The sequence below is a fragment of the Pseudomonas sp. NBRC 111131 genome, from assembly GCF_001320525.1.
GTDB classification, from domain to species: domain Bacteria; phylum Pseudomonadota; class Gammaproteobacteria; order Pseudomonadales; family Pseudomonadaceae; genus Aquipseudomonas; species Aquipseudomonas ceruminis.
In genome coordinates this window covers 1-48,196 of sequence record NZ_BCBH01000037.1, presented here as the reverse complement: position 1 = coordinate 48,196, position 48,196 = coordinate 1, and the positions used below count along the sequence as shown (strand labels likewise).

At 57.5% G+C, this 48,196-nt stretch carries 55 protein-coding genes and 2 pseudogenes; 11 read left to right on the top strand and 46 right to left on the bottom strand.

All coding sequences use genetic code 11. The features are described 5' to 3' along the window. Positions 1 to 33 precede the first annotated feature (33 nt). From APH34_RS24290 to APH34_RS24265, 7 genes are all read right to left on the bottom strand, one after another. A complete protein-coding gene (locus APH34_RS24290; RefSeq protein ID WP_003100847.1) occupies positions 34 to 591 on the bottom strand; it encodes a recombinase family protein in 558 nt (185 codons plus the stop codon). Continuing rightward, the gene (locus APH34_RS24285; protein WP_003100853.1) at positions 585 to 956 is read right to left on the bottom strand and encodes a hypothetical protein; all 372 of its coding nucleotides are present in this window, start codon (positions 954 to 956) and stop codon (positions 585 to 587) included. The genes APH34_RS24290 and APH34_RS24285 overlap by 7 nt, the downstream gene beginning before the upstream one ends. After that, positions 953 to 1,453 carry a hypothetical protein gene (locus tag APH34_RS24280; protein WP_003100856.1) on the bottom strand — a complete coding sequence of 167 codons (501 nt, stop codon included), beginning with the start codon at positions 1,451 to 1,453 and terminating at the stop codon, positions 953 to 955. Before APH34_RS24280 ends, APH34_RS24285 begins: the two co-directional genes overlap by 4 nt. Next, positions 1,450 to 1,776: a hypothetical protein gene (locus tag APH34_RS24275; protein ID WP_003100858.1), complete on the bottom strand. Its 327-nt coding sequence runs from the start codon at positions 1,774 to 1,776 to the stop codon at positions 1,450 to 1,452. Before APH34_RS24275 ends, APH34_RS24280 begins: the two co-directional genes overlap by 4 nt. Before the next feature lie 254 nt (positions 1,777 to 2,030). Then, positions 2,031 to 2,387 (bottom strand): cupin domain-containing protein, encoded by a 357-nt coding sequence (locus tag APH34_RS28940; RefSeq protein WP_003465043.1) that lies wholly within the window; start codon positions 2,385 to 2,387, stop codon positions 2,031 to 2,033. A gap of 236 nt (positions 2,388 to 2,623) precedes the next feature. After that, entirely contained in the window at positions 2,624 to 3,010 is a 387-nt protein-coding gene (locus APH34_RS24270) for a DUF86 domain-containing protein (protein WP_003100872.1), read from the bottom strand. Then, the gene (locus APH34_RS24265) at positions 3,007 to 3,297 is read right to left on the bottom strand and encodes a nucleotidyltransferase family protein (RefSeq protein ID WP_001247892.1); all 291 of its coding nucleotides are present in this window, start codon (positions 3,295 to 3,297) and stop codon (positions 3,007 to 3,009) included. Before APH34_RS24265 ends, APH34_RS24270 begins: the two co-directional genes overlap by 4 nt. Before the next feature lie 158 nt (positions 3,298 to 3,455). Here APH34_RS24265 and APH34_RS24260 point away from each other — a divergent pair, with 158 nt between their 5' ends. Further along, positions 3,456 to 6,422, top strand: coding sequence for a Tn3-like element ISPa38 family transposase (locus APH34_RS24260; protein ID WP_003100881.1), 2,967 nt, complete (start codon positions 3,456 to 3,458; stop codon positions 6,420 to 6,422). Between the two features lie 47 nt (positions 6,423 to 6,469). Next, positions 6,470 to 7,546, top strand: a complete 1,077-nt coding sequence (locus tag APH34_RS28935) for a GlxA family transcriptional regulator (RefSeq protein WP_082422876.1) — start codon at positions 6,470 to 6,472, stop codon at positions 7,544 to 7,546. A gap of 71 nt (positions 7,547 to 7,617) precedes the next feature. On the opposite strand, the gene APH34_RS24255 is transcribed toward APH34_RS28935, so the two are convergent. The 12 genes and pseudogenes from APH34_RS24255 to APH34_RS24195 form a co-directional block, all read right to left on the bottom strand. Beyond that, on the bottom strand, positions 7,618 to 8,421 hold the full coding sequence (locus APH34_RS24255; RefSeq protein ID WP_054903288.1) for a helix-turn-helix transcriptional regulator: 804 nt from the start codon (positions 8,419 to 8,421) through the stop codon (positions 7,618 to 7,620). A gap of 608 nt (positions 8,422 to 9,029) precedes the next feature. After that, positions 9,030 to 10,436, bottom strand: a complete 1,407-nt coding sequence (locus tag APH34_RS24245) for a cytosine permease (RefSeq protein ID WP_054903286.1) — start codon at positions 10,434 to 10,436, stop codon at positions 9,030 to 9,032. 248 nt (positions 10,437 to 10,684) lie between these two features. Beyond that, a pseudogene (locus tag APH34_RS24240) lies at positions 10,685 to 11,083 on the bottom strand (aminomethyl transferase family protein); the annotation flags it as partial. Between the two features lie 107 nt (positions 11,084 to 11,190). Next, entirely contained in the window at positions 11,191 to 12,219 is a 1,029-nt protein-coding gene (locus APH34_RS24235; RefSeq protein WP_054903285.1) for a DUF3445 domain-containing protein, read from the bottom strand. A gap of 79 nt (positions 12,220 to 12,298) precedes the next feature. Continuing rightward, positions 12,299 to 13,243 carry a PDR/VanB family oxidoreductase gene (locus APH34_RS24230; protein ID WP_054903284.1) on the bottom strand — a complete coding sequence of 315 codons (945 nt, stop codon included), beginning with the start codon at positions 13,241 to 13,243 and terminating at the stop codon, positions 12,299 to 12,301. Next, on the bottom strand, positions 13,240 to 13,785 hold the full coding sequence (locus APH34_RS24225) for a dimethylamine monooxygenase subunit DmmA family protein (protein WP_054903283.1): 546 nt from the start codon (positions 13,783 to 13,785) through the stop codon (positions 13,240 to 13,242). Before APH34_RS24225 ends, APH34_RS24230 begins: the two co-directional genes overlap by 4 nt. 663 nt (positions 13,786 to 14,448) lie before the next feature. Continuing rightward, entirely contained in the window at positions 14,449 to 15,774 is a 1,326-nt protein-coding gene (locus APH34_RS24220) for an FMN-binding glutamate synthase family protein (protein WP_054903282.1), read from the bottom strand. A gap of 30 nt (positions 15,775 to 15,804) precedes the next feature. After that, entirely contained in the window at positions 15,805 to 16,488 is a 684-nt protein-coding gene (locus tag APH34_RS24215) for a protein glxC (RefSeq protein ID WP_054903281.1), read from the bottom strand. 24 nt (positions 16,489 to 16,512) lie between these two features. Beyond that, positions 16,513 to 17,415, bottom strand: coding sequence for a glutamine amidotransferase family protein (locus APH34_RS24210; protein ID WP_054903280.1), 903 nt, complete (start codon positions 17,413 to 17,415; stop codon positions 16,513 to 16,515). A 7-nt stretch (positions 17,416 to 17,422) separates the two neighbouring features. Continuing rightward, positions 17,423 to 18,190: pseudogene (locus APH34_RS24205) on the bottom strand (IS5 family transposase); the annotation flags it as partial. A 626-nt stretch (positions 18,191 to 18,816) separates the two neighbouring features. After that, positions 18,817 to 19,173, bottom strand: a complete 357-nt coding sequence (locus APH34_RS24200) for a cupin domain-containing protein (RefSeq protein ID WP_031639052.1) — start codon at positions 19,171 to 19,173, stop codon at positions 18,817 to 18,819. Then, entirely contained in the window at positions 19,170 to 20,459 is a 1,290-nt protein-coding gene (locus APH34_RS24195) for an NAD(P)-binding domain-containing protein (RefSeq protein WP_082422875.1), read from the bottom strand. Before APH34_RS24195 ends, APH34_RS24200 begins: the two co-directional genes overlap by 4 nt. A gap of 620 nt (positions 20,460 to 21,079) precedes the next feature. Between APH34_RS24195 and APH34_RS24190 the strand changes: the two genes are divergently transcribed. Next, positions 21,080 to 22,015 carry a recombinase family protein gene (locus APH34_RS24190; RefSeq protein ID WP_003089068.1) on the top strand — a complete coding sequence of 312 codons (936 nt, stop codon included), beginning with the start codon at positions 21,080 to 21,082 and terminating at the stop codon, positions 22,013 to 22,015. A gap of 314 nt (positions 22,016 to 22,329) precedes the next feature. After that, the gene (locus tag APH34_RS24185) at positions 22,330 to 23,211 is read left to right on the top strand and encodes a hypothetical protein (protein WP_023662268.1); all 882 of its coding nucleotides are present in this window, start codon (positions 22,330 to 22,332) and stop codon (positions 23,209 to 23,211) included. A gap of 177 nt (positions 23,212 to 23,388) precedes the next feature. On the opposite strand, the gene APH34_RS24180 is transcribed toward APH34_RS24185, so the two are convergent. Continuing rightward, positions 23,389 to 23,874, bottom strand: coding sequence for a hypothetical protein (locus tag APH34_RS24180; RefSeq protein WP_023662269.1), 486 nt, complete (start codon positions 23,872 to 23,874; stop codon positions 23,389 to 23,391). A gap of 126 nt (positions 23,875 to 24,000) precedes the next feature. Between APH34_RS24180 and APH34_RS24175 the strand changes: the two genes are divergently transcribed. After that, entirely contained in the window at positions 24,001 to 24,573 is a 573-nt protein-coding gene (locus APH34_RS24175) for a hypothetical protein (RefSeq protein ID WP_023662270.1), read from the top strand. 94 nt (positions 24,574 to 24,667) lie between these two features. Here the strand turns inward: APH34_RS24175 and APH34_RS24170 are convergent, their stop codons facing one another. The 9 genes from APH34_RS24170 to APH34_RS24125 all read right to left on the bottom strand — a co-directional run bounded on the left by APH34_RS24170 (position 24,668) and on the right by APH34_RS24125 (position 31,060). After that, positions 24,668 to 25,462 (bottom strand): hypothetical protein, encoded by a 795-nt coding sequence (locus APH34_RS24170; protein ID WP_054903279.1) that lies wholly within the window; start codon positions 25,460 to 25,462, stop codon positions 24,668 to 24,670. Between the two features lie 84 nt (positions 25,463 to 25,546). Beyond that, the gene (locus APH34_RS24165; RefSeq protein WP_039614965.1) at positions 25,547 to 26,056 is read right to left on the bottom strand and encodes a hypothetical protein; all 510 of its coding nucleotides are present in this window, start codon (positions 26,054 to 26,056) and stop codon (positions 25,547 to 25,549) included. 1,018 nt (positions 26,057 to 27,074) lie between these two features. After that, positions 27,075 to 27,257 (bottom strand): hypothetical protein, encoded by a 183-nt coding sequence (locus tag APH34_RS24155; RefSeq protein WP_004574530.1) that lies wholly within the window; start codon positions 27,255 to 27,257, stop codon positions 27,075 to 27,077. Positions 27,258 to 27,320: 63 nt separating this feature from the next. Continuing rightward, positions 27,321 to 27,932 carry a hypothetical protein gene (locus APH34_RS30080; RefSeq protein ID WP_232860080.1) on the bottom strand — a complete coding sequence of 204 codons (612 nt, stop codon included), beginning with the start codon at positions 27,930 to 27,932 and terminating at the stop codon, positions 27,321 to 27,323. 163 nt (positions 27,933 to 28,095) lie between these two features. Continuing rightward, the gene (locus APH34_RS24145; RefSeq protein WP_054903278.1) at positions 28,096 to 28,584 is read right to left on the bottom strand and encodes a hypothetical protein; all 489 of its coding nucleotides are present in this window, start codon (positions 28,582 to 28,584) and stop codon (positions 28,096 to 28,098) included. Beyond that, positions 28,581 to 29,276: an N-6 DNA methylase gene (locus tag APH34_RS24140; protein WP_052261101.1), complete on the bottom strand. Its 696-nt coding sequence runs from the start codon at positions 29,274 to 29,276 to the stop codon at positions 28,581 to 28,583. Before APH34_RS24140 ends, APH34_RS24145 begins: the two co-directional genes overlap by 4 nt. Positions 29,277 to 29,389: 113 nt before the next feature. Continuing rightward, positions 29,390 to 30,208 carry a hypothetical protein gene (locus APH34_RS24135; protein ID WP_144000591.1) on the bottom strand — a complete coding sequence of 273 codons (819 nt, stop codon included), beginning with the start codon at positions 30,206 to 30,208 and terminating at the stop codon, positions 29,390 to 29,392. A gap of 149 nt (positions 30,209 to 30,357) precedes the next feature. Next, the gene (locus tag APH34_RS24130) at positions 30,358 to 30,657 is read right to left on the bottom strand and encodes a hypothetical protein (protein WP_004574511.1); all 300 of its coding nucleotides are present in this window, start codon (positions 30,655 to 30,657) and stop codon (positions 30,358 to 30,360) included. A 13-nt stretch (positions 30,658 to 30,670) separates the two neighbouring features. Next, positions 30,671 to 31,060: a hypothetical protein gene (locus tag APH34_RS24125; RefSeq protein ID WP_004574510.1), complete on the bottom strand. Its 390-nt coding sequence runs from the start codon at positions 31,058 to 31,060 to the stop codon at positions 30,671 to 30,673. Positions 31,061 to 31,275: 215 nt separating this feature from the next. Between APH34_RS24125 and APH34_RS24120 the strand changes: the two genes are divergently transcribed. Beyond that, on the top strand, positions 31,276 to 33,525 hold the full coding sequence (locus tag APH34_RS24120; RefSeq protein ID WP_039614969.1) for an autotransporter domain-containing protein: 2,250 nt from the start codon (positions 31,276 to 31,278) through the stop codon (positions 33,523 to 33,525). A gap of 115 nt (positions 33,526 to 33,640) precedes the next feature. Here APH34_RS24120 and APH34_RS29395 read toward each other — a convergent pair whose 3' ends face one another. Next, on the bottom strand, positions 33,641 to 34,297 hold the full coding sequence (locus APH34_RS29395) for a hypothetical protein (protein ID WP_039614970.1): 657 nt from the start codon (positions 34,295 to 34,297) through the stop codon (positions 33,641 to 33,643). 27 nt (positions 34,298 to 34,324) lie between these two features. Next, positions 34,325 to 34,573, bottom strand: coding sequence for a hypothetical protein (locus APH34_RS29390; protein ID WP_128637225.1), 249 nt, complete (start codon positions 34,571 to 34,573; stop codon positions 34,325 to 34,327). 175 nt (positions 34,574 to 34,748) lie between these two features. Here APH34_RS29390 and APH34_RS24110 point away from each other — a divergent pair, with 175 nt between their 5' ends. The 4 genes from APH34_RS24110 to APH34_RS24095 all read left to right on the top strand — a co-directional run bounded on the left by APH34_RS24110 (position 34,749) and on the right by APH34_RS24095 (position 37,847). Continuing rightward, positions 34,749 to 35,291: a M50 family metallopeptidase gene (locus APH34_RS24110; protein WP_054903276.1), complete on the top strand. Its 543-nt coding sequence runs from the start codon at positions 34,749 to 34,751 to the stop codon at positions 35,289 to 35,291. A 59-nt stretch (positions 35,292 to 35,350) separates the two neighbouring features. Beyond that, entirely contained in the window at positions 35,351 to 35,761 is a 411-nt protein-coding gene (locus APH34_RS24105) for a hypothetical protein (protein WP_023662085.1), read from the top strand. Positions 35,762 to 35,888: 127 nt separating this feature from the next. Further along, positions 35,889 to 36,686: a hypothetical protein gene (locus tag APH34_RS24100; protein ID WP_023662084.1), complete on the top strand. Its 798-nt coding sequence runs from the start codon at positions 35,889 to 35,891 to the stop codon at positions 36,684 to 36,686. Between the two features lie 174 nt (positions 36,687 to 36,860). Next, entirely contained in the window at positions 36,861 to 37,847 is a 987-nt protein-coding gene (locus APH34_RS24095) for a hypothetical protein (protein WP_023662083.1), read from the top strand. 419 nt (positions 37,848 to 38,266) lie between these two features. Here the strand turns inward: APH34_RS24095 and APH34_RS30435 are convergent, their stop codons facing one another. From APH34_RS30435 to APH34_RS24080, 3 genes are all read right to left on the bottom strand, one after another. Next, positions 38,267 to 38,431, bottom strand: coding sequence for a helix-turn-helix transcriptional regulator (locus APH34_RS30435; RefSeq protein ID WP_156358121.1), 165 nt, complete (start codon positions 38,429 to 38,431; stop codon positions 38,267 to 38,269). Continuing rightward, a complete protein-coding gene (locus APH34_RS30430; protein ID WP_371263325.1) occupies positions 38,413 to 38,673 on the bottom strand; it encodes a helix-turn-helix domain-containing protein in 261 nt (86 codons plus the stop codon). The genes APH34_RS30435 and APH34_RS30430 overlap by 19 nt, the downstream gene beginning before the upstream one ends. A 237-nt stretch (positions 38,674 to 38,910) precedes the next feature. Then, positions 38,911 to 39,705, bottom strand: coding sequence for a hypothetical protein (locus APH34_RS24080; protein WP_039614972.1), 795 nt, complete (start codon positions 39,703 to 39,705; stop codon positions 38,911 to 38,913). Between the two features lie 392 nt (positions 39,706 to 40,097). On the opposite strand from APH34_RS24080, the gene APH34_RS24075 reads away from it, so the two are divergent. Beyond that, on the top strand, positions 40,098 to 40,580 hold the full coding sequence (locus tag APH34_RS24075) for a hypothetical protein (protein ID WP_023662079.1): 483 nt from the start codon (positions 40,098 to 40,100) through the stop codon (positions 40,578 to 40,580). A gap of 147 nt (positions 40,581 to 40,727) precedes the next feature. Here APH34_RS24075 and APH34_RS24070 read toward each other — a convergent pair whose 3' ends face one another. The 12 genes from APH34_RS24070 to APH34_RS29655 all read right to left on the bottom strand — a co-directional run bounded on the left by APH34_RS24070 (position 40,728) and on the right by APH34_RS29655 (position 48,025). Continuing rightward, the gene (locus APH34_RS24070) at positions 40,728 to 41,132 is read right to left on the bottom strand and encodes a hypothetical protein (RefSeq protein ID WP_023662078.1); all 405 of its coding nucleotides are present in this window, start codon (positions 41,130 to 41,132) and stop codon (positions 40,728 to 40,730) included. A gap of 11 nt (positions 41,133 to 41,143) precedes the next feature. Beyond that, positions 41,144 to 41,743, bottom strand: coding sequence for a hypothetical protein (locus tag APH34_RS29790; protein ID WP_023662077.1), 600 nt, complete (start codon positions 41,741 to 41,743; stop codon positions 41,144 to 41,146). Positions 41,744 to 41,868: 125 nt separating this feature from the next. Next, on the bottom strand, positions 41,869 to 42,534 hold the full coding sequence (locus APH34_RS24060; RefSeq protein WP_144000629.1) for a hypothetical protein: 666 nt from the start codon (positions 42,532 to 42,534) through the stop codon (positions 41,869 to 41,871). Between the two features lie 72 nt (positions 42,535 to 42,606). Beyond that, positions 42,607 to 43,227: a hypothetical protein gene (locus tag APH34_RS24055; RefSeq protein ID WP_023662075.1), complete on the bottom strand. Its 621-nt coding sequence runs from the start codon at positions 43,225 to 43,227 to the stop codon at positions 42,607 to 42,609. Continuing rightward, positions 43,228 to 43,473, bottom strand: coding sequence for a hypothetical protein (locus tag APH34_RS24050; RefSeq protein ID WP_023662074.1), 246 nt, complete (start codon positions 43,471 to 43,473; stop codon positions 43,228 to 43,230). Between the two features lie 140 nt (positions 43,474 to 43,613). Then, complete coding sequence (locus APH34_RS24045; protein WP_023662073.1) at positions 43,614 to 44,144, bottom strand: hypothetical protein; 531 nt, start codon at positions 44,142 to 44,144, stop codon at positions 43,614 to 43,616. Positions 44,145 to 44,259: 115 nt separating this feature from the next. Continuing rightward, positions 44,260 to 45,201 (bottom strand): signal peptidase I, encoded by a 942-nt coding sequence (gene lepB, locus APH34_RS24040; RefSeq protein ID WP_023662072.1) that lies wholly within the window; start codon positions 45,199 to 45,201, stop codon positions 44,260 to 44,262. Beyond that, a complete protein-coding gene (locus tag APH34_RS24035) occupies positions 45,198 to 45,428 on the bottom strand; it encodes a hypothetical protein (protein WP_172688339.1) in 231 nt (76 codons plus the stop codon). The genes lepB and APH34_RS24035 overlap by 4 nt, the downstream gene beginning before the upstream one ends. A gap of 781 nt (positions 45,429 to 46,209) precedes the next feature. Next, complete coding sequence (locus APH34_RS24025; protein ID WP_023662069.1) at positions 46,210 to 46,452, bottom strand: hypothetical protein; 243 nt, start codon at positions 46,450 to 46,452, stop codon at positions 46,210 to 46,212. Between the two features lie 148 nt (positions 46,453 to 46,600). After that, the gene (locus tag APH34_RS24020; RefSeq protein ID WP_023662068.1) at positions 46,601 to 46,849 is read right to left on the bottom strand and encodes a hypothetical protein; all 249 of its coding nucleotides are present in this window, start codon (positions 46,847 to 46,849) and stop codon (positions 46,601 to 46,603) included. A 317-nt stretch (positions 46,850 to 47,166) separates the two neighbouring features. After that, complete coding sequence (locus APH34_RS24015) at positions 47,167 to 47,643, bottom strand: hypothetical protein (protein ID WP_023662067.1); 477 nt, start codon at positions 47,641 to 47,643, stop codon at positions 47,167 to 47,169. 223 nt (positions 47,644 to 47,866) lie between these two features. After that, positions 47,867 to 48,025 carry a hypothetical protein gene (locus tag APH34_RS29655; RefSeq protein ID WP_164842895.1) on the bottom strand — a complete coding sequence of 53 codons (159 nt, stop codon included), beginning with the start codon at positions 48,023 to 48,025 and terminating at the stop codon, positions 47,867 to 47,869. Positions 48,026 to 48,196 lie beyond the last annotated feature (171 nt).

The window sequence follows — 48,196 nt, the reverse complement described above, 5'->3', positions numbered from 1 at the left end:
GGGGTCGTCTCAGAAAACGGAAAATAAAGCACGCTAAGCGTGCGTGGAGGCTGGCACCCAGCGGTACAGCGTCGGAATGGACACGCCGAGGTTCTTGGCCACGTCCTTGGGCGGCACCCCGCTGGCCAGCAGCTTCTTGGCCGACTCGATCTTGCTGTCGGTCATCTTCGGCTTGCGGCCGCCTTTGCGGCCGAGCTGCTTGGCGACTTCCAGCCCGGCGCGGGTGCGCTCGACGGTCAGCTCGCGCTCCATTTCGGCAAGGCTCGCCATGACGTGGAAGAAGAACCGCCCGGATGGTGTGCCGGTGTCGATGGAGTCGGTGAGGCTCCTGAACTGGACACCGTGCTTGTGCAGATCGCCGACCAGATCGACCAGTTGCTTGACCGACCGGCCCAGCCGGTCGAGCTTCCAGACGACCAAAGTATCGCCTTCGCGCAGCATTTCGAGCGTCTTGGCCAAGCCAGGCCGGTCTGCCCGCGTGCCACTCACCTTGTCCTCGAAGACCTTTTTACATCCGGCCTTGCTCAAGGCTTCGCGTTGCAGCTCCAGGTTCTGATCCTGCGTCGAGACGCGCGCATAGCCAATCAACATGGCTTGTCTCGCGCCCGGTCGATGCGTTCCTGCATCGCCTGCATCACTTCTTCGTGGGTGTACGATCTGGCGTTGGCGTCGGTGGCTTGCCGCAGGGCTTCCTCAACCTCGCGCGTCATCCGCTCGTAATCCTCCGGCCACAGCGCTTGCTCCATGCGCAGCGACGCCTGACCCAGCAGGTGCAGCAGGCTGAACAGCCGCATGTCGTTGGTGGCGACGATGCGCTCCCGAATCTGCTCCTGAATAGCTTCGCTAGCCCGATGCGCTTGTGGTGTGGCAGTCCCCTCGTAGTCAGCGGGGAATTCCGCTTCCTCGGCAATCCTTGCCCAGGCGCTGGCCAGCGCCTCGATGGTTGACGTGCTCATTTCCGCCGCTCCTGTGCTCTTTGGCGAATCAACCGGCCAAGGGGCCTCGACGCGAAAACCAGCAGCATCACGCCTATCGGATACCAGGTCGAGAAGACCACCAAGGCATCGAAGGCTGGCCGTCCGGTGTTGGTAGGCAGTACGGCGGTCACAGCCATCAACCCGCCGACCGTCCAGATGATGCGCCACACGTAGGGCATCACGCGGGGCACGTAGCCGTCATCGAAAGCGGTCTGGTAGTAGCGGCGCAGGCCGCGCTCGGCAAGCGCCTGGCGCTGCCGCTCCGACAGCGCATCCGTCCGGCCATACCAGCGCCGGAATGGTGGACAGCGCAGCAGCAAAGGGGTGAAGAGGATCATCACCGCCACGATCGCGACACCCCACGCCATGACGGCGCCGGCATCGGGCCGCTTGGCGTTCTCGATCACGGGCGCGAAGACGCCCGGAGCACCGATCATCCAGAACAGCGCAATGTGCTGATGGAAGGAGAGCTTCATTTGCTCATCCACTTGCGCAGCAGGCGCTTTTTCAGGGAGGCGCGTTCTTGCGGGTTGCGTCCCTTGTGATTGGCGATGCGATCCGCCGTGGCGGCCTGGCGCTTGACGGGCCAGTAGGAGCGGCCATCCTTGCCCATCGACCAGACGCTGCTGGCCTGGTTTTCCAGCAGGGGCAGATGGGCGCTCAGGGCTTCGGGCGACGCGCTGGTCAGCGCCGTGCGCTCACGGGTGCGCCAGCGCTGATGCCAGAGCTTCTTGTCCTCGCGCTCGCTGCCGCAGGTCGTGTGCCCGACGATGGGTGTTTTGCGGCGGCTGCGGCTCATAACGTAGTGGTCTCCAAGAACATTCAGGACTGATCCCAGGCGTCGATGGTCAAGACCTGATCGGCAGGACAGGCGGCTACGCGGTCGGGAACTGGATGGTGTTCAGTCTCATGCCGACCCCATTCGATTGATCGCGTCGCTTGCGGCACGCTGCGACGCAAGGAGGTTTGCGACCTGGTTTAGCAGCCGTGTCCGCTGCATGTCTGTTACCTATCTCCCCGACCGCTCATTGGACCAACTCCAGAGATTGGGCTCTATCGCTCAGCCAATACGAAACCGGCATTGGCTGATGCCACAACCGAGACGAACACAAATGGCTCGGTACCTGTATTTCGCGCCCCGTGCACTTGGCCCGGTCTTGCCACGGCTATCTCACCTTCCCTGAGGGCACGAACAATCCCATTGCCCTGAAAGTAATCAGCCATTCCCGACAAAACAGTCCACGTGTCTTGGCCGTGAGGATGAATGTGAGCCGCAATTTCCTGCCCGGGATGGACATGCCAAACCACGATAATTGAGTCTCGGGTTTCAAGCACAACGGAACGAATAGGCTCGCCTTCGGACGGCTGAACATACTCGGCTACAGAAAATATTCTCGATTCAACAGTCATCGGAGATCCCTCTTTCACAGTGCCCCCAGACAGGCTGGATATGAGTTCTAACTCGAATTTGAACGGGAGGCTGGTCGTGCGGTCGTGCAGTTGCCGATGAGCGTGTCGGCTGCTGCCTCCTTGCCCACCAGCGAACTCACGTCCGTTGCGGCCATCCAGAAGGTCTTGCCCGAGCGCGGCTCATAGGTCGCGGGATCGAACACGCCAGAGGGGCCGAACATCGGCGGCTTGATTGGTCATGGCTCCATGCCTTTGTCGTTACGGTCTTCATCGTCGGCATCCTGACGCACGGCGGGCAATTGCTGGAGCAACGCCGGCAGCCATTCCTGTACCGTCTCCCACACCACATCGAGGTTGATGTCGAAATAGCCGTGAGCCATGCGATTACGCATATTGCGCATGCTGCGCCACGGCACGTCGGCATGCGCCTGGGTGAACTCGACGTAGCCATCCATCACCTTTGTGGCCGCCTCGCCGATGACGATCAGGCTCATGATGACGGCCTGCTGGGTGCGCTTGTCGGCCAAGAAGTCGTCCTTGGCCATCCCTTCCACGAAGCTGCGCGCATCGGTTGCGGCCTGCTGAATGTGGTCGAGGTAATCGGGCAGGCGGTTCTCGCTCATATCGGTTGCGCCTCCGCGAGCACCTTGGCCCGGAACTTCGGCGGCAGGTCGCCCGGAGTCAGCAGATCGACGTCAACGCCGAGCAGCGATTTCAGTTCTTCTTCCAAATCGCCCAAGTCCAACAACGTGGCACCGGGCAGCGCATCGACCAACAGGTCGAGGTCGCTGCCATCCCGGTCGGTGCCATGCAGCACCGAGCCGAAGACGCGCGGGTTCGCGGCGCGAAAGCGGCCTACCGCTTCACGCACTGCGCTTCGCTTCATGTCAAGCACAACAGACGGTCGCATGGGCATCCTTTCTTATCGAAACTCGTTGAGATGATATGCAATCAAGAATAGAATTTCAAGAACTATTTTCGAGAATCGCAATGCCTTGATTCCCGTGCCGCGCCGGTTGCCTTGGCGGGCTTGTCACAAACCTACGTTTTCAAGAAGAAGGAAACCGCATGCCCCGCCGTTCGATCCTCTCCGCCGCCGAGCGCGAAAGCCTGCTGGCGTTGCCGGACACCAAGGATGAGTTGATCCGTCACTACACGTTCAGCGAAAGCGACCTCTCCATCATCCGGCAGCGGCGCGGCCCGGCCAATCGGCTGGGCTTCGCGGTGCAGCTCTGCTACCTGCGCTTTCCCGGCGTCATCCTTGGCGCTGATGAGCCACCGTTCCCGCCATTGCTGAGACTGGTCGCCAACCAGCTCAAGGTCGGCATCGAAAGCTGGGACGAGTACGGGCAGCGTGAGCAGACCCGACGCGAGCACCTGGTCGAGCTGCAAACGGTGTTCGGCTTCCAGCCGTTCACGATTGGCCACTACCGGCAGGCTGTCCAGTTGCTGACCGAGCTGGCCATGCAAACCGACAAGGGCATCGTGCTGGCCAGAGCCTTGATCGAGCACCTGCGGCGGCAGTCGGTCATTGTGCCCGCCCTCAACGCCGTCGAGCGGGCGAGCGCCGAAGCGATTACCCGCGCCAACCGGCGTCTCTACGACGCCTTGGCTGAGCCGCTGACGGACGTGCATCGCCGTCGCCTCGACGATCTGCTCAAGCGCCGCGACAACGGCAAGACGACGTGGCTGGCCTGGCTGCGGCAATCCCCGGTCAAACCGAACTCGCGGCACATGCTGGAACACATCGAACGCCTCAAGGCGTGGCAGGCGCTCGACCTGCCCTCCGGCATCGAGCGGCTGGTTCACCAGAACCGGCTGCTCAAGATCGCCCGCGAGGGCGGCCAGATGACGCCCGCCGACCTGGCGAAGTTCGAGCCGCAGCGGCGTTACGCGACCCTGGTGGCGCTCGCCATCGAGGGCATGGCCACCGTCACCGACGAAATCATCGACCTGCATGACCGCATCCTGGGCAAGCTGTTCAATGCCGCCAAGAACAAGCATCAGCAGCAGTTCCAGGCATCCGGCAAGGCGATCAATGCCAAGGTGCGGCTGTTCGGGCGCATCGGCCAGGCGCTGATCGAGGCCAAGCAAGCGGGCCGCGATCCGTTCGCCGCCATCGAGGCCGTCATGTCCTGGGATGCTTTCGCCGAGAGCGTCACCGAAGCGCAGCGGCTCGCGCAACCCGAGGACTTCGATTTCCTGCACCGCATCGGCGAGAGCTACGCCACGCTGCGCCGCTACGCGCCGGAATTTCTCGACGTGCTCAAGTTGCGGGCCGCGCCCGCCGCCAAGGACGTACTCGACGCCATCGAGGTGCTGCGCAGCATGAACAGCGACAACGCCCGCAAGGTGCCCACCGACGCGCCGACCGAGTTCATCAAGCCGCGCTGGCAGAAGCTGGTGATGACCGACACCGGCATCGACCGGCGCTACTACGAACTGTGCGCGCTGTCGGAGCTGAAGAACGCGCTGCGCTCCGGCGACATCTGGGTGCAAGGCTCGCGCCAGTTCAAGGACTTCGAGGACTACCTGGTGCCGCCCGCGAAATTCGCCAGCCTCAAGCAGGCCAGCGAATTGCCGCTGGCCGTGGCCACCGATTGCGACCAGTACCTGCATGACCGGCTGACGCTGCTGGAAACGCAGCTCGCCACCGTCAACCGCATGGCGCTGGCCAACGAGCTGCCGGACGCCATCATCACGGAGTCGGGCCTGAAGATCACGCCGCTCGATGCGGCGGTGCCCGATACCGCACAGGCCCTGATCGACCAGACGGCGATGATCCTACCGCACGTCAAGATCACCGAATTGCTGCTGGAGGTAGACGAATGGACGGGCTTCACCCGGCACTTCGCCCACCTGAAGTCAGGCGACCTGGCCAAGGACAAAAACCTGTTGCTGACCACGATCCTCGCCGACGCGATCAACCTGGGCCTGACCAAGATGGCGGAATCGTGCCCCGGCACGACCTACGCCAAGCTGGCCTGGCTGCAAGCCTGGCACATCCGCGACGAAACCTACGGGGCGGCACTGGCCGAGCTGGTCAACGCGCAGTTCCGACATCCCTTCGCCGAGCATTGGGGCGACGGCACCACGTCATCGTCGGACGGCCAGAACTTCCGCACCGGCAGCAAGGCCGAGAGCACCGGCCACATCAATCCGAAATACGGCAGCAGCCCAGGGCGGACGTTCTACACCCATATCTCCGACCAGTACGCGCCGTTCCACACCAAGGTCGTGAACGTCGGCGTGCGCGACTCGACCTACGTGCTCGACGGCCTGCTGTATCACGAATCCGACCTGCGGATCGAGGAGCACTACACCGACACGGCAGGGTTCACGGACCACGTCTTCGCGTTGATGCACCTGCTGGGCTTCCGCTTCGCCCCGCGCATTCGTGACCTGGGCGACACCAAGCTCTACATCCCGAAGGGCGATGCCACCTACGAGGCGTTGAAACCGATGATCGGCGGCACGCTCAACATCAAGCACGTCCGCGCCCATTGGGATGAAATCCTGCGGATGGCCACCTCGATCAAGCAGGGCACGGCGACGGCCTCGCTGATGCTCAGGAAGCTTGGCAGCTACCCGCGCCAGAACGGCCTGGCCGTCGCCCTGCGTGAGCTGGGACGCATCGAGCGCACACTGTTCATCCTGGACTGGCTGCAAAGCGTCGAGCTGCGCCGCCGCGTGCATGCCGGGCTGAACAAAGGCGAGGCGCGCAACGCGCTGGCCCGCGCCGTGTTCTTCAACCGCCTGGGGGAAATCCGCGACCGCAGCTTCGAGCAGCAGCGCTACCGGGCCAGCGGCCTCAACCTGGTGACGGCGGCCATCGTGCTATGGAACACGGTCTATCTGGAGCGGGCCGCGAACGCCTTGCGTGGCCACGGTCAAGCCGTCGATGACGGCCTGTTGCAGTACCTGTCGCCGCTCGGCTGGGAGCACATCAACCTGACCGGCGATTACCTCTGGCGCAGCAGCGCCAAGATCGGCGCGGGCAAGTTCAGGCCGCTACGGCCGCTGCAACCGGCTTAGCGTGCTTTATTTTCCGTTTTCTGAGACGACCCCAATGTAGGTGACTTATGACAAGAAGAAGATTTTTTAGCCAATCCACCGAAACGAAAAATTTTAAAATTTTAGACAAAGGCGAATCTAAACCACATAACAAAAAAGTCGGATTTCTCCTTTTAGAGCATTTCTCTCTACCAGCGTTTACGCAGGTTCTAGATTCATTGGTTACCGCAAATTTAATCACCCATGATGCGTTCTCCACCAGAACTTTCACTGTGGATGGCGCGGCAGTTGCTAGCGATTTAGGCCTTATCATTCATCCAACAGAGGCCCTAACGCGGTTGAACCTTGTAGACCTCGATCTATTCGTCATATGTGGGGGCCTGCGAACGCCGCTACAGACCTACCCAGCGTTGAGAGAGGCCGCTCATATTGTTGCAGAATGTGGGAGTGCCTTAGCTGGCCTATGGAGCGGTGCGTGGTTTCTTGGTGAAGCAGGATTGCTCAATGGATACCGATGCGCAATACACCCAGAGCATAGAGCAGCTCTATCGGAATTGGCCAAGGACTGTGTCGTTACGAACGATAGTTTTACGGTCACCGAAGATCGGCTGACTGCTGCTAGCCCATCAGGCGCGTTGACCATGGTTCTTGAATGGATTAGGAAGACTCATGGAGGAAAGGTTGCCGATGGGGTTATAGACATCCTTGCATTTGAGGAGACTCAATTCAAAAGAACAAGTCCTTCTGCTCATAAAAAAGTGAGTGAACCTCTTCGTGAAGTATTAGATCTCATGCAAACCAACATAGAAGAACCCCTGTCACTGGAGCAGTTATCTCGTTACGCGAACAAATCTAACCGACAAATAGAGCGCTTATTCAAAGAGCAGCTCTACACGAGCCCGGCACGTTACTACCTAGAACTTAGAGTTACGGAGTCGCGTCGTCTGCTCCAACATTCAAGTTTGCCAATCATTGAAGTTGCCGTGGCCTGTGGATTTGTCTCCCCAAGCCACTTCAGCAAGTGTTACACAGCCTATTTTGGATACTCTCCATCAAGAGAGATCCGCTATAATTGCGTGCGGTCAGGCAGGGCAAAGCCATCCAAAAAGGAAATAGTATCATCCCGCACTCATTCCGCTGCATAACCGACGGCGCTTCGTTTTAAACACTATGTTGACCTGGCCCTTCATAACGTCGGCTTGGAATGACCATCTACCTAGGAGGCCTTGGCCAAATAATTTATGAACAGGCGAAACAACTCAGCATTGGTTGAAATATTCAACCGCTGATAAATGTTGTGTTTGTGAACTTTAACCGTGCCATCAGAAATTCTTAATCTACTGGCAATCGAAGCACTACTGTGACCTTGAAGAATCAACTTGGCAACCTGCCTCTGCGCGTCTGTCAGCTGACCACGCATCATCCCCATGAACGCATCTTCCATCTCAATGTCAGCGCGCTCAGGGTTGACGATAACCTCGTTATAGTTGATACGACAATGCAACTCAAATGCAGATGTTATTATTGGCGTGATGGCTGCAAGCTCCTGCATTTCCCATTTTTGAAAGGGGCCACCATCTGCATATTTCATAAGGGAGTATACAACTGCTAACTGAGGACGGATGGGTACTATGAATCCAACTTCGTCGACCGATGTGCCATGCTCTGAAGAAACGCATGGATGAATGTCTTTTGAAATAGCAAAGCCAGAAGAAAAAAAGCTGTCCGGCGCCAGGGCACTCATCCTCCAAAGACCCGCCGGATGACCATTCATACAGGCGACATAGAACGGATCCAGTAAATAGCCCCCTCTCACGTAGGAACTTAGAGTTTGCTCGGGAATGGAGCCTCCGTACCCATCATGCACCACGATAGCATCATGATTGAACCCAAAAAGAAATGCGCAGCTCATATCAAATTTGACCTTCCTCCTCAATCCTGAGTCAATAGTGCTCCCAAAGCTGTCGGTTCCGACGCCACTGATGATAGATGCCAGAGCTTTAATTTCTTCAGGTCTCATCGCGCACCAAGCTACTCCAGATGATTCTATAACGTTACGTCGCTAGACGAGAGGGTGTACTTAGATTCGGTATCAAGTCGAAATTTCTTCGCTTCACATCCGACTCCTGCCCTATTGGATCTTTTGAAGACATTATCGCGCAGATTTGGACAGTCTGAGATGAAATACTCAGCAAAAAGCATAACCGGTACGCCGATTGGCGCCCGGGATGATTGGATAACACGTTGAACCAGGATGATTCGATAGTAGCGGGCAAGCATCCCTTGGATATATCGCCGCAGCCGAGCTCTTTTCGCCTTCGGGTCGCCGGTCGCCGCAACCGGGGTGAACGAGCGTTCGGAATCGGCACAGCGGACGGACTTGCCCAAGTGGGTCGCCGCGCGGACGAACGTCGAGACTTTATCCTCGCTTTTGGGCAACGCCATGCGCCCGGCAACGAACGACTGATTTCCTTCCCAGTTGCGCCAATACCCTCTTCATCGAAATTCCACGTGTTTGATTTTTACAGTTAACTGCAAGAATAAACGCTGTCGACAAACCCGTGGACACCATTACGACGCTGGATTTTTCGAACACCAGGGACAGCGGCGTGCGGGTATCAGCCTTGCTCATGCTCGTTTCATATTAGCGATGGCAGAGGCAGCCGAGTGGGCCTTTCCAAAGGGTGTTAAATGCAGCTGTTTGCTGCGGTTTACGAAGTAATAAAGCACGCCCGGAATGACCAGCGCGGGCAGCCACGAGATGTCCGTGCCGACGATGCGAGCGATCGGCCCCTTGTAGAAAGACAACTCCATAAACGGAATCTGTACGACCACGGTGAAGGCGTAGATGCGCAAGGTATTCCAGTTAAATTTTCCGTAGATGCCATTGACGTCGTACATCGCCGCCACGCTGTAGCGGCCCTTGCGGATCAGGTAGTAGTCCACCAGGTTAATAGCGCTCCAAGGCACCAGCACATACACCTGACCGATCAGGATGTCACTGAAGTACGCACTGAAGTTGTATTGAGCGGCGATGGCGATCCAAGTCACTATGATAGCGACAATGGCCATGATGACGAATTTGGTCAACAGGCTGATCCGCGAGGTGCCGTTGAAGCCGGTAAAGATCGTAGTGGTGGACATGTACGAGCTGTATAGGTTCATCACGTTCCACTGCAGCACCCCGATGATGATCACGTAGTACGCCATAGCCTCGTACCCAGGGAACAGTTTGGCGATAGCGCTACCGGGGTCGGTGGTAACGTCCATTGCGGTGGCGGCCATGACGGCGCCCAGCAGCATGAGTAGCGTGGAACCCACCACGATGCCCAAGTAGCTGTACCAAAACGTTGATCGCGTGGATATGGAGGTTGGTAGGTAGCGGGAGTAATCGGCCACGTAGGGGCCGAAGCCCAGCGTCCAGGAAGCTGCTTGCGTTACAACCAGGCAGAAAATAGCGAACTTGAAAGTGCTTGCCGATAGCAGCCACACGCCGTCCGGCAGACCGTGTTGCAGAACGGCATAGGCGGCCAGCGCGAAAATGATGCTCGAGAAGGCACTCATCCAAGCGCCGATCCTATGGATCAGCTCATAACCCACAAAGCCGACGATAAGCGTGAGTATGCTGAATAGGATGATCGCGTTGTTATCCGAGACCGGCACCACCGCCTTGATCGAATCCCGCATGACCACGCCATTAGCCGCAGTGAACAGAATGTAGGCCAGAACCACGATGGCCAGCGGGACGCCAGCGCCGATCACGCCAAACTGCGCCCGGCTCTGGATCATTTGCGGAATCCCCAGATGCGGGCCTTGCGCGGAGTGCGCCGCCATAAAGATGGAGCCGATTAGGTTGCCCAGAATCAGCCCAATGAATGTCCAGCCAAGATTCAGCCCCGCCACCACGCCCAGCGCGCCGATCACCATCGTGGTGACCTGCATGTTGGCACTGCACCATATGGTGAACAAACGTTTAGCCGAACCATAACGCTCATTCTCTGGAATGAACTCCACGCTTCTGTTTTCGATTTTCATGTATTGCTCCGTCTCACCAAGAATGTTGTAGGTTGTTGGGCTCTTCGCATTTAAGGGTTTAGAAATCAGCTACACCCTTAAATGCGAAGAGCCTGTAGTGCAGTGTGGCGCCGCGCGCCTGGAACCAGTCGGCCATGCTGCCGACACCTTCGAAAGGCACGTGCTGCAATACCTGTACATGCATGTTCAACTCCTACGCCGTCTCGTGGCTGGCCAGTTTCAGGCCGACGATGCCGGCGACGATCATCCTGGCGGCCCTGGGCCGAGCGCACCAGCATCTCGTGGCCGTTGCCGGAGCCATGCACCACCATGAAGGCGTTGGGGCCGGTACGGTAGATCACGCAGTCGTCGACGAACTTGCCGGCCTCGTTGAGCATCGTGGCGTAGACGCTCTTGCCCGGGTAAACCTTGGAGATGTCGCGGCTGGTGGCGTACTCCAGCAGGCTTTCGGCATGCGGGCCGACGTAGTGCACCTTCTTCAACCCGGATACGTCCATCAGGCCGGCGCGGGTGCGGATCGCCTCGTGCTCGTCTGCCAGGTCGCTGGCATAGGTCCAGGCGGTGCCCATGCCGCTCCAATCTTAGAGCGTGGAACCCAATGCACGGTGACGCGCGGCAAGGGCGGAAATACGCCAGGAATTGGCCATGTCAGTGTCTCCTGTTGTTCGTCGTTGAGCCTGCGCACGCAGGCTGGGTTCTGTCTCCCCTCTCCCACGTGTGGGAAAGGGGCCGGGGAGAGGGAACTCAGTGAAGGTCAGGCAGCCTTGGCCTGTGGGTCGAACTGGCGCAGCCAATCCACTACGGTCTGGCGGTAGCGGGTCAGGCCCTTGTAGTCGGCGATCTCGTCCGGCAGGTCGCGCAATACGCGGTGCAGGCGGCAGGCCCAGGCCGGGTTGCTGGCCAGTTCTTCCAGGCTGATCAGGTAGTGGCGAATGCCGAACAGCAGCGCATTGCTGCGCGGCAGGCGTGGCATGAACTGCAGCTCAACGCGCAGGTGCACCAGCTGTGCAACGTTCTCCGGCGTCACCAGGCCGCGCTCATGGCCCCATTCGTGGAAGGTCTCCGAGGAGGTGTCCAGGCGCGGGTTGATGGTCATGGTCCAGCTCAGGCGGCGCACCGGATGGCCGACCTGGATGTTCAGCAGGTACTTCAGCGCGCGGTCGAACACCCCGAGCTGATGCGCCACGCCTGGCACCGGGGCATGCCACTGCTTGAAGCTCATGCCGGCGTCGAACTTGATCGACCAGTCCGGCGCGCAGGTGACCATGCCAGCGTCCATGAACAAGTCGCCGTCACGCTGGTCGAGCACGGCGAAGTCACCCTGCGCCTGGCGCGTGATGTACTCCAGCGGCTCGAACGGCAGCGTGCCGGCATCGCCGAAGGTGAAGCGCTGCTCGATGCCCAGCGGGCGGTTGATCCACAACCACTGATCACCGTCTCGCTCCAGAGCGAAATGCTCGGGGTAGTCGGCGGCCAGGTGCTCCATCAGCATTTCCAGGGTGTCCCAGGCGGCCTGGGCCATGTGCGGCATCACCAGGCAACGCTGCGGGTCCTTCTCCAGCACGCAGGCACGCTCAGCCATCTCCGAAATGTAGTGCTCGTCGATGTCGAACCAGTGCTCGAACACCGAACCCGGCTCACGCGGCGTGGCCGGTTCGATGTTGACCGAGTACATGTAGCTGTCTTCGGGAAACGGAAAGGGAAAACGGGCAATGGCCTCGGGGCTGTTGCTGAAGGTGAAATCGTCCCGGTAGGTTTCCACGGGTTTCATTACGACGGGCATGGCGGATTCCTCAGTAGGGTGCGTCGTGCGCACCGTTTCAATCGTTGTGATGCGCATGGCCTGGGCGGCCTTGCGATACCTACAAATCGAGCAGCAGCGTGCCGGAGCCGCCGCCACGGGAAACGCAGGGCATCAGCGCCTCACCGCGCTGCTGCTCATCCAGGTAGTGATCGCGGTGCTCCACCTCGCCGCTCAGGTAGCGCGTGGTGCATTGCCCGCATACCCCGCCCCGGCACAGGTTGGGCACCTCGACACCGGCGGCCTCCAGCGCTTCGAGCAGGCTGTGGTCGCCCGGCACCTGCAGACGCTGGCCACTGCGCGCCAACTCGACGGTGAAGGGCTGGCCCGGCTCGGGTGCGGCGAAGGCCTCCCAGTGCAGGCGCCCGTCCGACCAGCCGTGGGCGCCAGCCAAAGTCTTGAGTTCATCGAGCAGGCGCTGCGGGCCGCAGACGTAAAGGTGACTGCCAAGCGGCTTGCCGGCGAACAGGCTGGTGCAGTCCAGGCGCTGGCCGGCCGCAGCGTCGTAGCCATGAAAGCGCTCGCCCAGGCGTTCGCGCAGCTCGCCGGCGTAGGCGTCGGTCAGGCCGCTGCGGTAGGCGTAGTGCAGTTCGAACGAAGCACCTTGCGCGCCGAGCTCAGCCAGATAGGCCATGAAGGGTGTGATGCCGATGCCACCGGCCACCAGAATGTGGTGACGGGCCTGCGAATGCAGGGCGAACAGGTTGCTCGGCGCACCGATCTGCAATCGGTCGCCGACGCGCACCTGCTCGTGCAGGTAACGCGAGCCACCACGCGAGCCCTCCTGCAGGCGCACGGCGATGCGGTACACACCGGTCTCGCGCGGATCGCCCAGCAGCGAATAGGCGTTGCGCAGCGTGCGCCCTTCGATGGGCAACACCACCTGCACATGGCTGCCGCAGGAAAAACCCGGCAGCGAGCCGTCGATAGCGCGCAAGCTGAACTCGCGCACCACCGGGGTCAGTTGACGCACGTCGGTGACCTGCACCTCGATCATCGCGCTCATGACCGCACCTCCGGCGCATAGGGGCTATCCGGGTCGATGCAGACACCCATGTAGGCGCCGAGGCGTTGGGAGAAATGCTCGCGGACGAACAACTTCACCCGGCACTGGCCACAGGTGCACTCGCCTTCGCTGCCGATGTCCTGGAAATGCCCGCAGTGCACGCAGTAAAGGCGGCGACGCGTGCCCTGCTTGAACAGTTCGATCTCATCGCCGAGCAGGCCGGCCTGCCGCGCCAGGCTGTGAATGTGCCAGAGGAAGCTTTCATCGCCACAGACGTACAGCCGGGTGCCGGCCTGGGCCTGTTCCAGCAGCATCTGCAGACGCAGGTAAAGCGCTTCGCAACTGGGCAGACTCTCCTGCTCGACACTGCCCGGCAGCGCCTCGCCGAGGCACAGCAGCAGAGTCGGGGCCGGATCATCGAGCAGCGCGGCGGCGTCACTGGCCTGCTGGGCGACCACAAGACGGCGACTGGCTGGATGCCTGGACGCCTCGAGGGCATAACGTGGGGTACTAAACATGGGTTCGGCACTGGATGCTGTCATCGGAAACCCTCCGGGTGAGCGCAAGGCGATGGTCGGTTTGCTCCAGAGAAAATTCCCCTGAAGAACTTTTTGCTCTCACAGAGAAAGCATGAAATGTGCCAATTTCGCATCACGCGCCAATCCTGGGGGTAAGCCACAAGGCAGTCGTCATGCCGTCCTGAACATGCACAAGTGCGGGGCGAAGCGCGCCGTCTCAGCGCACTAGGAGGATTTCTGAAGACGACTGTTGAAGGGTGCAGAAACCGGCTAGAACCGGAGTGGCGGCCTTGGCCACTAGGCCTTGCCCGCTCCGCCCAGACGGCAGTCATTGACTAGCTTGCAGCGCACCAAGCAGGAGGCGAGCTCCTTCAATCTGCACAGCCAGCACTCAGCGTCGTCATGGCCTGCGAGTTGTTCGTCTTGTCGCTTTGTCCACATGCTGAAAAGCGGTCTGTTGCGTACGGAGGAACACGCGCTGTTCGAACGCCACCGGCAATCTGGCTGGTTACCGATGGCCACGAAAGCATTCACGCCAAGGGTTTCTGCTGTCAGCAGGGTTGGGTGCTGGCGGGCGCCGTCGATGAACGTGATGTGCGCTACGAAAAACGTCGCGGCTGAATATCGCGCTGACGAAAAAGGGCCGCAACGCCAGGCGTTGCGGCCCTTTCATTTGCGCTGGCGGACTCAGTACTGCAATTGCCCCGGTACCCAGTTGGTGCCGGCCAGCGGTACGCGGGCCATGGCGGCGGCCTCCACGGTCAGCGCCACCAGATCCTCGGAGTCGAGGTTGTGCAGGTGCGACTTGCCGCAGGCGCGGGCCATGGTCTGCGCCTCCAGCACCAGCACGCGCAGGTAGTTGGCCAGACGACGCCCGGCGGCGACCGGGTCGAGGCGTTTGGACAGCTCCGGGTCCTGGGTGGTGATGCCGGCCGGGTCGCGGCCGTTCTGCCAGTCGTCGTAGTAGCCGGCGGCCGAGTCGATCTTCTTCAGCTCCTCGTCCAGTCGCGGGTGGTTATCACCGAGGGCGATCAGCGCGGCGGTGCCGATGGCCACGGCATCAGCGCCCATGGCCATGGCCTTGGCCACGTCGGCGCCGGTACGAATACCGCCGGAGACGATCAGTTGGACCTTGCGGTGCATGTCCATCTCCTGCAGGGCCTGCACGGCTTGCGGGATGGCCGAGAGAATCGGGATGCCGACGTGCTCGATGAACACCTCCTGAGTCGCCGCGGTGCCGCCCTGCATACCGTCGAGGACGATCACGTCGGCGCCGGCCTTCACCGCCAGCTTGACATCGTAGTACGGGCGACTGGCGCCGATCTTCACGTAGATGGGTTTTTCCCAATCGGTGATCTCGCGGATCTCGGCGATCTTGATCGCCAGGTCGTCAGGGCCTGTCCAGTCCGGGTGACGGCAAGCACTACGCTGATCGACGCCGATCGGCAACGTGCGCATACCGGCCACGCGCTCGGTGACCTTCATGCCCAGCAGCATGCCGCCGCCGCCCGGCTTGGCGCCCTGGCCGAGGACGATCTCGATTGCATCGGCCTTGCGCAGGTCATCCGGGTTCATGCCATAGCGCGACGGCAGGTACTGATAGACCAGATGCTGCGACTGGCCGCGCTCTTCCGGGGTCATGCCGCCGTCGCCAGTGGTGGTGCTGGTGCCGGCAATGGTGGCGCCACGCCCGAGGGCTTCCTTGGCCTGGGCCGACAGCGCACCGAAACTCATGCCGGCGATAGTCACCGGGATCTTCAGGTGGATCGGTTTCTTGGCGAAGCGGTTGCCCAGCACCACGTCGGTACCGCATTTCTCGCGGTAGCCTTCCAGCGGGTAGCGCGACATGGAGGCGCCGAGCAGCAGTAGGTCATCGAAGTGCGGCAGCTTGCGCTTGGTGCCGCCGCCGCGGATGTCATAGATGCCAGTCTCGGCGGCACGCTGGATTTCCTGTATGGACAGGCGGTCGAAGGTGGCGGACTCGCGCAGCACCGGGGTGATTTTTTCGCTCATTGCAAATTCCTCTTCGGGCAGGGTGCGCGATCAGTACGCCGAAGCGTTGTCGACCTTGAAGTTGTACAGCTGACGAGCCGAGCCGTAGCGTTTGAAGCTGGCCGGGTCTTCGTCGAAGCCGGCGCGGTTGAGTAGTTCGGCAAGTTCTTCCAGATGCTCGGGACGCATGTGTTTCTCCATGCAGTCCGAGCCCAGCGACTTGACCGTGCCCTTGACGTAGATACGCGTCTCGTAGAGCGAATCGCCCAGTGCATCACCGGCATCGCCGCAGACGACGAGCCTGCCTGCCTGGCCCATGAAGCAACTCATGTGACCAATGTTGCCGCCGACGACGATGTCGACGCCCTTCATCGAGATACCGCAGCGCGCACCGGCGTCGCCCTCGATCACCAGCAGGCCGCCATGAGCGGTAGCACCGGCCGCCTGTGAGGCGCTGCCCTTGATGCGCACCATGCCGCTCATCATGTTCTCGGCCACGCCGACACCGACGTTGCCGTGGATGGTGACGCTGGCCTTCTGGTTCATGCCGGCGCAGTAGTAGCCGGCGTGGCCGTCGATCTCCACGCTCAGTGCTTCGTTCAGGCCCACGGCGAGGTTGTGCTTGCCGCCCGGGTTGCTCACCACCCACTCACGCTCGGTGAGGGTCTTGGTCTGGTCATGCAGGGCCTGGTTCAGGTCGCGCACGGTGGCGCTGGAAAGGTCGATGGTTTTCATGGTTCGGTCTCCAAAATCGCGAAATCAGGCGCTGCGTTCCCAGATATACATGGTCGCCGGCTCCGGCTCCCACACCTTGGCCTTGTCGATGCCCGGCAGGGTCGACAGGGCCTGGTATTCGGAGGCCATGGCCACGTAGTCGTCGGTCTCGGCGAGGATCGCCGGCTTGCAGGCGATGGGGTCGCGGATCACCGCGAAGCCGTCGCGGGTGCCGATGGCGAAGGTGAAGAAGCCATCGAGGTCTTCCAGCGAATGGTCGAGCGCTTCCTTGAGCGAGTCGCCCTGACGCAGGCGCCAGGTCAGGTAGCCGGCGGCGACCTCGGTGTCGTTCTCGGTCTCGAACTCGATGCCGTGGCGGCGCAGTTCCTGGCGCAGACGGAAGTGGTTGGACAGCGAACCGTTATGCACCAGGCACAGATCCTGGCCGGTGGAGAACGGGTGGCTGCCTTCCATGGTCACCGCGCTCTCGGTGGCCATGCGGGTGTGGCCGATGATGTGGCTGCCCTTCATCTTGGCCAGCGAGAAGCGCTCGGAGATTTCTTTCGGCAGGCCCATGCCCTTGAGGATCTCGATGCTCTGGCCGACGCTCATCACACGCACGGCCGGCGCCAGCTCGGCGATCACCGCGCGCACCGCCGCTTCTTCGGCATTGGTCTTGAGCACCGCAGCACTGGCGTTCTGGAACCAGTCCAGCGAGCAGCCCAGGCGACCTTCCAGCTCGCCCATGAGAACCTTGAAGTCGTAACCGGCTTCAGTGCTCTGCAGGGTCAGCTTGATCCAGCCATCCTTCACTTCATCGCCGTAGATGGCGAAGCCGGCACTGTCCGGGCCACGGTCGGTCATGGCCAGCAACATGGGTTCGAAGAGCGCGCCGAGCTGGTTCTCCAGCGCCGGGTTCTTCAGGTACAGACCTACGATTCCACACATAAAAAGTCCGAGGGTGTTTTTTCAGTGTCTTCAGCTTCCCTGGCTGTTCGGTAATGTACCAATCCGCGCTGACATCTTTCAGCTTGTCTCGCTTTTCGGCGCCCCGGTAACCCGCATCAGCAAAGATGAATGTTTCTTCACCGTGCAGAAGCTGGTCGGCTTGATTGAGGTCGTGTTCGTTTGCCGCAGTTGTCGTGAAACTGTGCGTGATGCCGGTGCGGGCATCAACCCCGATGTGAGCCTTCATCCCGAAGTGCCATTGATTCCCTTTTTTGGTCTGGTGCATCTCGGGATCGCGTTCGCCCGTTTTGTTTTTGGTGGAGCTGGGAGCTTCGATAATGGTGGCATCGACCAGTGAGCCCTCTTTCAGCAGGACTCCGGCTTCAGACAGCCATTGGTTTACCTCTTCAAAAATCTGTCGAGCCAGACCGTGGCGCTCCAAAAGATGACGGAAGTTCAGGATAGTGGTGTGATCGGGGATGGCCTTGTCCAATGACAATCGAGCAAACAGCCGCATGGACGCGATCTCATACAGCGCATCTTCCATGGCGGGGTCACTGAGGTTATACCACTGCTGCATGCAGTGAATGCGCAACATGGTGGACAAGGGGTACGTCCGACGGCCGTTTCCAGCCTTGGGATAGTGAGGGTCGATGACGGCTTCGAGACGCGCCCACGGGATCAGCTTGTCCATTCGGCCCAGAAACTTTTCCTTGCGGGTTTGACGGCGCTTGTTGCTGAACTCGCTGTCCGCGAATGTAAGTTGCTGATCCATCGGTGCGTCCTCAATCGTATGCAGCGGGCATTATCCCATGCGGCGGACTTATTCGCAGCTTCCTTAGAATACTGCGCATGCGCATATTTGCTCTCAGTCGAAGACTGTAGAGCTGTTGTAGGTACCTGAAGAGAATGGATAAATCGAGATATCACAGTCATTCTCTTCCGGTGAAAACGAGCATGCGCGTTTTGCAGCTATGCCGTGCGCAGTATCCTGCAACGGCCGATCCATAGTTTCCTGATACTGAACGATTTTCCCGCCTGTTGCCAGTCACAAATAAGCACAGTCACGTGACAAAACAAGCACCATCGGCTCAAGGCCTTCAATATATTGTAGGTAACCACAGAAACTTAGGGCAGCTTGTCCACAGGTACCGTGGTACTCGGAATGACTGGCCAATTCCCGCTACCGTCCGCAAGGTGCGGAGTGTTGCAATGACCCGTTGAACCCTCAGTGCAAAGGGGGCTTTTGCCAATAACCAGTGTGTGGTCGTATTGGATCAGAATTAGAGGCACAGGGCTTTCAGCCAAGCGGCATGCAAGAGAAGAACAACGAAGTGTAAGGGTGCCCGGCAGAGGTGTGTGGTCCTGCTGCCGGGCGGTCGGGCTTTAACAGGTGAGCGCTTATTTCAGCTTGATCGCAAAGTGCTTCACGATCGGGGCGGTAATTTCCCAGGTGCCAACAAAATCCTTTTCAATGACGAAGGCGTCGCCGGGGCCCACTTCCACGGGCTCGCCGCCTTCTGGCGTGATGATCGCCGAACCTTCCATCAGGTGAATGAATTCCCAGCTCTCATATTTGGCATGCCAGGTGCCGGGGGTGGCTTCCCACCAGCCGCTGATCATGCTGCCGTCATCGGCGGTGTATTCGATCCAGGTGGTCATGCTGGGGTCGCCGGCCACGGCGGTCCAGTCCGGCAAGGGGTCTGTGATCGACTTGGCCTGGCGGTTGGGCAAACGGGTAACGGGGGTGTTGCTCATGTCAGAGTCCTCTGTACGGTGCCGGCCATCAGTGAGCGATAGGAGTGGTCACGGAAGGTCATGATGTTGTCCTTCTTGTGCTGCTTCCATTCGAGGAAGGTGCGGTTGACGCCATCAATGTCGAACGTGGGGTAGTCGGTCTGTTCGATCAGGTGGAGGATGTAGGCACCCTGGTACTCGTACATCTCCTGAGCGGTTTCCAGTGCCAGTTCCCGCTCGCGCCATGCCAGACTGTCGGCAGTCATGTCCTCTTTGGCGGGCAGCGGAATGCGGCCAAGGATAATGTCACGCACAAACCAGGCCTGGGCATCGAACATATTGAAGGAGTACCACTGGTCCTGCATGCCCACGTAGAAGAACTGCGGGTTGTCCTCCCAGACTACGCCCTTGTAGAGATTCAGCGGCCAGAGGCGGTTGTCGGTTTTGAGGCGCAGGTCGTCGGCAAGGAAGGGGAAGTGGTGCAGGTAGCCGGTGCAAAGGATGATGGCGTCGATCTTTTTGCTGCTGCCATCCTTGAAGTAGGCAGTATCCACGTCGACGTGGGTCAGCGCCGGTTTTTCGTCCCAGTTGGCGGGCCATTTGAAGCCCATGGGCGCTGTGCGGTAGCAGCTGGTGATGGAGCGTGCACCGTATTTGTAGCACTGAGAGCCGATATCTTCGGCCGAGTAGCTGGCGCCGACGATGAGAATATCCTTGTCCTTGAATTCCAATGCATCACGGAAGTCGTGCGCATGCAGGACGCGGCCACCGAAGGTGGAGAAACCTTCGTACTCCGGCATCTTCGGCGTGGAGAAGTGCCCACTGGCACAGACCACGTAGTCGAAGGTCTCGCTGTAGGTGGTGTCGGTGTTGTGGTCATGGACAGCGACCGTGAACAGTTTGGTGCTGTCGTCATAGCTAACGTTGCGCACCGGGGTGTTGAAGCGGATGTATTGGCGTACATCGGCCTTTTCGACACGGCCTTTTATGTAGTCCCAAAGCACTTCGCGCGGCGGATAGGAGGCGATCTGACGTCCGAAATGCTCCTCGAAGGTGTAGTCGGCAAATTCCAGGCATTCCTTGGGACCGTTGGACCAGAGGTAACGGTACATGCTGCCGTGGACCGGCTCGCCGTTTTCGTCCAGGCCGGTACGCCAGGTGTAGTTCCACATGCCGCCCCAGTCGGACTGCTTCTCGAAACAGACCAGTTCGGGTATGTCGGCACCCTTGGCTTCGGCTGACTGGAAGGCTCGCAGTTGGGCCAGACCGCTCGGGCCTGCGCCAATAATGGCTACGCGTTTCTTCATGGTTATCTCCACAGAATCCTGTTGTCGGGATCAGAGCGGCCACATGGGTCTAAACGTGAGTGAAAATGCACGGATCATGCCAGCATATTCAGGTCTACCCCTACAGAGGTAGCTCCTTTGATGAATTGCCCGAAAATCACTACAGGTAAAGAATTTTTACCCATGGTTGATGTGGCCGGCGCCGTTGTTCTGGTGGGAAAAGAGCCACACAACAGGGCATGGCGCCGGCCTGTGCACCGAATGGTGGCGCAGGCCATGTGAATGTGAGTGGCCAGGGGTGAAGGTATGAACACGCAATTTCATGATCATTTGATCACGGGTGAGCCGCCGGCTACGAGCCGCAAACGCATTGTGGCGCAACAGGCAATGCGAGTGAAACTGTTGCCGGGCGAGCGGTTGCAGATGGGGTTTGGGGAGCAACGGAACAGAAAGTGCACTTAAGCCCAGCGCCTGCCCGCAAACCCTTGTGGCGTCTGGTTAGTTCGGGAAAACCAAGGTTTTGCCGAACTCTATCGAGGAATGGCTCGGTTCGTTAAGCTCCCCACGCTACGGTTCAAATAACTGGTACGCTTTATCAAAGTTCAACTATTACTAACGTAGTCGAGTAAACGGTACTTTTGATGAAGATCGGTTATGCGCGAGTGAGCACTCGGGATCAGAAAGCCGACCTACAAGTCGATGCCCTGAAACAGGCCGGGTGCGAACGCATCTACCAAGACATCGCCAGCGGCGCGAAAAGCGCCCGTCCGGAACTGGACAAACTGCTGGCCAACGTGCGTCCGGGTGATGCCGTGGTGATCTGGAAACTGGATCGCCTCGGGCGCTCGCTCAAGCACCTGGTCGAGCTGGTCGGCGAGCTGGCAGAGCGTAAGGTCGGCTTGCAGAGCCTGAATGACCCCATCGACACCACCCATGCCCAAGGCCGCCTGGTGTTCAACCTGTTCGCCTCGCTGGCCGAGTTCGAGCGCGAGCTGATCCGCGAGCGGACTCAGGCGGGCCTGTCGGCCGCACGGTCGCGGGGCCGGATCGGTGGCCGTCCCAAGGGTCTGCCCGCCAAGGCCGAGGCCACCGCCATGGCGGCGCAAACGCTGTACCGCGAGGGTCGCCTGAGCGTCAGCGCCATCGGCGAGAAGCTACACATCTCCAAGAGCACACTGTACAGCTACCTGCGCCACCGGGGTGTCGAGATCGGCGCATACCAGAAGAGCGCCCGGTCACGCGATCAGCAGATCACGGCCTCGTCGTCATCGCCGGCAGAGCCGCCCGCTGTCGAGCGGGTGGCCACCGTCACCCTGCGCCTGGCGGTGGTGAATAACAGCAAGTTCGTGCGCGGCCGGAAACGGGCCAAGGAGAACATCGAGCGCTACTGCCTGGAACCCTACGGCATGAAACGGCTGGAGTCGGGCCACTACGAGTTGGCCATTTCGTATCGAAGCGACGACGAGCTGGACAAGACCGTGCACGACCTGCTGACCGAGATCAGCCAGGAAGCCGACATGCGCAACTGCTTCATCGAGGCGGATGCCTGGGAAGAAGGCACCGAGCGCAGGTGGTAGGGCTTACGTTGGTTTTTGGTTCCATTGCTCCCCAAACCCCTTCCCCAACCCGGACCACAATGGCGTTTGCCGCAGGGTTACCGATGCCGCCTTGATAAGCCCTCAATGCGGCGCAAGAGAGGTTCGAGAAGGCGGCCAGCGGATGTGGTTGGGCAGCGCAGACTCGGATTCTCCCCCTTCTCCAGGCCTAGCAGACCCACAAAAATCAAATTACATCAAAACGCCCTCGTTTTGACCGTATTTCTTGTGTATAAATGACGCCATAATGACGTCGTTATGGCGTCAGTGTCGGGTTTCATTAGGAGGCGTTGGTTATGGCTAGAGTCGGAATCCGGGATTTGCCGGACCACATTTACGAAGCAATTTGTGAGTCAGCTGAGAAAAACAACCGCTCGATCGAGGGGGAGGTTCGAGCAATTCTGCAAACCTACGTCTCTACCTTGGAGCCTGAGCCTGCACCGAACCAGACCCTCCGGCAGATCTGGCAGAAAGGTGTAGGTGATCGCCTGGACCTGCTGTTTGCACATTTGCGCAAGGACCAGGTCTTCTTCCCTGGCCACGCTCCCACACTGGCTGGTATCGCCCGCCTGATTGGTGAGGAAACCCCTGCTCACCTGCTGGATTGCCTTGATGGGATTGCTTCTCCATCTTTCGACATGCTCGATCGCGTAATAGCTTGGTCGAGCGGCTCACAGGACTGGTTGGAGAGTGGTGTGGGGCCGATGTTTCCAGCGAAAAACATTGGCAGCGAGTACAGCGAGTTTTTCCTGTACGAAAGGGACAGCAAAGAGGTCACCTTCCACCTGTTGCGCGTCTGTGGAGGACGATTGGATGGAATGATTTTGTGCGTCCGGCACGATCGAGCCAAACAGGCCTATGCCACTGGCTTCATCTACGAGCACTTCAACCTGAAGCGCGGTATGGGCGCTGGAGGACATGGCAATCTGCATCGGTTCATCCGGTTTTTGAAGACGAACTGCGGGGACCGTATCCTAAAGGCTTATCGGTATGAAGAGCCTGAGAAGAGCACCGAACCAGGCGCACATCACCCTCAGTATTATCTTCGTTTGGCAAGCGAAGCGGACTGGCTGCAAAAGTTGTTTGCAGGTGAAGATCCAGCAGACTGGCTGGAAGGGAACAGATCGGCCTGGAAAGAGATTGCCGAGTTATCGTTCGGCAACGGCAAGGTTGACTGATGACAACGATTTCTTGCCTGAATGCCCGTCGTGGTGGCTGATTTTGGGCATACCGCAGCATCGCCAAGATAGCGGCGCGAATTCAGTGGTGTCGCGTAGATGTGAAAGCCTACCCGCTCGGAGCTCATTGTGCAGACGAAAAAAACCCGGCAGCGCCGGGTTCGTAGGGTTGACTGCTTACGCTTGCGGCGCCAGCAGAGACTCAAGGTATTTACGATCGCTGGCGACCATCGCATCGACGCCCTGCGAGATGACCGTAGAGAGCGCCTTGCCGGCGATCAGCTGTGAGTTTGCATTACCGTTGAGTTGCTCCTGTGAGCAGCGCTCAAAAGCTTGCAGAATCGACCGGATATTGCTCAACGACAACCGGCCAACGATGGCAGCCAACACCACGGCAACCAGAGAGCCGGTTGCGGCTACCGGTTGAACGACTGCAGGCGCTGCCTCTACTGGTTGAGCCGTGCCTCCTTGGTGAAGCGGGCCGCCACCCCGGGCCGCCTCTGTCATTGCGGACAGGTGGAGCGTGACCATGTGTAAGAGATCGTTATAGCTGTCCCCATCAGGGGATACTTCCTTGTCGTTGAGTTCCTGGTCATACGCATAGACGTCGCTCAGGAGTTTTTCCACTGCTTGCAGAGAGATCTTGGAATCGTTCGGGCACATGAGGGCTCACCAAATGTTGGTTGTTAACTGACCCCAGGAGATGCTGCACACGCCCCTACAAATTCCTTTCTACATGCTTGTGGTGCATCTCCTTGCATCATGAAAAGCCTTTCAAGGAGAGACCCCATGCAATTTCAACCAGCGTTCGAGCAAATGCGTGCCATCGTTGAGGCGGATGACTGCCTTCTTCAGTCATACAAACAAGACTTTTACCAGTATGACCTGGATCACCTCACCAAGACTGGAACGGTCGGCGGTCGTTACGTCTGGGTCATCCGCGAAAACGGCACACACCTGGCGTCGCTCAGCCTGCATCCCAAGCTCACTGAGTTTGTGGAGTGCGCGCTCGACATGAAGGAGGCTTTGCAGGTATTCGAAATCACCCTGCAGAAAGATGGCTCTGCGACAATCAAATCTATCTCCATCGAAAAAGCGCGTGGCTTGTTGCGGCACCAACACTATGAGTTTGAGGGGCGTCACATCAAGCGAGGCGGTCGCCTCATCGCTCTGGTTGACATCGAGACGCTGTACAACCGCGGTCAATACGGCGGCACCGTCAGCTTCACCTTCGATGAGGAGCCGAGCGCTGATGAGAAAACTCATTTCAATCAAATCGCTTTGTGCCTCTTCCAGCAAAAGGCGCATAGCTTGTTTGCGTGTATGGACTCCGTGTCCTATGCCACTCGCAGCTTCGCCTGAGGCATCAACGTAACACCCCACCGCTGGCCATCTAGGTCAGCGGTTTTTTTTGGATAAAAAAACCGGTCACAAGGACCGGTCGATAACGCTTGCTTCAGCGACAAGAGAGCATGGCCATACGGCTAAGCTCCTTGCGTTCACGCAGTTGCTGGTTGTTGTACGGCGCTACCTCGCGAAGGCCGCCCAGGTCATCGAGGCGGACCAGGTAACTTAGGTATTCATCATTGGGATTCGACCAGAGGTGATGTAGCCGCTCGTGGTTCAGCACATGTGCCTTGAACGCCTCTCGACTCATTTCTCCGCGGCCTAGCGCGACCTGCAGTTTCGAGTACGCTAGGTAGTCTGGGCGCCAGCTGAGAGGGATCACGCACAGCGTGTGAAGCACTCCAACCGAGTCAGGCCATACCGAGGGAATAGTCGCCAGTTGTGCCATGTTTAGGCCCGCCTCTTCTGCCGGCGCAACGATGGGCGAAAGTTCAAACCCTCCCACGTCATACCAAGCATGGCCCGTCGCTGAATAGGCAACCTCACTGATCGGTGAGGTTGGTGCACAGCCGTAGACCAGCCAGCTATGAGAACCTGGCCACTGTCGGATGAATCTCACCATCATGGTGCCGCCGGCAACGGGGTTACGCCAGATGCTAGCGCGCAGGTGGTAGTCGATATTGTAAGGAGCAAGGTCCGCAGGTAGATCAGCATCGATGACCGTGTCGAACACCTCAAACCCATTGGCGCCGATGTGTGCCAGGTAACCTGATCCCTCGGCGATATCGAACGCGATGTCGAAGTGAAGCACGCCCACAAGAGCCGTCCCCCCTCCTCCGGTTAAGCGGAACACAATGCGGCCGTGAGGCTTGTAACTGTGGTTGAACTGTACGGTGATGGTCATCTGAACCCCCTCTTCTTGGTCACAGGGGATGCTTTGCAGCGCCCAATAAAAAACCCACCGCAAGCGGTGGGTCAGGTGAAGCGTTTAGGAACTGAGCAGGTAGTCCCCGGCAATGACAGCGTTTGTAGACAGGCCCTGCGAAGGGATTTCAACACGTCTGGTGCCGTCGTCGATCAGATCAGCAAGCGTTGCGGCAAGTTTGCGCACGACAACATCGTTGACCGTTTTGACAGCCACCGAATGGCCCTTGTCCTGGAGCAGGATTTTGAAGCCTGTATCGTCCGAGTTGTGAGTGATCACCAGAAAGCCATGCAGCTTGCTTGTGTTCACATTCACCTGCAGCGCGGGGCGGCGGGCGAGCCGTGAATCATCGTCGCAGTCACGCAACAGGATGAAGTCGGGGTTTGCGCCAGCATCGAGCAGCATCTGCCAGATTGTGCGATCGTTGTCCGGGACGCGAAGCACCTCTACCAGTTCGATCAGGCGCAGAAGCCGGCGCGAGCGAATCGACTCACGATCGATCGGAAGCTTCGACTGGTTGAAACCGTCATTGGTGTCCGCTTGAGCTACGGCTTTTACAGTTTGGGTTTGCATTGCTTGATTCTCCTGATTGGTAGCCAGGTGTTGCGAAGACCTGGTACCTCAGGAATGCGTTACACGCCTGTGTAGAAAAATTTGGCCGTACAAGCTTTGGGGGGCAAAACCTGTCGAGGGTAAATTGCAGGCACAAAAAAAGCCGCCCTGAGAAATGGCGGCTTTTTGTGGCCGAGTGAGTTGAGAGGTCCACTTGGCGCGTACTGAAACGGTCGAACGTGCAAATGGTAGCTGATCGTTATGTAGGGCGCAATCAGTCCCGGGCAACCCTCACTTTCAAAAGAAAACCCGACCTAGATTGGTCGGGTTGGTACTGCGTTCGTAGCTAATCCGGTCTAGACCGACAGGTACTTAACCTCAGTCTCGGACCGCACCAACTCCCGGATCACCGGGTTACTGGAAAGGCCAGTGTTGACCATGTACTGCGCAGTGCTCAGTAGGTAGCGATTTCGCTCTGCAAGGTACTCGCAAGGCTCAAGGCCATTCTCACCGTGACACTGGGACAGATAGCACTGGTAGAAGACGACCTCGCGCAGATCAGGATCGGATTTGAACTTCGGTTTCTCGCCTGAAACTCGCGCCAGGTGAAATCCGGTTGGAATTACGGTAGCCCCATGGGCTGCAGTGTAGGTTTGCAACATAGTCGCCCCCCTGGGCATGAAGGTTCATTGACCGCATTGACGTTTGTGCAAGAGGACTGCCTATGCCGCCACGTAAAGGCTGTGCCAGTAGCGAGCATCCTGAATCGATTCCCGACGCAACCGGCGGTACTCGGCTCTCTGGTGGTGCGGCTCGGTGCGAGCGAAGAAAGAGTTCTCCCTTGCCCTGCTTAGGCAGAAGTTCAGCTTGTTAAGGGCATGAGCTTTCTGACCGGTTCGTTGCTGATTTGGTGTATGCGCCATCGGTATTACTCCCGTGATTGTTTGCCTAGTGCGTAGAGATGGCGCACATCGAACATCACGCACGCGCCAGATTCGGGGCCAAAAAAAACCCGACAAAGTCGGGTTTTGGTGTTGCGTTAAGCGGCTAGGTAGATCATCTCGGCAGGGTGGACGAAGACCTGCAGCTTGCCAGTCAAGCAAGACAGTTCGTACACGTGCTGCGCAGGCCTCCGGCCGGGACCTGGTAGATAACGTTTCCCGACTTCGGTCCAGCCCAGGCGTTTGAGTTCAGCAACCTTCTGCTCCTGGTAGGGTGACATTTAGGATCTCCTCTCCTCGGTCACAGTCGACCAGTTGGTTTGTGCTCGCCAAAGATGCCGAACTCAGCAAGTGTGCTGACGGGCCGAGAGGTCAATCTCTACAGGTTTACTATCAGAGCGAGCGGTCACTATGAAGGTGCACGCCGTGTCTTGCTCACCAGCCGCAATGTCGCTGCGGAAATAGCGGGCAGCAACAGCTTGAGCTGCAGCATGGTGACCACCAACTACCTCAGCATCGACGCTCCAGGTAACCAGGTACTGGTGTTCCTGGTCAGCTTCGGCATCAGTAAGTTTTCCACTCAGACCGAAATGGCTGAGAAGCTCATCAATAGGCTGGCGAGCGGTAACCACCTCGGTGTCTGAATTTCTGATGAAGCCCGAGAACCAGAAGCTGGCTGAGTCAACGTTCAGACAACCACCCTTCAACAGCACCTCGTTCTCCTCTCCGAGCTCGTCCGCCTCCTCAGTACCAGGTGCATACTGATGGAAAGACGCAGTGCTATCGAACTTTTCAACCTTGAAGAGTCCGTTCTCATTGACCAAGCGAGCCAGGTCACTGATGCCTTGCGCTGCAGCCTGATCGATGCTGAAGACAGCAACGTCCGGTGCATCTTCAGCCCCGTTGGTTGCGCGGGTTTCTACGGTGTAGCTCTTTGCGATGTTGGAAGCATTCATAGCGGTACCCTCAGGTGTTGGTCTAGTGATGTGAGATGCATCACAGCCAACATGAAACGGAGCCACCCGACACAACGGCGCTAGCAAGCCTCAGCCCGAGCCATTGACCTCTGAAAGCCGCCCAAAAGAAAACCCCGTCGCAAGGACGGGGTTTGATGGTGGGTTAACGGCGATGAGAGCAGATGCTCTTCAAGGCCCTGTCGACTAGGTCGCCTTCGTAACTCAAGATCACTTCAACATTGGTGCACGAGTACTGGGCTGAGCCCAGAGCACGAGCGGTGATGAGGTAACCATTGGGGTCCACTTGTGAAGCCGCACCAAACAAAACCGCATTATCGACCACGGCGCGGAGAACATCCCCGGCACCATCGTCTTCGGCCCAGCTGGGTGACACCGTGTTGCGAGCTGTGACCTGGTTCCCGCAGACACGAAAGTGCTCATAGCGCCCGGGCGCATTTTGAATCGAGACCGAATCGCAGCCGTAAAACTGACCGACGTAGATGACTGGCCGAGTTGCACCATTGATGCGAGCTACCGAGGACATTTTTGAGGTTGCAACTGACAGAACAGCAGCAGATGCCTCTGAAGCATTTGCCGCATGCGCAAGCCCTAGGAAGGCTACAGCCGCGGCGATCGTGTACCACAGTTTCATGAGGCTACCTCAAGTTTCAGAATTGGGTTTTGACGTGAACGCATAAGCGTCGGTGAGGTCGCGTGCAAGATCCGCTGCTTGGTGTCTGAGGCAGAAAGGGTGTCGCCCTGGAGCACAATTATTTCCCCTACAACCACGCGGTGGACCGCGCAGTTAGCTGCCAGCTGGATCGCAGTCATGCGAGCACAGATGCCGTCGATATCGCACGCATGGAAGAGCCATTGTTGCAGCTCACCAGGCCCCTTTGTTTCGAGCAGGTGATTTGCCTTTGCCAACAGCATAACCCCACTGCCACAGGCCGGATCGGAGCATGCCTTGAGTCCGCCAGCGCGAGGTACGTCGGTATCGCTATCACTCATCCTGACCATCATGGATGCCAAAGACCAGGGGGTGAAGAATTGCCCCAGAATCTGCTTGCCACCATGACTTGCTAGCGCCTCATAAAGCGGCCCAAGGATGTCCTGGAAAGGCTCTGCGTTCGCTACCGCCTGATCGTACAGCGAGATGACCCGCCCTATTTTACCGCGGACATCATCCGGCACGGGATACCAGGGCTGGAAACCCCAGACCTCCATCACCGCTCCGAGGAAGAATCGAAACATCTCCGCCGGTGGGTACCGGTGGCCGTCACACAATGCATCTGCCATTGGTTTTATGGTAGGTGGTACCGAGCGTGCTAGTTTGCTTGCCATGGGCAATCTCCAGAGAGGTTGGTCGTATGCTTCGGGATGAATCACAGCGACCTACAAACCCAGCTGGCGCCCGGGAAAAAAAACCGCTCCGATGAGGGAGCGGTTGTGTAGCGTTAGTGAGTTTCTCCTCCAGGAGCAGCAGCTTCCGGAAGGGAATCACGCGGCACCCATGTCCAGGTTTCGACAAATGCGCCGTCATCACACAGCGTTACCTGAGCACCGTCATTCACCTGCAGATCATCATTGGCGAGGTTGTCCTGCGCCCATGAACGGTAACGGTCCTTCAGTGCGTTCGAGTCCAGTGCTGGCTGATCCGGACTGTCCTGCGCCAGCAATTTCTTTTGAGCGAGCTCGTCGAGCAGTTGTGGAGAGGGAGCGCTTTGCGACAGGCCAAAGTGGATGCCCTGGTAGCCATAGCATTTGATGAACTCATCTGCCGCCATCTTGGCACGCACACTCTCGATGCAGGTGCTGCACAGGCCGTGCCCAACATCCTGATTCCGCCATTGCCGGCCGGTGGTTCGAGCGCCACAGCACGGACACAACAAGCGCACAGGATCATCGAGACTCTCCTCATGCTCTGGCAGGCCGAACTGCGCATACGGGACGTCACGGAGCTCACAGAAGGCTTTCTGATCGCCGTCGGCGTCGTACAGCCCCAGCGTGCACTCATCCCAATCTTCCGGTTCAGCGAGGTTGATCTCGTTCGACAACAGCAGGTAGTTGCCATTGCAGAACTCCTTCCGCAGTGCCATGCGCCCACCACCGGTGTGGAAGACGTCAAATCCATACGCTAGGACGGGGTCAACGACTGCTGTCCCGCAGGGTGAAAAATACGGGTTGCGAATCTCCACATCGTTAAACTGAAAGGCCATGTCCGACGACGAATATGGCCGCTTCCTTTCCTCGCCAGTTGCCAGGATTTCGGTCATTGCCATTTCTTGTGTATCAGCTGCGTTGCTTGCAATTACGTCCATGGTGCTGCGCCTCTTGGGTTAGTCATCTTGATCTGAGATGCAGCACAGTCAGCTGTAACGACAGGCAAAAAAAAGCCGCCCCAGAGGAGCGGCTGTGTAGCGGTTTAGAGCCGAGCAGAGACCTGGTAACCCTTGCCCCCGTCTGCCTTGCTCACGCCTCCTTCAAGCGTGATTGTCACATCGTGCAGCCCAGCATTCATGAACATGTTCGCCACCGTCTCCGCCACCGACTGCATGTCAAATGGCAACACGGTGAACCAAGCTCTTGAGCACTTGCACCAGCGGCACCCGTAGCCACCGAACCAACCGTTCACGCGATTCCCAGGCACCGGGTCCGGCATTTCCAGGATCTTGTTGATGCGGGTGGCGAAGGCCTCCGGGAACTCATGGAGTACTGAAGACATTTATACCTCCTGATCAAGCTGCTTGGAAGGCGTGCTGGCGCTTGCCCAACTCATTGAGCTTGTCCAGCTTCGCGATGAAGCGCTCAGCCGCGGTAGTGCTGGCCAACTCAGAGACCGACGCATAGTGGTTCATACCGCCTGAGTAGTCCTTACGGCCTTCGCAGGTTCGGTACAGCACCCGAAGCACGCTTCCGGATCCGAGATGAACCATCAGATACAGATGATCGCTATGCAGGATCACTTCGCCCATCACCCCATCACCACCTTTGCACGAACGAATGTCGTAGCTGGCTTCTGGGAGCTTCAGGCGACCAGCGATTTCTTTGAGCAACCGCTTACCCGAGCGATGAAGGGTCTCTTTAGTGATGCGTTTTTCGAGCAGCGCTTTAGGGATTTGCAGCATGACGTTTCTCCTGTGGGGATGACGGCCTCTTGCGAAGACCTTGTGACAGGAGATGCACAACACCGGTACGCAAACCGCTGACCCTATGGGAGGAGTATCACTCCAAGGAATAATAACACGTACGTATAAGATACTGGTTGATCTGTTTTGCAATCCGAAAGTATTATCCGGCCATCCAATTGCTATCACCTAACAAGGTCAGGACAAGAAAGCCCATGCAAAACAATGCAACCCCCTTCAAGCCTCGTATTTCCCTACTGGTCGCCTCCATCGCACTGGCCATGAACGCAGGCGCTGCGCATGCCGCTTACGCCGGCATCGACGTGTATGCACCGACGCTGGGCTCCTCCTCGATCACCTACGATCCTCACATCGGTGGGTCGGGTGATGGCTCCACCCTTGTCGCTGCCCAATACGACCCAAGTACCGACACCACCGAGGCCTTCAAGTGGACCTTGCTGGGTGGCAAGCAGTTGCTGGCAAACCTCGGCACCAATGCCGCTGCGTACGCAGCATCGAACGAAGCAGACATCATCGTCGGCAGCTCCGTCGACAGCCTCACGGACAACGAGACCGCCGTGTACTGGGACAGCACCGGCATTCACACACTGGATTTCTTGAACGGTGGCGCCGAGGCCGAAGCCCGTGCTGTATCGGCTGACGGCAGCGTCATCGCGGGTTCCGCCGACGACGGCCTGACCGGCAACCGTTCGGCGGTTACCTGGGATCTGTCGGGCGCGATCACCCAGCTGGGCTACCTGAACGACGGCACCTACAGTTATGCCATGGGCATCTCAGCTGACGGGAAGGTGGTGGTGGGCTACGCCCAAAACGGTGCCGGGAATGGTGATGTCGCCACTCGCTGGGTAGACGGCGGGAGCACTGAGAGTCTTGGCACCCTGGCTGGCGGCACTCAATCCATTGCCCTGGCGGCCAGTGCTGACGGCACCTATATCGTCGGCGCGAGTCAGTCATCGGTCGCATCTGTCGAAGCGATGATTTGGTCCGAATTGTCCGGTATGCAGGGCCTGGGCCTGCTGACCGACGGCACCATGTCGATCGCTGAGGGAGTATCTGCTAACGGCGCTGTAGTCGTCGGTATGGCTGATACCACTGGCAGTGTCTACTCGGGTTTCCGCTGGACCGCAGAGACAGGCATGCAGTCCCTTGTTGAGTGGCTGCAGGACAACGACCCGTCCTACACCCTGCTCGCAAACAATACCCTCAACTCCGCTACCGCTGTGTCCGCGGACGGCAACACCGTTTTCGGCCTGGGCTTCCTGAACGGCCGGTCGCAGCCGTTCGTAGCACGCTCTTACGGCCCGATCTCCGAGCCTGTCGTCACTACACCTCCGGTTACCGACACTTCGACCCCAAGCACCGGTGGTTCATCGAGTACTGGCAGCACTTCCACTGGAAGCTCTAATTCTGGCGCCAGCACTGGCAGTACCGGTACTGGTGCAAATGCCGGCAGCACTGGTGGAACCGATACCGGCGCCAGCGCTGGTGATGCTGGCGCTACCAATCTGCCGACTGGCGTGATTGGTTTGCTGGACCTCGGCGACTCTCTGCAGAACGCGACCCTGTACGCACAAGCCATGCAGAATCAGCTGCAAGGCTTCGTCCAGGACCAACTGACCTGCTCGACCTTCGATACCAATGGCGTCTGCGTCAGCGTCAGCAGCCAGATGACCCATCACTCGGGCACTGTCCAAGGTGACAACGTGTACGGCGGCGTTACCGCGGCATATCGACTGACCCCTGACCTGGTTGCCGGCATCGGCTATCAAGGACCAAGCACTTCGCTCAAGATCAACGACGACCGCGTAGAGGGCGATACCAACACGATTGGTGCTTTCGTCGAGTACGGCAATCGTCTGCGCAAGGGCGTGTTTGCCCGCGGCGCCGTGGCAGTTTCCGAAGGCGATGCCACCATCAAACGCTCCTACAAAACCGGTGCCGGCGACGACGAATCGAAAGGTAAGTCGGATGTCAGCCAGCGTGCGGTTTCGGGCCAGGTCGGCTACGTATTCATCCTGCAGGACAACATCGCTGTGATGCCGTTCCTGGGCGTGGACTACCTCAACACCAAACTGGACTCCTATACCGAGACCAGCGGCTCCTTCCCGGCGCGTTTCGACAAGCGTACTGAGGAGAACATCTACGGCACCGCCGGCCTCAACGCCAGCATGAACCTGGCAAACAAGGCCATTGTTTCGGCCAACATCAAGCACGTTAGCCGCCTGAACAACTCGCAAGACGATCTGACCGGTGATGTGATCGGCGTCTCTCGCTTCGACATGAAGCAGGACACCACCGAGCGCTGGAACGAAGTCGGCGTTGGCCTGCAGGTTGCCGGCCCGTTCAAAGCCTCCCGCGTGGGCGTCACCTACGGTCACCGCTTCGGCAGCGACAAAGCCGTAGCCTCGGACGTCGCAACGCTCTCCCTTTCGATCGGTTTCTGACCGGAATCTGATTCACCATGCGCCCCACTTTCCAGTGGGGCGTTTATATTTGGGCCGCGAGTTTTCGCCAGGCAATAAAAAAGCCACTCCGAAGAGTGGCCGGGTATCGTTAAAGCTAAGCAGTAGGCTGCAGGCTCTGTTGCTCCCACCATGCACGGAAGCTAGCTACGAAAGAACATCCACTGTCTTCAGGTAACGCAAAAACTGCCTTGTTCTGGTGACTGATCTCATGCTCCGGCTCACCATCACGCGAACAGTGATAGAGCTTGAAGGTGTTTCGTGTATCGAGCTGGAAGCAGCACAGTGCTCCGTTCTGCCGCTTGTAGTACACCCGGCAATAGCCAGAGTCCACAGTATGCAGGGCCAGCTGTTCAACGACTTTGACTTCAGCGGGCGGAACCAAACAGTGACGATGCTCAACGAGCAGCGCTCGCAATGCACCCAGATCAATCGAGCGCGTTACGCCATCCGGGAACAAAACGTCACCGTACAGTGCAGCAAGATCGGCAGCCAGGCTATCTTCGACAAAGTGACAATCCACTAGGTCGCAGGCTCGGCTAACTATCCACTCTTGCCTTTCTTTCGGGGTTTCCAGTTCGTCAACATACTCACGCTGATTTGCCATGTCCTCAGCGATTTTCAAGCAAGCCTCGTTCTGACTCGTCGCAAAGACGTTGTCGCTGTAAGTGCCTTCTTCTGCCATCCCCCAGTTCAGAGTCACTGCGTACAGATCAAGCGAGGACTGATTAGCTTTAACTTCATTATTGCTCATGATGCATGTTCCTTTTTCGAATTTAATTTAGCCCGCTAGCTTCATGTCTTGCTGAAGCGCGGATTTGCCTTCATAGAAAGCGTTTAATAGTTCCGGAATATCTTCGAGGAGTGCATGCGGCGTTTCAGAAGCCCCCCATCCGTATCCCCAGGCAGCGTTCTTTGCATCTTGAAATACGTTAGCTGCTAGTTGATTGCTCTCAGGCGATTTCATGAGGAGTACAGCTAATGCCCATTGAGATCGAGCGTAAGCCGCCAGCTGAAAACAGGTATTCATACGTTCACCAGAGTAGTTTCATAACCACCTGTAATGAATTACACGGGCCTGTATAGCCCTAGAGGCAAAATTTGCACTGCACAGTACACACATCAGGTAAATATGCGGCTATAGGCTTGAAGGTTTTGAAGCTTTGCTAAAGAATCACATGCATCATGTTCTAGGAAAGAAAACCATGCTGCCTGACGCACTGGTAACTATCGGGATGTTCGCCATCGCATTTTTCGTCATCTGGCTGATGTTGGTGTTCTTGCTCTTGATCCATGAAGCCGGCCATTTAATACCAATGCAACGCTACGGTATTAAGCCAGACAAACTCATTCTCGGTGGATACAAGCTATTCTCGTTCCGAAAATCAGGAATCATCCATGAAATCGGTTTGATCCCGCTTTGGGCGTATGTGGTCAGCTCCGATTATGAGAAGGCCCCGTCAGACCGCCGAGCGATCATCGCTGCGGGCGGCCCCCTGATCTCCCTGGCCACCGGCCTATTGTTCTTCGGCATTCACTACGTTACGCCAAACTGGCCGACACTCGTGGCGGCCCAAGGCTCGATCCTGCTAGCGGCAACCAACATCATCCCCCTGCCCCCCATGGATGGCTGGACGATCGTCGAGCATTTCTTGAACCGCCGCGGGATCTACTTTGATGACAGAAACAAGCGCCTATTGATGGGTGTTGGCCTGGCCACTATTGTGGCAATAACCCTAGCCCTTTAGAAATATAGATCCCTGCAGTGCATCTCCTGGTGCAAGTTCAACTGACCAGGAGATGTCTCATGACCACCACTACCCTCGACGCTAAACCGCAGCGCCCTGCTCTACGACCCGACTTTTTCGAAGAGGCCTTCAAAAACTACAACGTGCCGGCAAAGCTCCGCACCTTTGCAGAGGCATTCTGCATCCGGTTCAACGTTCGCGGCATCTGTGACCCCGCCTATTGTGCTAATTCGGCAGCCCTGAAACTGAAGATCGGTGATGGCTGCGGGAAATTCGACCACGAGAAAGACGCCGACGAAAACGGCATCCCACTGATTGGCGACCAACTGCTCTTCGCATACAGCAGCTGCATCCAGCAAACAGAGCCAGGCACCACCGCAGCTGTCATCAACAGCATGGTGAAAGCAGCCCTCGCCGGCGCAACCGTCGAGGAGCTCGTGTCACAGCATGCAGCCCCTGCTGCACATTAACCCCACCCAAACCGCCCTTCTCTGAGGGCGGTTTTTTTTCGCTCGGCATTCATGATGGCGGCCTTGCGATACAGGCGGCGTATGTGTTCGTGTATGATCCCCGCGTCATAACCAAAAGGGTCTCAACATGCTCACGAGCCAGCGCCAGCAAGGCGCTTCTTCTTCCGCCCACCTGCCGGCCGTAAGCTCCTCAGCTGTTCGGTGGGTTTCCCAGGTTACTGTCGAGCTGTCGTATTGGCACGGGAACCAGAGGCTCAAGAATCTCGACCAATTCGAATGGCACGGTGACGCGGTGATGGCACCTGCTCTGGCGCACGCTCAAAGCAAATGCGATTTTTACCAGATCGATGCTTCATCGACCCTTGAACTATGGGCGTTTCGTTCCTTGTGGCGGGTTGCAAAAGTTCAAGACAGCACCGACCAGCACTGGTCGTTCGCAGACAGCCTTGACCATGGTGTGTCAAAGCTCCTGGTGAGTCATCACCCAGTCTGGTCATCAAAGCACGGTCGAATTTCAGCTCCCGACACTTGGCCAGGGTTCACCGCCATCTTCAGGAAACTCATTTCAGTCGACGCTAGCCGGTCGATCGACGGGGAAATGAAAAGCCATGTGGGTGCGTCTCTGCGCGTCATCGAGCAAAGCCACGAATCTTTGGCCGTGGCGATTACCGATGGTGGTATCCGTGGCCTGACAATCACTCGTGTTGGGGAGAACCCCCGCAGCCCTGGCTGCGATTTGTTCATGGTGACAGGCACGATCGGGGTGGCCGTGTCCCCCTATCAAGCTGAGTTGGGCCTTGGCCAGCTGGAGGCAGCCGTCCGCGGCTCAGTTGAGGTTGAGGTATCGCTCGTCGAAGGCATCACCGCAAAAGGGCTGCTGGATGCTGGTCAGCGTGCTACGAGCTGGGCGCTCAAAAGCCTGTGATATTTTTAATATTTCATAGTGCGTATGCGTACGCGTTTTGTATTATTGCCGCGCCGGATGGATGATAGATCCTGTCCGGATGGCTGGTGTCGGCAGTGTCCTGGGTTATGCGCAGGTGTCAGTCATCTCTGTTAGCAAGTTCAACGATCTCTGACCTTTCAGGAGTGCTACCTCATGACCGAAGCCATCGAAAACAGCAGCACCGAACACCAGCTTGACCTTGATTTCCGCATGATCATCTCCACGGGCAACATCAAGAAGGCAATGGAAAAAGGTGATGGAAAACAGAGGTTTACTGCGGGAGACCTGTGGAATGTGGCCCCTAGCACCATCAAGGTCATCCCGGGTTACAACGTCAGGGAGCGCAATGCTGCCTACCTGGCCAACGTTCAAAAGCTGAAGCAATCCATCAAAGACAATGGCTTCAAGAAAGACTCTGCTCTGTCGGTCATCATCAGGCGTGATGAAAATGGCGAGCAGTCGATCTGTTTGAAACGTGGTCATCAGCGCCTGGAGGCCACGATGGAGGCGATCGCTGAGGGCGAGAGCATTCCAACCGTTCCTTGCATCATCGCTGCAGATGATTGTTCTGAAGAGGACATGACCGCTGACCTGGTCATTAGTAACAACGGAACGCCGCTGAGCCCATATGCGACGGCTGTCGTTTGCAAGCGCATGACACGCTTTCATCCCGATGACCACGCCGCGATCGCCAGGAAGCTGAATCTTTGGCCGGCCCAAGTTTCGGACTACCTTCTGATGATCAACGGCCCCATCGAGATCAGGAACTATGTCCGCGATGAAGTTGTATCGTTCACACTGGCTGTTCAAATTCTTCAGGAGCACGGGCCGAAAGCTCTGCAAGTGATCGAGCAAGGCCTCGCCCGCTCCGCTGCTGCAGGCGGTAAAACTGAAAAGCTCATGCCACGCTTTGTTCCGGGCAAGGTCATCAAGAAGGCAGTCACAAACGCTGCTCCAACAATGAGAACGGCTATTCAAGACATTCGTCAGGACAGTGGTTTTCAGCACCTGACGCTGGAAAATCAGCAAAAGCTGGATGCGATTCTGGAGCAATTTCGACTGGCCGAAGAAGAAGAAGAGAAACTGAACGTGAACCCGTCCACCGAGCAACAGCTCAACCTCAATACAACTGAGGAATAACCATGCCTTCCGGGCAGCCCCTACACGCGAGGTAGGGGCTTTTTTTTGCCTACCGGAAAATAGCCACAAGCTTGGACCACCAGGTAGTGTGCACCTCATGCCTCTTCACTTCTCCCCTTGATACCCACTCAAGCTGCACCGAGCCTGTTGAGCCTGTGCACATGAACGCGAACCTGGTGAACGACGCACAGGCCGCACAGGCAGCAAGACCAGTCAGCGCGAAGCGATCTCCCGACTGAGGCTTGACCTCCCCCCGCACCAGATCCCCGGCCAAGCTACGCCGGCATTGGGCACAATCCACTGCAAAGCGGGCAAGCTCAGTGCCATCTGAAAATACGATCGGCAGGCTGTGATGCAACGGCATGACTTGCCTCCACTGAGCAACTGCGTCCCCTACAGGGTCATTGCCATCTAAACGCTCACTGCTCTCCACTGACCCACCCCTTGCTGACTGCGTTCACGTACACCTTGACCCATCCTGGTACAGGCCGCTGCCCTCTCTCCCAATAGCCCACAGCGGCATAGGCCCAGCCCAGGGCATTGGCTAGCTGTGCCTGAGACCAACCTAGAACCTCGACTCTGATGCGCCTGACATCTGCGCCGGTGAGGGTCGGTCACACGCGGGCAATTGGCCCTCAACAGCAGCGCGATAGAGTGATCGAGCTGCAGCTGGCATTTCGGCCCCCTTCTCCCACTTCGATATCAGCCCGGGCGAGACGGATAGCATCATGGCTATAGCTTTCTGTGTCAGGCCCGCCGAATGGCGTTGGCGTGCAAGCTCACTCTGCACGGTCGGGGGGAGTTGGATATCGTGCTCCCTGGCCATGTCGTCGCGGTAGCATTGCGCTGCGTGTTTTGCCCGGGAACGACCGTGGTAGGCCAAGTCGCGAAAATGGCGATCGGCGACAAACTTTCCAGCCTTCATCAACCGCACACGCCAGCCCGCGTCCGAAGGTTTGGACGGTCGATTGTCACGAGTAATGCCCTGCATCTCAGTGTCCGAAATGCGCCTAGTTGTAGAGGTGGAGGTGGCAGGCTGCAGGCTTGGGATATCCATAGGACTTCAGTCCGTCGCGAAATCGGACTGATCTGGGTCCGGACCATCATCTCGGTCGAGGAGTAGTCCACTGCCGGAAAGCAAACCACCGCCCAGAACCAGAGCTGAGTTAAGCCCCAGCGCCGGAACCCCATCAGAATCTCCAGCATCAGCGTTGGCGCCCTTGGGCCTAGGCTTCACCGGCATAGGGATACTCGCGGGAGACGAAGGTGCAGGGGCCTGGAGTATCATGGGCTCCGCAGGGCGCCGTTGAGGAACTGGCTTCGGAAGTGGGTTACCCCGCTCCGGCATAAGCAGCGGCACGTCATCATCCAGGTTGAGTGTGACCTCGCTCGCCTGCGCTCTCTCCAGGCTGCTGAAGAACTCGTCAGACTTGGCCATTAATTTGCTGAACTGCTTGTCTGACATGGGCTCCTTGCGGCGTAACCCGCCCATGTTGCGGATGGTGTCAGTGGTGATGGCGTACAGGGCGTCTTTGAGTTCGGTCCGCATCTGGTGCGTCATGAACTCACACTTCAAGGAGAGTACTTGCTCCGCCCTTCCGACCTGGGTCGCCAGCTTCTCAAGAGCCTGCAGTTGGCGCTCGATCCGCAACTCAGCCGCTTGTGCCGTGGTTCGAGACCGATTGAACCAGTACCAGGCACCAAGGAGGGCAAGGCCAGCCGCCGATGCAACCAGGTACGTTGGCAGTTGGCTTGCGGGAGGGGCTGGCACGAGATTGAAACTGAACGAGTCAGCTGAGACCAGGGGCAGCGCTACTGCCCCTGACAGTGACAAAAGCAATTGACGTTTAGCAGTCATTTCAGGCTCCAGCGCAGACAGCATCACTTTGCGTTAGGGATACAGAACGCGTACACGTACGTAGATAGTATCTCTTGGCGCCTTGTTGTGACACTGAAATATTGGGGAGGCTGAACGGAGGCATAATTCAGCGCAGGCCAAACCGGCCTGAGCCGCACTGAATCGGAGCCCCCTCAACGGAGCCACCGTCGATGAGCGGTTTCCCACATAAGCGGGGGGAGAGTTCGATCGCTACGCTGCAGCTTTGCAGCAAATAATTCAATTGCACAATCAGTTGGTTCTAAACCAGACCGTTGCCAGCAATCATTGTTTGTTTAAACGAGATAATGGCATAATGACTCCCTGGATTCTATTCCGATGATTTCAATATTCAATCATGAGGTGAGAGTATCATGCGTTCGGTTACTTCGTTTTTTTGTATTTTCATTGCAGCCTTTGCGCTGACTGGGTGTAAGGAAAGTCGTGAAGATAAAATTGACCGCCTATTTCCGGCCGAGAAACGCATCCAGAGCGGAACAGAGCAGTTGTATAAAGTCTATGCTGTTAGCTACCCTCACATTGCTCCTCTTGAAGCCAAGGCTGTCATTGAGGAAAGTTTTAGGGCCAATGAGACCTTGAATAGAGAGCTAGTGCAAAAGCAATGGAGTGAATTGAACTGGTCAGATGAAGAGCTAGAGGTAGTAGCGCGAATGATTCAAAATCCTGCTAATGCCGTATCGATTGCAGGAAGCGAAGATAACGCAAGGCGTATATCTATAAAAATTTACGAAACACAACAACAAACCTATACGCCCGAGGTCAAAGCTAAAGTTTCCGAACTTAATGAGAAAGTTGATGAAAAACTTCGCGCTTTAGAGGCCAAAGCTAACAGTTGATCATTGCTGCGGCGTTCCGAAATGCATAAAAGAAAACGCCCTGGCCTCGCTGTGGCAGGGGCGTTGGCTATGTTCGGACGGCGCCGCTTCTGGAATCCTGTAGCCCCAACTGGCCGAAAGGCTGAGAATCACGCCTCGACGATTGCACTACATCTGATCGAGCTTAAATGACTCGGCGCCGGCAACCAGATCATTGCCTAGGTTGGCTAGAATCGTATCCCCAGAAACCGCTACCCCGTGCCCGCGGACGCCGCCTGTGCTGACCCAATACACCTTCCCCGTACCGGCTTCTACAACACGCTTGTGAAGCTGAACCGAGTAGCTGAAAAGACGCTCCCCCGGCTGATAGTCGGCCGTCTCCAGGTAAGCGTAGATCTTGTAGCCGCCATCCAGCTTCACAACCTGCTTTGGCAGGTGAGATGAAATCGTCTCCTTGATCAGATCCTGGGAGATCTCAGCGGCATGTGCAGAAAGCACGAGCTCGACAGCAGAGGCACTACTAGAGCCGAAGACCATAATTGCGAGGAGGGCCAGTTTTGTCAGTTTGATCATGGGAGGATTACTCAAGCGGGGTCATTTTCAGTTGGTAAGTGAGTGCTGCAGGCCGGTGCAGAAATGGTCTCCCCGCGTAGATGCAGCATCATTGCGTAGATAGCGACATCAAGGGGATCTCCTTTTGCGACGTGCTCGCGCAGCTCCGTTGAAAGGAAATCAGCAGTGCATGTGGTCTCGTCATTCCAGCCAGACCGCCCTTTTGCCCGGTTTCGGGCCATCTTCACTTTCATGTTGAGTGCGATAGCGTCGACGGCCGCATCATCAAGCACAGCCTCGCCGAACTGGCTCGGTGAGTTGTAGGTACGAACAACAAGCGCCGTTTGTTCTTGAGCCTGCACTCTGACCTGGACCTCACCGACCGCCTCCAAAGCAGCGTGCACGCCGCCGGGGTTCTCTCGGTGAGCGACCCGGAGTGCCTCCAACCAGATCTGTTCGGTTGGCATGTCGCTGCCGGCTCCCATGGGGGCAGAGGCCTGGTTCTTCGCGTTGGCCAGCCACAAGATCGTGTTACAAGCAGGACAAGGGATTGACTCGTTGTAGCTGGGAATGCTGCCTTGACTCGCCATGAAGCCGAATCCTTCACAATGAAGGGTCCCGCTGATCATCATGCAGCCCCCAGTCGCATCCTGTGGCGAGGCCCCTGCCAGCTGGGTAGCGCTGCCCGCTGGACGCGCACCTGAGTCGAGGTGCGCACTCGAATTCTCTACTTGCACAAATCCACCTGAATCACTGATCAAAGGAACACAGAAGTGCCAGCCTCAGAGGGCTTTGCCTGTGCTGGTTGCGGTGTCGTCGTTTTGCCTGGCGCCAAAGCAAATGAAGACAGCAGCACAGCCGCATCCTGCTTCGCTTGATCGATCACTGCGGGATTGACTCTCTTCCAGTAGCAGTAGGCCGATCGAGAGTTCTCGTGCATGGCCAGGTCACGCTTGCGCATCAGGTGCTCGATCTCCGAGACCACCCAGTGACCAGCGCCAAACGCGTGGTCTCTCCCCGCAATCCAGTACTGCGCATCAGTGATCTTGAAGAGCATCTCAAAGACGGCCAGCGCAGCGACGGCCACAGGATCTGTGCTGCACTTGAGATGAGCCATGATAGGGCCAAGGGTGCGTATGTGAGCTAGACGAAGAGATTGAGCCCAAGAAACAGAGCGAGGGTGCCCCGCCAACTGGGGCAAGCTCATCTGATAGAAGCCTTTGGCTTGCGGCGCAACGAGTTCGCGGATATGGGCGCTGCATTCCCCACAGATCGTGCTACTGGCGTAGAGGCGATCCTGCCTGCGCCCGCCCATCCCTGGCGAGGTGAAGCTGAACAGATCAAGGTGCCCACAAAGGCACTTGGTTGGAGCGGTAATGTGAGCCCCCATGGACACCTCCAGAATACACACCAGTAAACGCATTCAGAATCTTAATGAAGCATAACACGTATGTATATTTTAAAGGCGCAATCGTCCTCACATTTTTCGCTATTCCTATGCGGCCGGCAGCAGCGATAGGATCAGGGGACCTAACTCGTTGGCGGTGTAAGAGCCAGAGATAGCCATCTTGACTCGAAACGGGATGGGTTTTCGTCCTTTTCGGATAGAGGTGAAATCCTCCAGGGATAGGCCTATCCGGGACGCTTGCTCAGTTTCACTGAGGCCTGAGATCTCTGCCAGACCATCAAAGAAGGCGCTGACCAAATCTGGTGATCCGCCAGCATCCAGACGATCGAAGAATCCGTAGAGCAAAGTCTCACGGACCACCTGCGACTGCTGATTGGCCGCCTCAACCGCCTCTCGAATTGGTTCAGGCAATGCAGCGAGCAGAGTCGACAGGGTCACCTCTACCCCCATCGCACCGAGCGTGCGTATGCGCGCCGGGGGCGGCAACGGACGCATGTTCACTCGGCATTGGCGGATCATGGAGATGCTGATGCCAATCTCCTTGCTAAGCCGAGTATCCGCCCAGCCCTGCTCCTCGCGGAACCGGTCCATCAGCTGGGCCCAGGCGACACTGCTCAATCCGGTGTCTGCAGATTCAAAAAAGAGATTTCGAGAGCTCAGGTCGGCTGGCACCTCGGGATTGCCGTCCCCGGCATGAATGTCGAACATCTATTTGCTTCCATCAACTTCTGCCGCACCCTGCTCGTCCTGCTCCATGTGAGCTGCGACGCAGGCGCGGATCATGAGGTAGAGGGCTCCGCCGACAAGGCAGAGAAAAACCCCCTTGAAAATGAGGACCGGGGAAATCTTCACCAGGCCAGCGCCAACAGCCATGGTGGCCAGCAAGCCCATGACGACAACGCAGAGAGCAACAACGACGCGGGTGATCAGAGAGTGTGAAGGACGGGTATCCATGACAAGCGCCTTATCGATACGTAACGTGTACTGATAATACTGGATGACTATAGATCAGCACAATGTCGTGTTTGGAAAGACAGAGGCTAATAATCAGCAGGCAAAAAAACCCGGGCACTTGGCCCGGGCGTGTAGCAGGTTTACAAGCCGGGCACCCCAAGCGGGATGATTGGCGAGGTAACGTTCTGCAGTCCGAATCCGTTCATTTCGACGCTTACCGATGCGGTCTTGACGCGAATCGCACCCAAGATTCCGACATTGGAATTGTGGACGATGCGCTCCTGGGCAGTCTGCGTTACTGCGACAGGTTCGAAATCCGCCCCCATGTCATTGGCCAGCAGTTTGTTGATGCGTGCAGCCATTTCAGCTGCAGCTTCGTCGGCAAGACTTTCAGCCGAAGCGGAGTCGAAACAGATACCGATCACCTCGGCATCCGCGCCAGACTCATCATCGTCCTGGGACAACACAACGTGAGCAGTGGCCTTCAGCTCGCTGGAGCTGACCAACTGGGCGATGACTGTCGATCGATACGCTTGCTCAAGCTCTGCGAGTTCGGCATCGCGTACTGTTCCAACAGGATACGAGCCCACCTGCTGTACCAGGTTGCCGAGGGAATCGACCGGTGCAGCTGCTAGTTGAGCGTACTTGATGGCTGTTTCATGAAAGTTCATGCGTTTCTCTCCTGAATGATGGGTGCAAGGCCTTGCGTTGCCTTACAGAGGAGGTATGAGAAACACGGACTTGTATTGGATCGGCACTCCATGGCGGCATCCTTTTGGTGGCCACTCATCGTGAGAGCCGGCTGAACTGGAAACTGCCGTTATCGATATTTATATCGAAAATGGCCCGACCTATAATTTCCTTGTCTGTTACGAACCCCCAATAGCGACTATCCAGGCTATTGGAGCGATTGTCACCCAGCACAAAATAAGAGCCTTTTGGTACAACACATGAAATCCCTGAAACATTCCTCACGCAGCCTGGGATGGCAGGGAAGTCTGTATTCACACCAAAATCACTGCTGCCATTGTCCTGCAGAGTATCAATTTGCAAGCCTTGAATTCGCTCCAACGTATAGGTGGCGTGCTTAAGCTTTCCGCTGGCTTCATCTTCGTAATCATATGGCATTTCCATTTCGCGCACCGCCGGGGCACCATTGATAGACAACTCACCACTTTGATAAGTGATATTGTCGCCCGGGACGCCGACCACTCGCTTAATGTAAGGCTTAGCCGGGTCAAGAGGAAAACGGAATACCAGAACATCACCAAACTTCGGCGCCCCCCCATGCGAGATCGGTTTTGAAACGAAAGGCAACCTCACACCATAACTGAACTTGTCTACGACAACCACGCTGCCTACTTCTAGAGTAGGACGCATTGAGGAGGACGGAACAAGATAGGGTTCTGCTACGAAGGATCGGAATAAGAGCAGGAACACGGCAACCGGGGTCAGCTCCACCATGTAGCCCATAATGCCTTGCGTATAGTGCTGCTGACCCTTAGCTGCTCGATACCGTTCATAGCCCCAGAAAGGCACTCCGATGATCGCAGCAGCGGCGAGCAAGGTAGCAACATCCAGAAAGGTGCACAGCAAGATGTATGGACCAAGGACAGCGGCCCCACACCCTAAAGAGTACATCCAGGCAGGCCCGTGTAACCGGTACCTCTTGCTGCAAAGCACTGGAGCAGCCGCAGTTAAACCAAGCCCAACCCAAAACAGGCTCATAGATACTTACCTGATTTTCTGTTGTAGCCATAGATAGCGATACGGACAACGAACAGCAGAAAGAATATACCACCCAAACCCCAGCCAGAAGCCTTGACCCACAGGCCGTAACTATGGGGAATGGAAACTTCTAGCTCTTCCAAAAGGAATTCAATCAAAGATCCAAGAGCCCAGAGGAGCGCTGCAAATACCCAACCATTCAAAAGCAGCTGTACATTATACTTCACGCCTTTAGACCGGCTCTGTGTCGCTAGCATAGTTACTCCGCGGCAATAAACGACCACCCTGCCCGGCTTAGCGCGCATCGGTGTCCGTTCAACGGCTTGATCAACAATGTGGATTCAAGTGACGCAGCTAAGCACCCGAAGTGATAGCTGTAATATAGAGAAAGCTTTTCCAAATCTTCTCGTAAGCCCCGGCAATACGCTTCGTAATGGCGACTACCCAGCACAGGCTCTATATTCTCGTATTGAAGAGGAAACGGCTTAAGGGTAAGAAGCGCGAGTCGACACTTCGACGTCAGCCAGACGCAGGCAGCGTCTACTATATTTTGGCTTAGTTGTGATGACCTGAATTCATCCCTCACTTCAAGTCTTCTAATGAAAAGTACGCTGCCAGCTTCGAGCACAGCAGAGAAGTCATTCCGGCAGGTCCAGACCAGCTCCTGCACAGCCTTCTGGAGAGCCTCACTTACCAGGTCGCAAGCATCAGCCAAGGAATATCGCTTTCCATCGCCGCTGGACAACAGAACCGCGTCCAGGACAGCGACTGGCACAGCCTCTGACTGTAACCGAAGCCAGGCTGTAACCAGTCGCCCTTCACATACCGCAAAGCCATCAAACACATCCCCTGAAAGGCTCAGCTCTACGGAGTAGTCACCTGCGAGCTCCATGCGCTCAACCAGGCCGCGATGCATTGGAATTTCGCTGTAGAAGCCGGTATCTATTCGGCTCCGCACATGCGGACGACACCGCGACACTTGCGTTAGGCCGGCAGGCATGATGCAGCTCAGCGCAGCCCGGTACCAACACGGCCCTGCGCACTGGCCTTGGCCTTTTTACGATCGGCCACTTTCAGCAGCTGCACGAAGAGCACAACCATGACCAGAATCGCGATCAGCATAAACGCGGGTGTGGGACTGATGTGACCAATCTTCGCCCACACGAATACGAAGGCTGCCAGGGCCAAAGCCGCCGGCAACTGACCAACAATGTTCAAAGTCCGCATGGCCCAGAATTGAATTTTCGGCATTACAAGCTCCTCAGAATGATTGATAACACGTACGCATAATACTAGAAGATTTGCACGCCTGCCAGCCATGCGATGTCATGATAGCGCCACAAAAAAGGCCTCTGTCCACAGGGATGGACAGAGGCCTTGATCTACGGCCGGGAGAGCCTCACAGCGGGTAGAAAATCGAGTAGATACACACCGCCAATGCAGCCGCGCAAAGCGCCGAGCACAGCCAGATCAGAATTTTTACGTCGCGCAGCGAGCGATCGGTAAAGCCTTGCATTGCCTGGATCTGCTCAGGCCCGGAGGCATTTTTCACGGTGAAAAGGGCTTTGCGGCGCTTGATCGCGATCGAAATGATCACAGCCAGCACCACGACAGCGATACGAGCAAGCATGTCAGGAGTGATAGTCATTGCGTTTCCTCAGGTTGGATTTAATACAGAACAGGTAGAGCGAGTGAGTCAGCGAGAAACGGCGTCAAGGTTGCCGATTCCCTTGTTCACGCATGGTCTTAATGGCTGCGAGCACTGGATCCCTGGGGCTAGCATCTTGCCCCTCACAATGGGTATGGCGCTCACCTGGTTTGATCAAGCAGTAACGCCCTAACGGCTTGGAGACTGCTGCCCCGAAGTGAGGCTGGGCCACCGGCTTGAACATGATCAGGCCAGCAGCAGCGCTTACCGTGGCAAAGGCGGCAAGAGCAGTACGCCAGGAGCGGAGACGCCTTGGATTACGCACCAGCGGCAAACTCCAAACCGGTCGAAAGGCTGATCATCTGAACTGCGAGATCTGGGTTGATCAGTCCTTTCGACGCGAGCCCCCTGACCTGGCCAGAGAAAAACTGTACGAAGAAACGTTGGGAAGCGTGCTCGCTCTGTACAGAGTCGCCATGCTCCTTCACCTGGTTTCGTCTCTCGATGGCAGCGGCAGCAGAAGTGGCAATAGCGTTGGCCAGCTCTGCGGCCACCGCTTCACCACGGGGCGGCAGCCTGGTCACATCCAGCTGAGCAAGGACCTCATGTGAGAGATGCAAGCTCGCAAGGCCGTCACCATACCAACCGTCATAAACTGTCACCCCGTGCTCATCGGTAGTGAGCACGGTAAAAAAGCGGGAGAGTCGGTGGGTTTCATCGTCGCCGACAGCAAGCATGGGCGGGTTGGCTACCTCGTAGCCGGCGCCGACCTCGAATTCGTGGGAGTTGGCCAATTTGAACGCTCCTATCGGTTCCAAAAATGGGCGCCATCAATAATACATAACGCGTACGCATACGGCGATAGAGATCAATGTAAATCTACACGTTTCCCTAGGAGTAGGTGACAGGGTTCAGGAGGCCCACGCCGGGTCCCGGAAATCGAACCCAAAAAAAGACCCACCATCAAGGATGGTGGGTCGGATTTAGCGTTTCTTTATAGGTGGCTCTGCTGAGCGTTTATTTGGATTGCAGCGGCTTGCTGTTTTGGTTTGCACCGTATTTTACGCGTCTGAACTCACCTTTAATGGCAGCAACAGCTCCCATCAAGGGCGCGAAAAAGATGCGCGGTGCTTGCCTTGCAGCGTTAGCAAACTCAGACCCAAATGTCGAATTCATTCAGCAAACTCCCTGACGGCACGATATGCGCCAATGCAGATAAATATAAAGAAGAGACTCGCATCAGCCAAAACCAAGGCTTGTTCGAGTAGCGTCAGTATATCCAGCGTGAACTTGCTAATACCGAAATCAGCAAGGTAGTGGACTAAATGGTTGAGCAGAACTGCTGGC

Excerpts from the sequence above, each read along its gene's own strand:
- APH34_RS24290 (WP_003100847.1), bottom strand. The coding sequence starts at position 591 with ATGTTGATTGGCTATGCGCGCGTCTCGACGCAGGATCAGAACCTGGAG.
- APH34_RS24285 (WP_003100853.1), bottom strand. The coding sequence starts at position 956 with ATGAGCACGTCAACCATCGAGGCGCTGGCCAGCGCCTGGGCAAGGATT.
- APH34_RS24280 (WP_003100856.1), bottom strand. The coding sequence starts at position 1,453 with ATGAAGCTCTCCTTCCATCAGCACATTGCGCTGTTCTGGATGATCGGT.
- APH34_RS24275 (WP_003100858.1), bottom strand. The coding sequence starts at position 1,776 with ATGAGCCGCAGCCGCCGCAAAACACCCATCGTCGGGCACACGACCTGC.
- APH34_RS28940 (WP_003465043.1), bottom strand. The coding sequence starts at position 2,387 with ATGACTGTTGAATCGAGAATATTTTCTGTAGCCGAGTATGTTCAGCCG.
- APH34_RS24270 (WP_003100872.1), bottom strand. The coding sequence starts at position 3,010 with ATGAGCGAGAACCGCCTGCCCGATTACCTCGACCACATTCAGCAGGCC.
- APH34_RS24265 (WP_001247892.1), bottom strand. The coding sequence starts at position 3,297 with ATGCGACCGTCTGTTGTGCTTGACATGAAGCGAAGCGCAGTGCGTGAA.
- APH34_RS24260 (WP_003100881.1), top strand. The coding sequence starts at position 3,456 with ATGCCCCGCCGTTCGATCCTCTCCGCCGCCGAGCGCGAAAGCCTGCTG.
- APH34_RS28935 (WP_082422876.1), top strand. The coding sequence starts at position 6,470 with ATGACAAGAAGAAGATTTTTTAGCCAATCCACCGAAACGAAAAATTTT.
- APH34_RS24255 (WP_054903288.1), bottom strand. The coding sequence starts at position 8,421 with ATGAGACCTGAAGAAATTAAAGCTCTGGCATCTATCATCAGTGGCGTC.
- APH34_RS24245 (WP_054903286.1), bottom strand. The coding sequence starts at position 10,436 with ATGAAAATCGAAAACAGAAGCGTGGAGTTCATTCCAGAGAATGAGCGT.
- APH34_RS24235 (WP_054903285.1), bottom strand. The coding sequence starts at position 12,219 with ATGCCCGTCGTAATGAAACCCGTGGAAACCTACCGGGACGATTTCACC.
- APH34_RS24230 (WP_054903284.1), bottom strand. The coding sequence starts at position 13,243 with ATGAGCGCGATGATCGAGGTGCAGGTCACCGACGTGCGTCAACTGACC.
- APH34_RS24225 (WP_054903283.1), bottom strand. The coding sequence starts at position 13,785 with ATGACAGCATCCAGTGCCGAACCCATGTTTAGTACCCCACGTTATGCC.
- APH34_RS24220 (WP_054903282.1), bottom strand. The coding sequence starts at position 15,774 with ATGAGCGAAAAAATCACCCCGGTGCTGCGCGAGTCCGCCACCTTCGAC.
- APH34_RS24215 (WP_054903281.1), bottom strand. The coding sequence starts at position 16,488 with ATGAAAACCATCGACCTTTCCAGCGCCACCGTGCGCGACCTGAACCAG.
- APH34_RS24210 (WP_054903280.1), bottom strand. The coding sequence starts at position 17,415 with ATGTGTGGAATCGTAGGTCTGTACCTGAAGAACCCGGCGCTGGAGAAC.
- APH34_RS24200 (WP_031639052.1), bottom strand. The coding sequence starts at position 19,173 with ATGAGCAACACCCCCGTTACCCGTTTGCCCAACCGCCAGGCCAAGTCG.
- APH34_RS24195 (WP_082422875.1), bottom strand. The coding sequence starts at position 20,459 with ATGAAGAAACGCGTAGCCATTATTGGCGCAGGCCCGAGCGGTCTGGCC.
- APH34_RS24190 (WP_003089068.1), top strand. The coding sequence starts at position 21,080 with ATGAAGATCGGTTATGCGCGAGTGAGCACTCGGGATCAGAAAGCCGAC.
- APH34_RS24185 (WP_023662268.1), top strand. The coding sequence starts at position 22,330 with ATGGCTAGAGTCGGAATCCGGGATTTGCCGGACCACATTTACGAAGCA.
- APH34_RS24180 (WP_023662269.1), bottom strand. The coding sequence starts at position 23,874 with ATGTGCCCGAACGATTCCAAGATCTCTCTGCAAGCAGTGGAAAAACTC.
- APH34_RS24175 (WP_023662270.1), top strand. The coding sequence starts at position 24,001 with ATGCAATTTCAACCAGCGTTCGAGCAAATGCGTGCCATCGTTGAGGCG.
- APH34_RS24170 (WP_054903279.1), bottom strand. The coding sequence starts at position 25,462 with ATGACCATCACCGTACAGTTCAACCACAGTTACAAGCCTCACGGCCGC.
- APH34_RS24165 (WP_039614965.1), bottom strand. The coding sequence starts at position 26,056 with ATGCAAACCCAAACTGTAAAAGCCGTAGCTCAAGCGGACACCAATGAC.
- APH34_RS24155 (WP_004574530.1), bottom strand. The coding sequence starts at position 27,257 with ATGTCACCCTACCAGGAGCAGAAGGTTGCTGAACTCAAACGCCTGGGC.
- APH34_RS30080 (WP_232860080.1), bottom strand. The coding sequence starts at position 27,932 with ATGAATGCTTCCAACATCGCAAAGAGCTACACCGTAGAAACCCGCGCA.
- APH34_RS24145 (WP_054903278.1), bottom strand. The coding sequence starts at position 28,584 with ATGAAACTGTGGTACACGATCGCCGCGGCTGTAGCCTTCCTAGGGCTT.
- APH34_RS24140 (WP_052261101.1), bottom strand. The coding sequence starts at position 29,276 with ATGGCAAGCAAACTAGCACGCTCGGTACCACCTACCATAAAACCAATG.
- APH34_RS24135 (WP_144000591.1), bottom strand. The coding sequence starts at position 30,208 with ATGACCGAAATCCTGGCAACTGGCGAGGAAAGGAAGCGGCCATATTCG.
- APH34_RS24130 (WP_004574511.1), bottom strand. The coding sequence starts at position 30,657 with ATGTCTTCAGTACTCCATGAGTTCCCGGAGGCCTTCGCCACCCGCATC.
- APH34_RS24125 (WP_004574510.1), bottom strand. The coding sequence starts at position 31,060 with ATGCTGCAAATCCCTAAAGCGCTGCTCGAAAAACGCATCACTAAAGAG.
- APH34_RS24120 (WP_039614969.1), top strand. The coding sequence starts at position 31,276 with ATGCAAAACAATGCAACCCCCTTCAAGCCTCGTATTTCCCTACTGGTC.
- APH34_RS29395 (WP_039614970.1), bottom strand. The coding sequence starts at position 34,297 with ATGAGCAATAATGAAGTTAAAGCTAATCAGTCCTCGCTTGATCTGTAC.
- APH34_RS29390 (WP_128637225.1), bottom strand. The coding sequence starts at position 34,573 with ATGAATACCTGTTTTCAGCTGGCGGCTTACGCTCGATCTCAATGGGCA.
- APH34_RS24110 (WP_054903276.1), top strand. The coding sequence starts at position 34,749 with ATGCTGCCTGACGCACTGGTAACTATCGGGATGTTCGCCATCGCATTT.
- APH34_RS24105 (WP_023662085.1), top strand. The coding sequence starts at position 35,351 with ATGACCACCACTACCCTCGACGCTAAACCGCAGCGCCCTGCTCTACGA.
- APH34_RS24100 (WP_023662084.1), top strand. The coding sequence starts at position 35,889 with ATGCTCACGAGCCAGCGCCAGCAAGGCGCTTCTTCTTCCGCCCACCTG.
- APH34_RS24095 (WP_023662083.1), top strand. The coding sequence starts at position 36,861 with ATGACCGAAGCCATCGAAAACAGCAGCACCGAACACCAGCTTGACCTT.
- APH34_RS30430 (WP_371263325.1), bottom strand. The coding sequence starts at position 38,673 with ATGGCCAGGGAGCACGATATCCAACTCCCCCCGACCGTGCAGAGTGAG.
- APH34_RS24080 (WP_039614972.1), bottom strand. The coding sequence starts at position 39,705 with ATGACTGCTAAACGTCAATTGCTTTTGTCACTGTCAGGGGCAGTAGCG.
- APH34_RS24075 (WP_023662079.1), top strand. The coding sequence starts at position 40,098 with ATGCGTTCGGTTACTTCGTTTTTTTGTATTTTCATTGCAGCCTTTGCG.
- APH34_RS24070 (WP_023662078.1), bottom strand. The coding sequence starts at position 41,132 with ATGATCAAACTGACAAAACTGGCCCTCCTCGCAATTATGGTCTTCGGC.
- APH34_RS29790 (WP_023662077.1), bottom strand. The coding sequence starts at position 41,743 with ATGATGATCAGCGGGACCCTTCATTGTGAAGGATTCGGCTTCATGGCG.
- APH34_RS24060 (WP_144000629.1), bottom strand. The coding sequence starts at position 42,534 with ATGCGTTTACTGGTGTGTATTCTGGAGGTGTCCATGGGGGCTCACATT.
- APH34_RS24055 (WP_023662075.1), bottom strand. The coding sequence starts at position 43,227 with ATGTTCGACATTCATGCCGGGGACGGCAATCCCGAGGTGCCAGCCGAC.
- APH34_RS24050 (WP_023662074.1), bottom strand. The coding sequence starts at position 43,473 with ATGGATACCCGTCCTTCACACTCTCTGATCACCCGCGTCGTTGTTGCT.
- APH34_RS24045 (WP_023662073.1), bottom strand. The coding sequence starts at position 44,144 with ATGAACTTTCATGAAACAGCCATCAAGTACGCTCAACTAGCAGCTGCA.
- lepB (WP_023662072.1), bottom strand. The coding sequence starts at position 45,201 with ATGAGCCTGTTTTGGGTTGGGCTTGGTTTAACTGCGGCTGCTCCAGTG.
- APH34_RS24025 (WP_023662069.1), bottom strand. The coding sequence starts at position 46,452 with ATGCCGAAAATTCAATTCTGGGCCATGCGGACTTTGAACATTGTTGGT.
- APH34_RS24020 (WP_023662068.1), bottom strand. The coding sequence starts at position 46,849 with ATGACTATCACTCCTGACATGCTTGCTCGTATCGCTGTCGTGGTGCTG.
- APH34_RS29655 (WP_164842895.1), bottom strand. The coding sequence starts at position 48,025 with ATGAATTCGACATTTGGGTCTGAGTTTGCTAACGCTGCAAGGCAAGCA.